Here is a 56,878-nt window from a genome sequence, read left to right on the forward strand (position 1 = left end):
GCCCTGATGATCGAACCAGATTCTCAGCGGATCATCGACCTCAACAGGGCCTTCACCCAACACTTTCAATGGCAGCCGGACCACGTTCTTAACCAGCCCGTCGCCCGCTTTCCGCTTTGGGGTCGCCCGGCGCACTGGCGCGCCCTGATCAGCGCGCTTGAACAAGAGGGCTGCCTGCGCGACCGACCCATAAACCTGCTGGGTCGTGACGGCAACTTGCAGCAGTGCCGCCTGAGCATGGACAGGATCGACAGCAACGGCCGGCAACGCATATTGCTCAGCCTGCTTCCGGTCATATCGCCACTGCCCTCCTGCACTGACGAATTCACCAGCAGCAACGTCCCGCAATTGATGCTGGACCTGGACAGCCGCCGTATCCTGCAGGTCAATCCGAGCTTCGAACGCCTCAGCGGGCTTGGCAATGAGGACTGTCAGGGCCGGACCGTCGCGGAGCTTGGCTTGCTGCCGCGCTCGGTCAGCGACCGCCTGCACGCCAGACTGGTCAATGGCGGGGTACTGGAGGGCGAGGAGTTCAGAGTCCGGTTACCTGGCGGCCAGAGCAGCGACGTTTCACTGCATGCCGAAACGGTCCTGCACCAGAACAGGCGCAGACTGATAGTGACGGTGCACGGTACCGGCCAGCTGAAAAACCGGGATCGCGCCCTGAGAGATAGCCAGGAACGCCTGCGACTGGCACTGGATGCCGCGCAGATGGGCATCTGGGACTGGAAACCGGGCAGTGACACCCTGCATTGCTCCGCCCGTGCCGCTGAGCTGAACGGCCTTGCGCCCGACGAGTGGCAGGGGTCGGCACGCGCCTTTCTGAGACGGATCGTCAGCGAAGACAAACGGGCCATTCGTCGCGCGCTGGTTACCATCTGTCGCGGCCATCAACCCCACTACCTCGTAACCTACAGGGTGCCGCACGGCAAGAGCGTACGCTGGCTGCAGGCCACAGCCACCCTGCACCTGGATTCTGCCGGGCAGCCTGCCCGCATCATCGGCACGGTTATGGACATTACTGATCAGCGCAAAAGCCAGAACGCTCTGGCCGAGAGCGAAGCCAAGTTTTCCATGCTGTTCCAGAGTGCGCCTGACGCCTATTGCCTGATCCATTGCGAAAGCCAGCGGATTATCGAGGTCAACCAGAGTTTTTCCCGAACCTTCGGTTATCCATTACCCGACCTGATCGGGCGCACGCCCAAGCAAGCCGGCCTGTGGAGCAACCATGAGGCAGACGCAGCACTCAACGAGGCCGCAACGGGCGCGCAAGAGCTACTCGAAAGACACTTCACCTTCGCCACACGCAGCGGCCATCTGCTGCTTTGCGAGACATCAACCACCCGCCTGCGCATCAACCGTCAGACCTGCGTGCTGTTCAGTTTCCGCGACATTACCGCACGCACCCAGGCGGAAGCCGCCCTGCGCGCCTCCGAGGACAAGTTCGCCAGAGCCTTCAGAGGCAGCCCAGATGCCATCACCATCAGCGAGAAACTGACCGGACGTTATCTGGAGGTAAACGACGGGTTTTGCCGCCTGACCGGCTATCGCGAGCAGGACGCCATCGGACACAGTGCAGACGAACTCAACCTCTGGGTGGAGCCAGGCCAGCTCGAGGAGCTGATTTACCAGATGGACCAGCAAGGCGGGGTCTACCATCGAGAGCTGGGCATGCGCAATCGCGCGGGAAGCGAATTGACCGTAGCCGTATCTGCCCAGCCGCTGAACGTAGAGGGACTGCAGTGCGTTCTGCTTACGGCGCGAGACGTCACCGAACACAAACGCATTGAAGCCAAGGTCAAACATCTGGCTTACCACGATGCGCTGACCAACCTGCCAAACCGGTTGCTGCTAAGTGATCGACTGAGTCAGCTCAATGCGCTCTATCAACGCCACGCTCTGCGTGGCGCACTGCTGTTTTTCGACCTGGATCACTTCAAGCATATCAACGACTCGCTCGGGCACTCCTGTGGTGATGCCGTACTGCAGGAGGTCACTCGCCGCCTGCTCGGCCGCGCCCGTGCTGAAGACACCGTGGCCCGGCTGGGCGGAGACGAATTTGTTGTACTGCTCAGCGGCCTGCACTCCAGCGGTACAGCCTTGCGCCAGGAGGTGGCCAATACTGCGCAGGCGTTGCTTGATACCATTTCCGAGCCAATGCAGATTGAAGGTCACGCCCTGCGACTCAGCGCCAGTATCGGTATTGCCCTGATCCCGGAACATGGCGACAGCGCCGAAGACCTGCTCAAGCGCGCAGATATCGCGCTCTACCGGGTCAAAGAGGACGGTCGCGACGGCATTGCCTTCTTCGAACAGGCCATGCAGGTCGCTGCCAGCGAACGCCTGGCCATCGAGTCGGAGCTGCGCAAGGCCTTCAGTGACAACCAGCTGAGGCTGCATTACCAGCCGCAGGTAGTCTACGGCAGCCAGAAGATTCTCGGTGCCGAGGCCCTGCTGCGCTGGCAGCATCCTGAACGCGGCCTGATTGGTCCATCAGCGTTTATCGACGTCTTGGAGCAAAGCAGCCTGATCTTTGATGCCGGCCGCTGGATTCTTGCCCGGGCCTGCGAGTGCATCGCCGGGCTGCTGACAGATCAACTGGTCAACCCCGACACATTCTGCCTCAGCGTAAACATCAGCCCCAGGCAATTCCGCCATCCCAACTTCGTGGGCGACGTGTTGGGTGCTATCCGCCAGCATGCCATCCCGACACGCTGCCTGAGCCTGGAAATCACCGAAGGTATCGTCATTGAAAACATCAACGACACCATCGACAAGATGAACGAACTGCGCCAGCACGGCGTGCATTTCTCCATTGATGACTTCGGCACCGGCTACTCCTCGCTCAGTTACCTCAAGCGACTGCCAGTCGACCTGCTGAAGATCGATCAGTCGTTCGTGCGCGACTGCACCGGCAATGCCAACGATGCCGAGATTATTCGCGCCATCATCGCCATTGCCTCCAGCCTGCATATGGATCTGATCGCCGAAGGCGTGGAAACCCGCGACCAGTTGAACTTCCTCCACGCCCAGGGCTGCGACCAGTTCCAGGGCTACCTGTTCAGCCCGCCGGTGGACGAGCACCGCTTTCGCGAGCTGCTGGCAAGCGGCGGCTTTGCACAACAGCACTGAAGCGCCAAGCCGTTCACAAAGCTGACGTTTCGAGGCGAGCTACGGGAACCGGATCAGGCCGACAGCAGTCCATATGCGCATACACCGCAAGATCGCGGACACAGTCATAGACATAAAGGAGTATCCATCATGAACAAGTCTATGTTGACGGGCATTCTGGTCGGCGCGGCTCTGGCCACGGCCGGCGGCGCCATTGCCGGTTACACCGCCTTTGCGGACAGAACTCCCACCGAGGCTGACGTTCTTGATGTTGTCGAGATCACCCAGACCCAGCGTACCCCGCGCGAAGTCTGCAACGATGTCGCCGTCACCCGGCAGAAGCCGGTACAGGACCAGAATCGAATTCTTGGCACGATCGCCGGCGCTGTAGTGGGTGGCGCGCTGGGTAATCAGGTAGGCGGCGGCAACGGCAAGAAGATTGCCACTGTAGCCGGCGCCGCAGCCGGTGGTTACGCAGGCAACCGCATCCAGGAAAACATGCAGAACAACAGCACCTACACCACCACCGAGCGCCGCTGTGAGACCGTCTACGACAGCCACGATGAAGTGGTTGGCTATAACGTCAAATACCGCATCGGTGACGAAACCGGTACCGTGCGCATGGACCACAAACCCGGCGCTACCATCCCGCTAAAAGATGGCGAGCTGGTGCTGAGCAGCAACTGATCATTGCTGGCGGTAAACGAAGCCGCAGCGCGCAAGCGTTGCGGCTTTTTTGCTGCCCCCACGAAAACCGCAGGGGCGCGACATGACGCGACCGCCGCCCCAAGGCATACCAAAAAAGCCGGCCACGGCATGCGGCGGCCCTACGCTAATCCCTCTGTACTTTCCCTGCACAACGCCAGCCAGCGCTCCACCCCGGCGCTGCGAAACTTCTGCCGGTGCAGAGCGAAGTAAAACCGGCGATGAAAGTCCCGATGGGGCACCGGCAGCGGTACCAGCCGGCCGCGCTTGAACGCATCCACCAGGGTAATCTCGGACAGGCAGCCCACACCAAGCCCTGCCTCCACCGCCCGCTTGATGGCTTCGGTGTGCTGCAACTCCAACTTGATATTCAGCTCGGGTAGCAGGCCGTGCATCGCCCACTCAAAGTGCTGGCGGGTACCGGAACCGGGCTCACGCACGATCCAGGCAGCGCTTAGCAAATCGTCGTCGGTCAGCCAGGGCTTGCCGGCCAGCGGGTGATCCGGTGCACAGAACACCACCAGCTCGTCGTCACGCCAATGGATCATCTCCAGATCAGGGTGTCGACTCTCCCCTTCGATCAGCCCCAGATCCAGCTCAAAGTTGGCCACCTTGCGCACGATGGCCTCGGTGTTCGCCACCTCCAACTCGACCCGCGCGCCGGCCTGCTCGCCCATATAACGGGCCATAATCTCGACCGCCAGATAGTTGCCGATACTGAGTGTCGCGCCGACCCGCAGGTGACCAAGCTCCTGGTGCCGGGCCAGCGCACTCTCCAGACCGCGCGCCTGCTCAAGCAGTGCCTCAGCCCGCGGCCTGATGCTTTCGCCCAGCTCGTTCAGCTGCAATCGCTTGCCTACCCGATCAAACAACTGCACATCAAACTGGCTTTCCAGATCCTTCAATGCACTGCTGGCCGCCGACTGCGACATCGACAGGCTGGCCGCTGCACGCGTGAGGTTTTCATGGAAAGCCGTGGCGAGGAATACCTCAAGCTGGCGAAGGGTGTATTTCATAATCGGTTTTCCCGAATAGTCATATATGAATTATCCGTTTAGCCGATAGATTAACCCCGCGTAGACTCGCCGACCAAGAGATCTTCACTACTGGAGGCGACATGTCAGGCTTCAACACCGAAAAAGTACTCAGCGTGCACCACTGGACAGACACTCTGTTCAGCTTCAGGACCACCCGTGATCCCGGTTTCCGTTTCAAGAACGGTCACTTCATCATGATCGGTCTGGAAGTCGAAGGCCGCCCGCTGATGCGCGCCTACAGCATCGCCAGCCCGAACCACGAAGACACGCTGGAGTTCTTCAGCATCAAGGTGCCGGATGGCCCTTTGACCTCGCGCCTGCAGAACATCAATGCAGGCGACCAGATCATGATCAGCCGCAAGCCCACCGGCACGCTGGTGCTGGATCACCTGATCCCGGGCCGCAACCTGTATCTGCTCAGCACCGGTACCGGTCTGGCGCCGTTTATCAGCATCATCCAGGACCCGGAAACCTACGAGCAGTACGACAAGGTGATCCTGACTCACGGCTGCCGCAACGTCAGCGACCTGGCCTATCAGGATCTGATCAACGACGTGCTGCCCAATAACGAGTACTTCGGCGATCTGGTACGTGAAAAGCTGATCTACTACCCGACGGTGACCCGCGAGCCGTTCCGCAACCAGGGCCGCCTGACCGACCTGATGAGCAACGGCAAGCTGTTTTCCGACATCGGCCTGCCGCAGTTCGATCTGGAACAGGATCGCTTCATGCTGTGCGGCAGCCCGAGCATGCTCAAGGACTGCTGTGAAATTCTCGACGCCAACGGCTTCAAGGAAGCCCGCCACGGCGACCAGGGCCACTACGTGATTGAGCGCGCCTTCGTCGAGAAATAAAGCCCCAAGTGTAACGAAAAAGGCCCCGGTGCTTTCGCACCGGGGCCTTTTCTATGCCCTGCTTCCGCGCGGGCCAGCGACGAACCAGATAATCAACCCCAGCAGTGGCAACAGCACCACCAGCAGAATCCACAACAGCTTCATGCCCATCTCGGAGCGACTCTGCAAAATATTGATGATGGCCCAGATATCCCCGATCAAGATCAGCAGCCCAAGCAGACCGCCACCTGTTCCCATGTTCATTGCCTTCCCCCTTGGCGTTGGTGTGTCCACCACACTATAGATCATGCGGAGAAGTCAGATATCCAATGGCAACAAGCCCGACAGTGTTGGCGCTTCAAGCGGATGGTACGTCAATGCCGAGTCTTCGGCTGCGCTGTCCTGCCAGCGGCAGTCAGTACCGGCGGCGGGCAAGATGGCCTGCTCAAGGCCTGCAGGCAGAGAAATACGGTCACCCGCGCGCAGCGCAATCACCATTGCCCAAGCGCCGGTACCAAGGCATAACCGCAGCCGTCCAGCCTGCACCGTTCGCACCACAGCGCCGCAGCAAAACAGGTTCGCCTCGGTGAGCTGCTCTTCCACCTGCTGGTAGGCCGGCATGCCATGAGCATCATGTATGCGGCTGACAGCGGCGGGCTGAGGCTCGGCATCTGCAATGGTCAGCGACAGCCCCCTCTCCTGCAGCGCGCACTGGATATCCTCAAGATGGGTCAGCACCCGTCGAGGGCACTGCAGATCACCACCGTCGTATATTGCCAGTATGCTCATCAATCCCCCGTGCTCAGTCCGCTTCTCGCAGCCGCAGGCTCAGGATGACCGCCGCAGCCAATGCTGCCAGAGCCGCCACCCCGAATGTCAGCGTAGGGCCAACGCCCTGCCAGGCATATCCTGAATACAGCGCCCCCAAGGCACCGCCCACACCCGCCAGCGTCGCATAAAGCGCCTGCCCCTGTCCCTGATACCTTTCGCCAAAGCGTTGCTGAACGAAGTGAATGGCGGCTACATGGAAGGCGCCAAAGGTGGCCGCGTGCAGGATCTGGGCAAAGATCAGCACGGACAAATGATCGGCCAGGGTGCCGAGCAATACCCAGCGCAATGACGCGATCAGGAAACTGGCGACCAGCAGCGCCCGCAGGCTGAACACACCCAGCACCCGATGCATGACCAGAAACAGCAGGATTTCCGCAACCACTCCAAGCGCCCAGAGCGCGCCGATCAACCCGCGCCCATAACCCAGCGCTTCCAAGTGAATACTCAGGAAGGTGTAATACGGCCCGTGCGAGAGCTGCATCAGCGCCACACACAGGAAGAATGCCGGTACACCCGGCCGCCAGAGTCGCCGGAGGAAGCCGTCAGCGTGCTCCTGCGCAGCGGCAGGTTGCTGCGGTGGCGCTGGCACCAGCGCGCTGCACAGACTGATCAGCAGCATGATGCCGAGCATGGCCATGGGATAAACCCCCATCCCCTCGCGCTGCAGCAGCATGCCGAGCAAGACGACGGTAAGGATGAACCCCACTGACCCCCAAAGCCGGAGCTGACTGTAACGGGAAGACTGGCTACCCAGATGCGCCAGAGTAATGGCCTCGAACTGCGGCAGCACGGCATGCCAGAAGAAACTGTGCAGGGCCATGATCGCCGCCAGCCACCAGTAGTCCTGCCGCCAGAAAATGCCGGCAAACGTCAGCGCCGTCAGCAGCGCGCCCACCCGCACAATCAACAGGCGCTGACCTGTCGCATCGCCCAGCCAACCCCAGAGATTGGGCGCAATGCAGCGCATCAGCATCGGAATGGCAACCAGCTCGCCAATGCGCGCGGGCTCAAACCCGAGGGACTCGAAATACAGTGAGAGAAAAGGCGCTACTCCGCCCAACAGGGCGAAGTAGGCAAAATAGAAACCGGACAGCCGCCAGTACGGCAGCGGAGAACCCGCGACGGCGCTCACGGCTGACCGTGCCGACTCAAAGCTGGCCCAGTACCGGGGTCGTCACCTTGACGTCGGCGTTCTGCGCGCGGTGGCGCAGCAGATGATCCATCAGCACCAGCGCCATCATCGCCTCGGCGATGGGGGTCGCGCGGATGCCAACGCAGGGGTCATGACGGCCCTTGGTAATCACGTCCACCGGCTGACCATTGACGTCGATCGAGCGGCCCGGTGTGGTGATGCTGGAGGTTGGTTTCAGTGCCAGGCTAGCGACAATCGGCTGACCGGACGAGATACCGCCGAGCACGCCACCGGCCTGATTGCTGAGGAAGCCTTGCGGAGTCAGCTCGTCACGGTGTTCGGTGCCGCGCTGGGCAACCGAAGCGAAACCGGCACCAATCTCGACGCCCTTGACCGCGTTGATGCTCATCAGCGCATAGGCCAGCTCCGCGTCCAGACGGTCAAAGATCGGCTCACCCAGCCCCGGCGGCACGCCTTCGGCGACGACGGTAATCTTCGCGCCGACCGAATCCTGGTCGCGACGCAGCTGATCCATGTAGGCTTCCAGTTCGGCAATCTTGTCCGGATCAGCGCTGAAGAACGCGTTGTCGTTGACACCATCCCAGCTCTTGAACGGAATCTCGATCGGACCCAGCTGACTCATGTACCCGCGTACCTGAACGCCCTGGGTTGCAAGGTACTTCTTGGCAATCGCACCGGCGGCAACGCGCATCGCTGTTTCACGCGCCGAAGAACGGCCACCGCCGCGGTAATCGCGCAGGCCGTACTTGTGGTGGTAGGTGTAATCGGCGTGGGCCGGACGGAACAGATCCTTGATCGCCGAGTAGTCCTTGGACTTCTGATCGGTGTTGCGAATCAGCAGACCAATCGGGCAACCGGTGGTCACGCCCTCAAATACGCCAGACAGGATCTCGACCTCATCGGGTTCCTGACGCTGGGTGGTGTGGCGGCTGGTGCCGGGCTTGCGGCGATCCAGATCACGCTGCAGGTCTTCGCTCGACAGCGGCAGGCCGGGAGGGCAGCCATCCACAATGGCGACCAGAGCCGGGCCGTGGCTTTCGCCAGCCGTGGTAACAGTGAAGAGAGTACCAAGCGTGTTTCCAGACATACCAAGAACCTGAGCTGAACATGGGCAGTGCGGCAGTATACCCGCTGGCCGATAGCGGTGACAGCCTGAAGACCGCCCGTTAGGCTACCCCCTTTTGCCGGAGCCACCCAATGAGCGAGCTGTTGCCGCTGCTGCTGCCCGAAAACCTTGCCCCGCAGTGGGCGCTACTGCTGATTCTGACAGCCGCGCTGACCTCCGCTGTCACTGCGGCCATGGGCGCCGGTGGCGGTGTCATGCTGCTGGCCGTGATGGCGCTGGTCATGCCGGCAGCCGCCATTATCCCGGTGCACGGCATGGTCCAGCTGGGTTCCAACGCCAATCGCGTGCTGCTGACCTGGCGAGACGTCAACTGGCGAGTAATCGCCTGGTTTGCTCCCGGCGTCATCCTCGGCGCATATGCCGCCAGCCTGCTGCTGGTGCGTCTGCCACTGGAGCTGGTTCAACTCAGCATCGCCGCATTCATCCTTGTGCTGTGCTGGGGGCCGGCGATCCCCAAGGTTGCCACCGGCCCCGTTGGCACCCTGCTCGCCTCCACCGTCACCAGTTTTGTCAGCCTGTTTGTTGGCGCCACCGGCCCGCTGGTTGCCGCCTTCATCAAACAGCAGCAGTCACACCGCCGGCTGCAAACGGTTGCCACCTTTGCCGCCGCCATGACCCTGCAGCATCTGCCCAAGGCCTTTGCCTTTACGGCTGCCGGCTTCATCTTTCACGACTGGCTGGCACTGATAGCGGCCATGATTGCGGCAGGTGCAGGCGGTACATGGCTCGGCCTGCATCTGCTGAGACGCATGAGCGACCAGCATTTTGGTCGAATCTTCAACCTGGTGCTTACCCTGCTCGCCATTCGACTTGCCTGGGAAGCTGTTCACAACTGGCTGGCATGAGCCGCTGCATGCAGGTATTTATGTTACAGAATGGCGCTGCGCGGCCGATAAACCCGGAGTGAAATGCGCGACAATGCATTCGCAAAATGCCAGGAACCCCCAATGAGCCCAACCGACACGCTGGATGAAGGAGTTGCAACGGAGCACTCAGCCCCGAAGGATCCGTTCGCCCGCGCCAAGCCGTCGGACTCCTACTGGGTCCAGTTAAAGCCGATATTCAAGGCTCGCATCCTGGTGCATCCCGAACGCCTGGCCCAGATCGCTGTAACCCAGGAAAGTATCGCCTCGCTGGAATTGCTGCGCCTGCAGGTACGCTTTGAAGGAGAGCCGCTGCCGGAAACGGGCAACCGCATGGAAGTAATGGTGGACCACAAGCGCAAGCGCGTGCGCTTCGGCCCGGTGGACGGTGTGCAGATAGTGCCTGCCCAGCGTGGCCTTGGCACTTTCATGCTGGCCCAGCTGATTCACTGGTGTCAGCGCTACTGCGGCGACTACGCCGTCACCCCCATTGCCCTGCACAACAGCGACTCTGCCAACGAAGACGCTCGCAGCGCACGCGACGCCATTCTCAGCCGAGCCGGTTTTACCATCACGCCGATCGAGAGTGAGCCCGGTGCTGCGCTGGCTCAGGCCAACCGGGTTAACGACCTGATAGGCAGCTGGAACACCGAACGCATACAGCCGCTGCAGATCAACACCCTGCTGGCTCAACTGCGCGAAACCGAAGCCCTCAATCAGAAACAGGAAGGGCGAATCAACCAGCTGCAGGCCGCCATCGCCAGTTACAAACGCTCAGACTTGAGCAACCGCTTTGCCATCGGCTGTCTGATCGCCTTCTCGATCTTTCAGGCGTTGATGCTGCTGTGGGTCGTACTGCGCTGAGCCAGACGCCAGGAACGCTTACAGGCTCTCGGCAAACAGTGACTGGAAGTGACGGCACTGCTCTGCACTCAGCACAAACACACCGTGCCCACCGTGCCGGAACTTGACCCACTCAAAATCCACCTCGGGCCATTCGGCCATCACATGGACCATGCTGTTGCCAACCTCGATCACCAGCACGCCATCCTCGGTCAGATAGTCCGCCGCTTCCGCCAGCATCCGGCGCACCAGATCCAGTCCGTCGTCGCCGGCCGCCAGCCCCATTTCGGGCTCGTGGCGATACTCATCCGGCAGCGAGTCCATGTCTTCGGCATCCACGTAGGGCGGATTGCTGACGATCAGATCAAAATGCTCACCTGCCAGCCCGTCAAACCCGTCGGACCAGCGCGCCTCGACACGCTCGCCCAGCTCGTGCATCTCGATATTCTGCTCGGCGACCGCCAGTGCATCGGACGACAGATCCGCCAGCACCACCTCGGCCTCCGGGAAGGTATACGCGCAGGCAATGCCGATACAGCCGCTGCCGGTACACAGATCCAGAATGCGTTCGGGGTCGCGCTCCAGCCAGGGTTCAAAGCGGCTTTCAATCAACTCGGCAATCGGCGAGCGCGGCACCAGCACGCGGTCATCAACAATAAAATCCAGACCTGCAAAGCGTGCGTGACCGGTCAGATAAGCCGCCGGCATACGCAGACGAATGCGCTCCTCAAGCAACGCTACCACCGCATCGCGCTCCTCGTCCGTAACCCGGCACTGCAGATAGTCCTGCGGGGTCTCCCAGGGCAGGTAAAGTGCATGCAGGACCAGCAGCCGCGACTCATCCCAGGCGTTGTCGGTGCCGTGGCCAAAAAACAGCTCGGCCTGATGGAAGCGGCTCACGCCCCAACGGACGAGATCCTGAATGCTCTGCAGCGCAGCGTGTTCGCTCATGGGTCAATCCTTGTCTGGTTCAGGCCGCCATTCTACCTTGCCGAGCGCCGACGACCAGCGGGCGGGGCAAAATCGGTAACAACGCCGCCAGCTCATTTGCATCCGGCTGCTGTTACACTTCGGTTTTTGCGCGATGATCAGCAGCATGACACAGGACTCCTTCTCCGACGACGATCTCGACCTGTTCCGACAGGCCGTCAAGGGCGCCAGGCCCATCAAGCACCAGCAGGCCGACGTTGGCAAACCGCCGCGCGACCGCGCCAACATTGCCGCAAGCCGCCAGCGCGCGACCGTCAGGCAGAACGAGGTGGTGGTCGATGGTTTGTCCGATCAGTTCGTGATCGACGTAGACCCGGAACAGGAACTGGCCTGGGCCTCCAATGGCGTGCAGGACTCCCAACTGCGCAAGCTGAAGCAGGCGCATATCCCGTTTGACGGCTCAATCGACCTGCACGGTCTGACGATCGAGCGCGCCCGCGAACAGCTCTGGGCATTTCTGGCCGAAGCGGTGAAGCAGGAAATCCGCTGTGTGCGCGTCACCCACGGCAAGGCCCGCCGACTCGATGGCCGCAAACCGATGATGAAGAGCCACGTCAACACCTGGCTACGCCAGCACGACAGCGTCCTCGCGTTCGCCTCGTGCATACCGCGCCACGGCGGCACGGGCTCGGTCTATGTACTGCTGCGCAGAACCATGCTTGAAGGCAGGGATGACTGACAGGAAGCTGGAAGAAAGGATGATGTGGTATCGCAATCAAGGCAAACGGTTCCTCCGCCGCTGACCGTGGACACGCCCGCAAGGCGCATCCACTAGCCTGTACATACCCCGCGATTACTCACCGAAACCGACGAAGTTAGCCACATCAGCCACTTCGCGCCGACGCGACACCACTGCGTTGGCCGGAAAACTCTCATCCGGGTAACCCATCGCCACACAGATAATGATCACCTGATCATCCGGAATACCTGCATGCTCGCGTACCACCGGCGAATGCATGATGCCCTGACTGTTCACCACACATCCAAGACCACGCGACCAGGCCGCGTTGACCAGGCCGTTCACCAGCGCGCCGCAATCGAACTGGGCAATGTCGCCCTCGCGCAGCTGACGGTCGTAGGTCACGACGATGGACACCGGCGCATCAAACTGGCGGAAGCCGCGCAGCACCCAGTCCTGACGCTTCTCCTTGTCGTCACGGGCAATGCCCATGGCTTCGAACAACTGCACGGCAATCTCGACCTGACGCTGACGATGCAGACCCTCATAACTCCCGGAATCGCGGGTTTCCTTTGAGGGCTTTACGCCGGTGATCATGCGCTCGGTATTCTCCGCGCGAACGCGATCCAGCGGCTCGCCGGTCAAGACATGCAGGTGCCACGGCTGCGAGTTCATCGACGACGGCGCCCGGATCGCCAGACCAATAACCTCTTCCAGCACCGCGCGCGGAACCGGCTCAGGCTTGAATGCCCGGATACTGCGTCGCCCCAGCACCACATCATCGTAATTCATTGTTGTTCTCCTACGACAAGTCCCGCCCGAAGCCCGTGCCTCGGCGCCATTGGGAGCGGACGTTAGCACAGCAGACGGCACAGCTGACCCGGGTCAGCAGGTTGAAATGGCGGGCTATCACATCGCTGGATAACACAGAACAGGCTGACGACGCTCTCAGGCACCATCACCATCCCCACCACTGCTGCACCTTCAGCACCAAGCGCCAGATCGCGCCCAGCAGCGAGGGAAACAACAGCGGAAACAACAGCGCGGCCAGGGCAAACGCAACAACAGTGACGAGCAGATAGCGGCTATCGAGGAAGCCACCCCAGTACGCCAGCTCCTTGTTGACGCCCAGCCAGATCAGCGCAGCCGTGGGAACAGAAAAGACCAGCGAGGCAAGCATGCTGAGCAGGCGCATTTGCGCAGAAGGGTTAACGGCAGCGGGTTTGGACATACTCAACCAGTTTCATCCATGAATGACGGGGCTCAATCATCAGCGATGACGCAGTCGCAGGCAATGCCCTGTGCTAGAGTAGCCACTCGAATCCAGCCCGGGTAAGCCTCATGTTTGTATACGTCCTCATCGCCTGCGACCGTCTTGATGAAAAGCAGGAAAAAAAGCTCAGGCAGAACCTGCCAGCGCTGCAAGCCGCCCTGCAGACCTATGCTGATGAGAACGCCGCGACCACGGTAACCCTGATCAACGACTGTGAAAGCGACGATTGCGAAGACTGGCAGCTGGGCATCAGCCAGCAAGTCAAGAAACCGCTTCACCTGAACCCGCCGGTAAACCTGTTCAACAGTCTCGCCGAGCAGTACGACATCGATTGCGAAGTGGGATTCATCGAAGACGATACCCGCGAAGCCGTCAGCTACTTCGGCAAGCACGAAGGGCGCGGCGAGGCCTTCCTGATCGCCGGCTATCTGGGAATCTGACCCCAGCGCTGCGCAGGCCCGAACTCCGTCAGCGCTGAAGCACTACCCGATTGCGGCCTGCAGCCTTCGCTTCATACATGGCCCTGTCCGCCCGGCCGATGGCGTCCTCGACCGGCATTGAGCCCGCCAACGCCGCCACTCCGAACGAGGCCGTGACCTGAATATCGGCAAACTCGAAATCCAGCCGGGCGATGGACAGTCGCAACCGATCCATGATCTCGCCCGCCTGTTCCACAGTGGTATCAGGCATGCAGACGATAAACTCCTCACCGCCATAGCGATAAATGCGGTCATAGGGCCGCAGATGCGCCTTGACGCACTGCACCACATCAACCAGGACCACGTCACCGGCTACGTGGCCATAGGTATCATTCACCTTCTTGAAGTGATCAAGGTCCAGTAGCGCCAGAGCACAAGCCTGCCTGCCCCGCTCCACCAGCGCCTGCTGTTTGCGCAGTTCCGTCAGCAAGCCCCGCCGCGTCTGAATTTCGGTAAGCGGATCACGGTTGTTGGCAACTTCGGCAAACCTGTCCCGGGCACTCAGCACCGATAACCGCATCGTCTCCCGGCAACGCTCAAAAAAGTCCCATTCTGCCGGCGGGATCACCAGGCCATCCGCCGACAGTTGCAGTAACTTCCGAGCCTCGCTATGTACCACCTCATGCGCCTTTTGCAGCGCAACGTACTCATCCCGGTCATCGAGCAGGCGAGCAGCGTCACCCGCCAGCCACTTGCCGAAGGAGCAATGCAAGTGCGCATCAACGCACAGATCCGCCCGCTCCGCAGGTACGTGCGCAATTAAAACCTTGAGCAGATTTCTAAACCACTGATCGTGAAGATAAATGGCGTGATCCAGCTCAAGAATACCCAACTGCAACTCATGATTGGTCAAGGCATCCAATGCGGTAACTCTCTTCGGAGACAAGGTCCCACGTGCATGACAGCGAAAGCCAAAAACCGGCAGCCCTCGTAGCTGCAGTCCTACCGGTACCGTCAGGCTAGATAATACTGCTTAAATTCATCAGCGGGCTCACGATCGGAAAAGAGATAGACCGCGTTGCCGATAGGGTCCGTAACCGAGAACCCCCTGTCACCCCATGGGTGATCCTCCAGCGGCATGGCAACCTTCAAACCGGCCTCAACCAGCCTGGCGTGCTCAGCATCAACGTCATCAACCTTGAAATTGAGCATCACACCCGTGCCGGCAAACACCGGCATCCCCTCCTGAGGCTGCATAAATTGCAGCGTCGGGCCATCAGCACCGATGCGCAGATTGACATACCAGCCGCAATCGAAAATAGCGTCTGCCGAGAAGTAGCGGGTGTAGAAGTCACGGCAGGCCGCGACGTCATTGGTGCAAAAGCAGGGGGACAGATCAGTGATGTTCATGATGACTATTCATTATGCGTATCAGCTTGCGGATAGGAGTCGGGCAATAGCACGACCCGGTATATGCCGTGCACGGCTCTAGCTGCCTGTTAAAGCGTTTTCAATTGACAACTAACGCCTCGATCCAAATAGAAACAAGTGCACTATATGGCACCGGTTGATTAAAATATGACAGCGGGTCATTTATATGCAATACCGGCTCAATACCACCAAAGCCATTCGGTACAAATGACATTCCAGTCAATACAACAACGTGCGACGACATCTGACCAGAACTAACGTGTAATATTATTGCTCGGTCAGAGCTCAGAGTTTGATACAACGTCATTGGATCCGTAGGCGGTGCCAAAGTACTAAAGCGCCCTCCAAACTAACCTATCAAGTATTGAATCTGTTGCATAGAACCTGTTCTAACACAGGCAGGATTACCTATTCCGGCACAACAATAATTTGGATGAACGTTATTAGCCATTGCAACTAACGCACATTGGGCAGGCGTCTGTGCCGCCCCTCTTGTCGCATAAATTATTTGCTGCGCCACCGCAGCCCAACACCAAACATGCGTTTCCTGTTGGATATTTGGGATCGGCAAATTTACCGGCGGCGGAATCGGCTGACCTCTAACACTAGCCGACAGAAAAAGCATGAAGATAAATATGAGTTTTTTCATTTTCAGCTCCTGTCGATGTTTGATTATTCTCGAATTCTAAAGCCCCGAACAATTGAGTTACATAATGGAAAATTATTGCGATAAAAAAACACAACGATACCGCGATAATTTTGGCACGTAGCTTGCTCCGCGTGCATCGGATTGGTAGATGACACCTGCATTACGCCAGCAATCGATAAGACGTTATCTATACTTTGCCGGCAGCTGCTCTTTGACCTGTTTATAGAACCTTTCATCCTGAATAAACTTTATCACCCATGGCATATATCTGCTTTTCGATGAACTTCTTTCACCAGCCTTTTTTACCGCATCAGAACCCAGAAAAATAATTAACGCGCCAATCAAGTCTATAAATGCAAAGAATCTTTCAACGGGAATACTCGTCTCCAATTCGTTGGCGTAATCATCTACATCACCAATACTTTCCACCTTATCCAATAATATATCAACGTCAGACAATGTTAGATGCTCAATAAGCCCTGCGACCTCCTTCTTGACACCCTTCTTGAGAATATATCCTTCAAATATTTTATTTATTCTTTCTTCTGTGTTCATTTATTCGCTCCGAAGGCTGCCAAAAAATTCAACTAACGCCGCCATAAACGGCGCGAGCTTGCGAGCGTCCGGCGACCGTAGGGAGCGAATTTAATGGCCTTGTTAAAAGTCTTTTCTATCCGTGCGCAGCCCATGAGCCACCCCTTCCATGGTATGTTTCAGCTGACAGTGAAAATTGCATGCCGCAGTGATTGCACTTGAATTTGTAATGGACGATATCATCCCACGGACCTTCAACAGAAGCTTGATCAAATGGAGTAGTCCAGGCCTCATCGTTTCCGCCAACAACACTGAGAGTTCCATCGGCGACATTATCCTTCGCTACCCTCATGGCCTTCCTAAGCTCTGACGGGTGTGAGATTTCAAATCTTACTTGTAGATCTTGGCACTGGGTACAATCGTTCATGACTTTTAACGCCGTTATAACCGGCGCAGCTTTGCTGCGTCCGGCGCCGGAGGCGCGTAGTTAATAACCTTGTTATGTGTTTTCACCATCAGGCGACCCCCGGTAAATTTCGTAGATTTCATCAATAATTGGCTGAATATCCAGCCTTACGCCAAGAGATTCAAAGATGCCTGACTCTGTAAAAAACGCTCTAAAAAAGTGATACGGAACTTCGTCTCTTCGCATCTCAGGCCCTACATATGCCGGGTACACATGTCCCACTATAGGTTTCGACCACAAATATTTATCTAGATTCTCATCTAGATGCTCAAGATGATTCCTTAGATCTTTGTTTCGAATAGCGCTATCACTTTTTATATTAAAAGTTTTGCGTAAATTTTGAGCGCGCTTTTTATGAACGTTATCAACACCCTTGCTAATGGGCCAAAAATACTTAGAAAGGCTAGCGGTATGAATTAATAAATTTTGTATAGAGTCAAGAATTGGGTCAGTGAGGCTATCAAGATCTTCTGCTGTGTTTGAGGCCTCTAGGCACTGTACAAGGAATTGAACAGAAGCAAGTGCAGACTCCAAATTGAACCTAATAGCTTGACCGTAGAACGCAAGATGAGGGGGTTGAATCCCTTGAAACCTATCTATGTAGTCTTTCATTTCTTCCATGCCGACTCACAACACATAACGCCCACAGCATGCGCGGCTTTGGAATGGAGGCGAAGCCGCAATGGAAAAGACGTCGCCGTGCCTGCGATTGTTAACTGCTTTAGATCCAAACATCGTTTTCAGCTGTTTGGCTCCCAGTCTCCTCGCCAGTATTCACAACTCCCCGCGGCTCGATAAGCAAAACTTTCGCCTCATTTTCCGCAAAAGGCTTGTGTTCGATTCCCTTAGGGACAACGTACATTTCGCCCTCAGAGAGATTCACATGCCCATCTCTGAAATCGATTCTGAGACTACCCTCAAGCACGATGAAAGTTTCATCTGTATCTTTGTGGTCATGCCACACGAACTCGCCCTGAATTTTAACGACCTTGAACTGATAGTCATTCATCTCAGCAATCACCTTAGGTGACCACTGCTCATTGAAAAGACCCAACTTGTTTTTGAAATTTACCGCCTGATAGTTCATCCGAACTCCTTTCCGATTGCAGTTAACAGCTGATTGGACCGACGGCTTCATAACTGCATATGAGTGACTTCCTCATAACAACACCTCCCGCCGCCCCGCTAGAAAAATAAAACTCTTTATAAGCAATAACTTACGATCAGCAGCGCAACCCAATCCGTATTCGCTTGACCGCTTCATATTCACGCTTCAATCACTCCCCTACCCGCCAATGTCGAGCGCGCAGGCGCGGGCACGCCGCCTCGACCGAGGTTGCTGATAGATGAATAGACAGGGAGTGAAGATGGGCACCATCCTTGGGCTCTCGTGACATGGCGGCTTTCCATACAAAGAAAATAGCGCTGTCTCCCTGACGGGTAAAGCACTTATTCCCTGTGGGGTTACACAGGCGAAGCTCCGTTGGTACGCCGCTCTGCCCGCAAACCGCAGATTGCCAAACCCACTGCCAGCGGCGGGTGTCCGGCGGCCAGTAGGATCATTTGCCCTGCTCCACTGGCTGCGCCCGGCCAGCCGGTTGGCGTAGCTGGAGTACATCCAAAGTCAGTAGATCACGCACTTGAGCTGGGAGCAGTCCGACGGGATGTTCAGTTCGTTGGCGGTACGTATCTGCCCACCACCTGTGGCAATACGTGCAGCAGTATCTCTCTGCTGCGATGCCAGAACGCTGACAGCAGCAACAGCATGGAGCCGATAAACAGCCCGGAGATAGCCAGGCTGGAGCTAAGCGAGCCGTAGGTCTCGAACAGTTCGCCGAAGGCGTACACCACGTAGATCAGTGACGACACCATCAACGCACGGCGATCCACGGTGATGGAAACAACCGCCAACAGCAGGTAAAGGACAATGACGGCAGCAATGCCGAACAGCCCGCCATTGCCGTCAAACAGACCCAGCGCAGAAAACACCGGATGCACGATCAACGGGGCAGCCAGCAGGTGCAACCAGAAGGCAACATCTGACTTTCTGGTGGTTCTATCAACGTCCTGCGCGTCCCAGCGCATCGCCAGCAGGAAGGTGGCCAGCCCTGCGCAGCAGAGGAAGTAGTTGGTGAACTCGCGCAAGCCTTCAATCTGCATCAGCAGCGCCAGCAGGAACGCAAGCAGGCTGGCGACACCGGCAGCGACGGTGATCGGTACATGAAACTGGTGCCAATGCGCCCAGGCCGCGATCGCACCGATGGCGGTAGCAACCATGATCGCGGTGTCTTTCTCTATTCCCGCCGCAACCTGCGCAAAGACCAGGAACGCAACCGTACTGAGTACAAAGGATGCCAACAGCAGCACCGCAGGCAGTGCCAGCTTGCGGCGTTTGACGAAGAATACCGACAACCCCCACGACAGCAGCGCAACCACACAGAAGCCCAATGCTGGCGACTGCAGGCCAAACACCCAGCCCGCCGACGCCAGCAGGATGAACGCTGCGATGCTGACGAAGATGTCGTTAAAGCCGGATATCAGCCGGAAGTTCTCTTCATCCACCAGGCGGGTATGGGCGCGACCTGACACAAAGCTGCGGAAACGCTCAACTGCCGCTTCATCCAGCACACCGTCCTTTACTGCTGCGTACAAATCTTCGTCTGTGTACATGGCGTCCTCAATTCTCTGGCTCACTTATCTTGCGACGGAGCGCTGCCCTCAACGGCGTTCAAGCGCTGAACGATGTTGCGCTGAACTGACCGATCCCGATGCTCAACGTGGTTTAATCCGCACGGCTGAGAGCCGTGCGCGCCGCTAAACGACAACGTTATCTATCGGGTAACGCGAGTAGTAAACGCACACGATCCCACAGCGAGAAAATGCGTACTAGCGACCGCATGAGCGCGCACTAAACAGGAAGCTGCAGCACCAACCGAACTGGCGTTCAGAACGCCAGCAGCACCTTATCAATTTGGCTTCGATGAGCTGCCAGTACGTCCGCTTCGATCTTCGGATATGACAACTGCCCTTCAAGGGACACATCATCCCAAACCACGTTTTTCCGAAAAACACTCACCCAGACGGTAGACTTTACCAACGCAGCAACCGGGCCCTCTTCTTTTCGCTCCCGAACTCCCGACCAATCAGCGACGCCTACCAGCACCTCTAAAACAGCTGACGCGTCATCGAGCTTATTTACACTAATCGCCGAATACATCACCGTCTGAGCATCTGACAACTCGGCAACCGACACCCGATCAGACCCAGCCAACGCCTCGTTTATGCTCGCGTTCAAAGTGAGCTGCTGGGTCTCGGTCATCGGAAAACCTGCCATCGCAACACCGCTATTGAGAATGCGACGGTACTCTGCGAGCTGCTGCGCATGCAGCAATGGCTGAATCTTCGCTGCGGAATTCACGCCCATATTTACTTGTGACATCAGCTCAGTGCCGTCTGCTGAGGACAGCAAGCGCAGCTCTTCCGACATAAAATAGTCGTACTCGTCGGTAGCAGACTGCGCATGAGCAAGCCCCTGCAGAACAATCACACATAGAACAGCAAAAAATATACGCATAACCTGCACTCTCCTTTGCATTACATCTTGACTGGGCTGACACCCAGGCTGAGCAACCGAACAACGGTGTCTCCTTGTCGATGCCAGATGGCTGTACGGTGATCGAATAACCCGCCCTGAATTGCCGGTTAGTCTTCAGCCCTGGCTCTCGCACTATTGAAGTCATGCGCCATCTGCAACTGCGCTCAGTTGAGGCGTTGATCCAGTGCTGCTAGGCAGCCCGAATGCTCTTCAAACAACTTCATCGCCAGCAACCCATGCCCCACCGCAGCACCGGCACGCAGCGCAGAGGCGATAAATACGGTTTCAGCCAGCTCTTCCTTGGTGGCACCCGCCTTGACCGCGTTCTCGACGTGGGCATCGATGCAGTAGGAGCACTGGGTAGACAAAGCAACAGCGATAGACATCAGCTCACGGTATTTCTCTGGAATCGCGCCGTCTTTGCGCTCGGCGGTGGCCTTGAGATTGAGGAAGGCGGTGGCTTCTTTGTTGGCGGCCTGCATCAGTTGCTTGGCGTAGACCTTGTCACTGCGGGACTGGTAGTCACTCATCTGAAGGGTTCTCTTGTTGTTGTAAGGATATCGTCCGGGCGAGCGGACACTCTGCCCGGTCAATCAGTGGCTGCCATCGGCCGCGCATCAGCGGGCACGACAGCAACAGAAGTGCCTTAGCGGCAGGACCCGGGAAGGTACTTCGCTTCCACGGTCGACTCGGTGCAGCGCCACTTGATCCCCTCGCCATAGCGCAGGGGCGAATACATCATGTAACCGTGTACGCCAATGCTGGAGGCCGGCCAAACAATAATGGCGCCGGTATTAATCTCTACCGAGTCCACCATTTCAGGGATCACAATGTCACCCGCAGCAAGCTGACTGTACCTCTCCGGCCACTCCTGGTGCTGCTGCAAGTAGTCTTCCACCAAGGGTTTGAGCTGCTCTGCCAACTGATGAGACTCAAGGATCTGCGAGCGACGGGTGTAGTCCTGATAGGCCGGCAAGGCGATAGCCGCGAGCATGCCAATGCTGAAAATGGTCAAGAAGATAAGCGGTACGACAATAACAACACCGCCCTTCTCAATACCGAGCGAGAGCCCCTTGTTGTACTTGTCGTTCCAGGCTTTTTGCGAGGTGGACAGAATCACAATACCCTCAACAAACGCCACCAGTGCCGGGATATAGGTCCAGCAGAACAGCAGATAGAAAACGCCCCACCACTGGCCGAGATAGAACCGATGTACACCGAATATGCCGGTGAAGAACGCCAGCGCCGCAGCAGCAACCCGACTCTTGTAAACGAAGTCACCACGAACAGCACCACAGCTTCGGCATTGAGGCGCCTCGCCAACCAGTTCCGTACTGCACTCAGCACAATATTTAGCCATTTTCGCTCCCTGTCTTATTGTATTTTTCCGTTGATTCCATCTAGCGTCGCTGCCAGCCATTCGGTTGGCGGATATCTACTTCCTGCGCAACAGCTTGAATGCGATGCCCGCTGCAGCCAGCGCTATCGGCCCTGCTACCTCAAGGATTTTTTTGATTTTGTGCGATTTGCTGGAGGCACAGGCCGGGCAATACTCCGCTTCGCCAGCCTCCAATTCTCTTTCACATTTTGCGCAGTTACGCATGCATGCTCCCCATGATTTCGGCTGGACTGATTTCTAGCTCGACCACATCGTGCTGCGGGTTGATAAGGTCCGCGATGTGAGAGGAGCTAAACGTTTTGCGATATTCGATAAACTGCTTCCAGCTTTGCTCAGGGAAGGTGTTGTTTACCTTGGGCGCCAGACGCGCGCGAACAGCTGCTACGTCGATCCCTGCCTTCTCGATTTTGCCGAGCCCCGAGTCAACCAGCTGCAGCGCCACCTCACGCTCATCCAGGAACAGATGACAACGTGCCATGGTCTGCAGGGCATTCAGACAGGCCGAGAAGGACTCCATCGCAATCTGGTGCTTCTCTTCGGCCTCGCGGGATTTGTTGCCGACCCAGTTATCGAAAAAGGAGAGTTTCTGGTCCGGGAGTTCGGCAATTTGCCGCGCCAGCGCGCTGACCGTCTTCTCAAACCCTCGGGTCAGCTCCGCGATGGCATGCAACGCGAGCCCCTCGCGCTTGACTGGGTCCTGCATGCCGCAAACCTGACTAAATAGCGACTTGCCGGCTTCAATTTCCGCGAGCCGGTCGCCATGAAACTCTTTAAAGACTTTCGAGACTTGCTCTTCGATACGATTAAGCTGCATCGCGATGCTGACCAGCAGCACCTGCGCGCCGACCGCCTTGGCAGCTTTCATCATCGACGGGCCGACTTCCTGAAATTTGGCGTGCTCGACGATCTTGCCATCCTTGTAGAACACGCCTTTGATGTTGCCCTGAGCATCGCGGTACAGCTGCGCGCCTTCCGGGGTCATCACCAGTTTGTAGACGGTGTCCTGATTGAGGCTGGATACAACTTCAGGCATGCCGGACAAGCACCGCAACTCTGAGACCAGCGACTTGCGTCTGCTGGCAAATGCCTGTTTCTCCGCATCGGTGAGCACTGTGCTCGGCGGCAAACTGGCTGGGATAAGCTCCTGACTCATGACTTCATTCCTATGGCCATCAGCAACTGTTACGTCCTTTTCTGCGTCCATTGCCACGCCAGATCAGCCCACTCGCGCACCGGTATCGGCGCACGAGTGCTGCTGTTGCATGGGAGTGCAGCGCTGCTCGGATAATCGCCTGAAAGCTTCGGTGTGTCCAACTGGCTGAGCCGCATTTGGCGCGCCCATACCAAAACGGCGACCGTAAAAGGGCCGCCGTCGAGTTGCCGGGCAAGTCTGTCAGATACAGGTACTGCCGCCGTCAACCGGCAGCGCGATCCCCGTGGTGAAGCCGGAGTTTTCGCCGCACAGATACATCACGGCAGCCGCGATTTCCTCGGCACGGCCAATGCGGCCAACGGGGTGCATGGCAGCAGCAAACTCGGCCTTGCGCGGTTCAATGGCAGCGGCGCGGCGGAACATGTCGGTGTCGATAACCGCGGGACAGACGGCGTTGACGCGAATACCCTGCTTGGCGTACTCAACAGCCACAGAGCGGGTCAGGCCCAGCACTGCGTGCTTACTGGCGGCGTAGATGCTCATCTTGGGGGCAGCGCCCAGGGCAGCGACAGAAGCGGTGTTGACGATGGAGCCACCACCGTTCTTCAGCATCAGCGGAATCTGGAAGCGCATGCACTGCCAGACGCCCTTGACGTTGACGTCCATGATGCGGTCAAACACGGCTTCATCGCCGTCGGCCAGCTTGCCCTGCTCGATTTCGATACCGGCGTTGTTGAAGGCGCAGTCCAGACGACCGTAGTCGGCTTCGATTCCGGCGATCAGCGCTTTGACCTGTTCTGCATCGGCAACGTTGCAGGCAACAAAGCGCGCATCACCGCCGGCCGCGCGAATGGCTTGCGCGGTGGCTTCGCCCTGTTCAGCGTCAATATCAGATGCGATGACCCGCGCGCCTGCGGCGGCGAAGGCCTCAGCGGTAGCCTTGCCGATGCCGGCAGCTGCGCCGGTGATCAAAACAACCTTACCGGAAAACTCCATGCTCATACGTTAACTCCTGACTCTAGAAGAGCGCCCACCGGCGCTCGGACACGCAGGATAGTAGCAACGCTGCGAGTCACGGTTCGACCAAAGTCAGGCCTGTTGTTCATGCATCATGCCTGGCGCTGATGCTGGTCACGCAACCACGCGACGATCTCCGCCTGATCGCCGCTGAACACCACGCGGGAGCGCTTGTTTTCGCGCTGATAGACGTACATCGGGTCGTAGTAGTGGGTCAGCAGCCCTTCGATCCAGCCGCGGTGGGCATGCACATCGCCGGTGCGCTTCTGCTCGGCCAGCGCCGCTTCCATCAGCGCGTTCAGCTCGCTGTGGCGGTCGCCGCCCAGCCGCTTGTAGATGCGCTGCAAGCTGCCCAGCAGATAGGTTTCAAACGCAGCGAAGGCGGCTTCCGGGTCGTCCGGCTGCTGGTCGCGGTATTCGGCCAGCATGTTGACTACATAGTCGCCAAGGATACGGGTAACGCGGTTCTCAAAGCTGTCTTCCAGCCAGACCAACGGTGCTTCCTGCATTTCCCGGTAGAGCGTCAGCGGCAACGAGCAACTGCCGACGATGCGGCCTTCGTCTTCCAGCACGATCTGTGTTACGCCGGCGGCGCGCAGCTTGAGGGCGTCAATCGCCAGCCGGTTTTCAAAATCGATCTGCGCCGGCTGCGGCGTGGCATGACGGCCAAAGCTGGAACCACGGTGATTGGCGCGCCCTTCCAGATCCAGGCTGTTATCCAGCGCAGTGATCACTTCGGTCTTGCCGGTACCGGTCATGCCGGCCACCAGAATCGGCGAGCATTCCAGCGCCGCAGCGTCCAGGGTGTCGATCAGAAAGCGGCGCATGGCCTTGTAGCCGCCAACCACCCGCGGATACTGCACGCCGGCGTCGGCCAGCCACTGCTGAACCAGTTGCGAACGCAGGCCGCCGCGAAAGCAGTACAGGTAGCCTTCGGGGTTGGCCTTGACATGCGCCAGCCAGGCGTCGACCCGCGCCTGCTTGACCTTGCCGCAGACCAGGCTGTGACCCAGCGCAATGGCGGCCTGCTGGCCCTGCTGCTTATACATGGTGCCGACTTTCTGCCGCTCCACGTCGACCATCAGCGGCAGGTTGACCGACTGGGGAAAGGCTCCTTTATCAAACTCGACCGGCGCTCGCACATCCATCAACGGCACATCGTTGAGGAACAGTGAGCGAAAATCCTCGGTGTTGTCGCGCATCAGATCACCTCGACGCGCGGGCCCTGGTCGTACTCGACCAGCTCACCAATACAGCCCAGCTCAAGCCCCAGATCAGCCGCCAGCGCCAGAAACTCGGCTTCACCGTCAGGCGCAACCGCGACCAGCAGCCCGCCACTGGTCTGCGGATCACAGAGCAACTGCTTCTGGGCTTCGCCAAGGGCGCCGATCTTGTGGCCGTAGCTGTCGAAATTGCGCAGCGTGCCGCCGGGCACACAGCCCTGCTCAAGGTAGTAGTCCACTGCCGGCAGCCTGGGTACGGCGGCAAACTGCAGCTGCGCCTTGAGGTTGGCGCCTTCGGCCATTTCGGTCAGGTGCCCGAGCAAGCCAAAACCGGTGACATCGGTCATCGCCTGCACCCCTTCCAGTGCGGCAAAACGCTGGCCCGGGCTGTTCAGCTGGCACATCAGATCGCGGGCTACGCCGGCATCCTCGGGGCGCAGTTTCTTCTGCTTTTCTGCAGTGGTCAGGATACCGATGCCCAGCGGTTTGGTCAGAAACAGGCGCGCGCCGGCTTTGGCCTGATCGTTTCGCTTGAGCTGGCTGCGCAGCACGTGGCCGGTCACGGCCAGGCCAAAGATCGGCTCCGGGGCATCAATCGAGTGGCCGCCCGCCAGCGGCATGCCGGCCTCGGCGCACACCTGGCGGGCACCTGCCAGCACTTCGCCGGCAACCGCGGCAGGCAGCAGATTGACCGGCCAGCCCAGAATGGCAATGGCCATCATCGGCGTGCCGCCCATGGCATAGATGTCGCTGATCGCATTGGTCGCTGCAATGCGGCCGAAATCGAAGGGGTCATCAACAATGGGCATGAAGAAATCGGTGGTGCTGACAATGCCCTGCTCGGCGTCAAGGCCGAATACGGCAGCGTCATCACGGCTGTCATTGCCCACCCAGAGCCGCTCAAACGCCGGGCCGGGCTGACCGACCGCGAGCATCTCGTCCAGCACCTTGGGTGAAATCTTGCAGCCGCAACCGGCGCCGTGGCTGTACTCGGTCAAACGAATGGTCTGGGTCATGCTGCTCTCCACCGACGGGACATCAAACTCAATCGGCGGATTCTAGCAGCGACAGAGGCACAAGCCTATTTTCCTGCCGCTCAGCAGTGGCGGCGCTCGAACTGGTCCAGGGTATCACTGGCGACCATGCGGCCCAGTTCGATCAACTCCGGCGCACGGTAGAACTCGAAGAACCGGCACAGCCGTTTGGGCACATTGAAGATGACATCGGGCGGATAGCCGGCAATCTTGTATTGGGTGAGCGAGGACTGCATGGCCTCAAACGACAGGTTGACCAGCTCGAGCATGCTGGCCGGGCCCGGTGGTGGCTCCACCTCCACCGGTGCACGCGTATCCTGACGGCGTGAATGCACCAGCTCCATCGACGCTTCACCTTCGGCCGCCAGCAGCGCGAGATCGTCGTCAGAACCGGCCTCGTCGACCCTGCGTCCCAGCCAGGACGGCTTGATTGCCGCCATCCACTGATCCCATTGCTGACGTATTGGCGCCGGGCGCTCGATGACCGGCATACGGTAGTGGGTACTTTCAATCGAGTTGAGGTTGACCGCCATGATCAGATCGCAGTGCGCCGACACCACCGGGACAATCGGCAGCGGGTTGAGCAGACCGCCGTCAACCAGCACACGATGGCCCTGCTTCACCGGCGAGAACAGGCTGGGAATCGCCGCCGATGCGCGCATCGCCTGATGCAGACAGCCGCTTTGAAACCAGACTTCCTGCTGATTGGTCAGGTCGGTCGCCACCGCGGTAAACGGGATACGCAGGTCCTCGATCTCCATTTCGCCGAGAATCTCGCGAATACGGCCAAATACCCTTTCCCCGCGAATGGCGCCGAGATTGCCGAAGCCGATATCCAGCAACCGAATCACATCCAGATAATCCAGCCCGGAGACCCAGTCCCGGTAGTCGGCCAACCGGCCGGCAGCATGGATCCCCCCCACAACCGCGCCCATCGAACAGCCTGCAATGCAGGCAATCTCGTAACCCCGGCGTTCAATTTCTTCAATCACGCCAATGTGCGCATAGCCCCGCGCACCGCCGCTGCCCAAAACCAGGGCGACTCTCTGTGCCATCTTGCTGTTACTCCTTAACAATCCCGGCTGAACCTGATTGACGCAGCCCACCGGCGTGATCATCATGCCGAAACTCTTTTTTGCTGCACAAGGCTCATCGTGAACGCTCGTACCAATCGCTCTGTGAAATTGCTGATCTGTCTTGTCGTGCTGTTGACCTTAGCTGCACTGACGGTGCTCTGGATAGTGCATTCGGCTCAGGCAAAGCGCGAAGGTGAGCTGCAACTGGAGGGCCTGCAAGGGCCGGTAGCGGTGTTTTACGACGCCTGGGGCGTGCCGCATATCGACGCGACCAACGAGGAAGATGCCTACCGAGCGCTGGGTTATGTGCACGCGCAGGACCGTCTGTTCCAGATGGATCTGTTGCGCCGCATCGGTGGCGGGCGCCTGGCAGAACTGTTCGGTGCCGACTCATTCGAAACCGATCGGTTCTTCCGCTCACTCGGCATCAGCCGCCACGCGCGAGATTATGCGGCGCGCCTGGACGCCGAGCCGGATAGCCCGCACGTTCGGCTGATTCACGCCTACCAGGACGGCATCAACCAATACATCGATCACGGCGGCATGCCGGTCGAGTACCGCCTGCTGCTGACGCGACCGGACTACTTCACTACCGAAGACATCGCCAACACCATGGGCTACATGGCCTACTCCTTTGCCGAGGCCTTCAAGACCGATGCCCTGGTCGACAGTATCAGGGGTACTCTGAGCGAGCGCCATTACCGCGATCTGGTGCCCAGCTGGCCGGACCAGTTGCCGCCCGTGCGCTCTTCGGGTCAGCCCTATATCGAGCTGCTGACACCGATGCTGGAGCAGATCAGCCAGGTCGAACGTACCTTCCCGAGCGGCCAGTTCCTTGGCAGCAACGCCTGGGCCGTCAACGCCGAGCACAGTGCCAGCGGTGCGCCGCTGCTGGCCAACGACCCGCACATCGGATTCGCCGCTCCGGCAGTGTGGTACGAGGCCCACATCCGCACGCCGGACAGCGAGGTCTATGGCCATTTTCTGGCAGGCATTCCCTTCCCGCTGCTCGGCCAGACCCGTCATCACGCCTGGGGCCTGACCATGCTGATGAACGATGACGTCGACTTCTACCGCGAGCGCGCCAACCCCGATAATCCCGAGCAGGTCTGGGCGGTTGATCACTGGGAGCCGCTCAAGGTTCATGAGGAAGTGATCAAGATTCGGGGTCAGGAAGATCGCCTGATCCGCACTCGCAGCAGCCGCCACGGCCCCATCATCAACGACCTGCCGGGCAGTATGGAACGTCAGCCGGTCAGCCTGTTCTGGAGTTTTCTCGACCCCGACAGCGACTCGACACGCGCCTTTTACGGCTTTACCCGCGCCACCAGCATGAGCGAGTTTGAAGCGGCGGCGGCATTGCACGGCGCGCCGGGCCTGAACCTGCTGTATGCCGACGTAGACAACAACATTGCCATGTGGGCGATCGGCAAACTGAAACGCTGGCCGCAGAGCAGCAACGGCTTTTCGCTGCTCAATGGCGGCTCCGGCCGTGACGATTTCCTCGGCTATCAGCCTTTCGAGAACAACCCGCGGATCATCAACCCGCGCGACGGGATTCTGTTCTCGACCAACAACCCGTACCCGGAACGCAATCCGCGGCGCAAGCTGCCCGGCTATTACGCCCCGACTGATCGCGCCCAGCGGCTGGAGCAGCTGCTGGCGAGCAAGGATCAATTTGACCTGTCGGATTTCAAGGCCTTTCAGCTGGACGACCAACGCCCGGTTGCCCTGAGCATGGTCGCCGATGCCTTGCCGTTGCTTGACGCCGAGCAATTGCCCGAGGACCTGCGCGAACCGGCAGCCGCTGCCGCCGCCCTGCTCGCCAGCTGGGACGGACGCTACGCCCAGGACAGCGCCGCGGCCAGCATCTTCCAGCGCTGGCAGGATGCGCTCTCGGAGGCGCTGTTTGCCGACGAACTGGGGCCGCGCTACAGCTTCTTCCGTAACACCTTCATGGCTGAGAAGACCCTCGCCAGCCTGTACTGGAAACCCACCTCGCCCTGGTGGGATAACCGCCAGCAGCCAAGCCTTGATGGCCGCCAGTCGGCTATTCAGCACGCCTGGCAGAACGCAATTGCGGGTCTGGTTGCCGACTTTGGCAAGGAGCCCGGGCAGTGGCAATGGTCACGTCTGGCCAGTTTGCAGCACCAGCACGCACTGGCCGAGCGCCTCCCCTTTGGCAGCTATCTGAACAGCGAACCGGTAGCGGTCAATGGTGGCAACGAGACGCTCAACAACATGGCCTTCGACCGCGGCGAGCAGCATTACCGCATCAAGGCCGGCCCGTCCACCCGGCGCCTGATTGATCTGTCGGACCCCAATGCCAGCCTGGGCATCAACCCGCTGGGGCAGGCCGGCAACCCGCTGGATGATCACGCACGCGATCAGGCCGAGATGTTCAATGAGGGCCGCTATCGCACGCAGTTGTTCGATTGGCTGTCGATTCAGGCCTTGCCGGATCGACTGCTGCTGCAGCCCGCCAGCCGGCAGCGCTGAAACGCTCAGCGTACCTTCCGGATAATCGCGCCCTCTGCCGGTTCCGGGCTGCCCAGGGTCAGGCGCTGCGCAGCCACGCCCGCTGCCTTGAGGGTCTCTGCCAGCGCTGGCGCATCGGCGCCATCAAGCTGCACCCGCAGCAGCGAGTCCAGGCGCATCATGCGCACCAGCAAACGACTCCAGCTGGCCATCAGCTCGGCGTCTCCGGCCATCGCCGGCAGCGTAAGCTGCTCTTCCGAGCGCAGCACCTTGAGCAGCGTCGAAGGTGTCGGATACAGCGCCTGTTCGACCGCGTCAGTCGGCGTGGTCTGCTCGAGATTCAGATAGCTGCGGCGGTTGCCGCGGGTAATCGAGTAGAGCGAGACAAAGCGCTGCGGTTCGGTATCCAGCCGCAGTGCCAGGTAGCGCTGACCGTCCTCCGGACCATATAACTGCGAGTTGTGCAGAACCTGATTGGCCCACAGGCTGCTGCTGCCGCATTCACGGCCGTCGCAGGCGTAAAGAAGGGTGTGGGGTTGCTCGACCAATTGACCGAGAACGTGGCGAAAGGCATCTTCGGGTGGGTAACCGTCGGTGATCTCCCAGGTGAGCTGCGCCAGCTCGCCGCTTACGCGGATCTCACGTTCAGCGCGCAGCTGGTTGTTAATGCGCCTTACACTGCCGATCACGACCGGGTGATCGATCTGTGCAGAGAGGCCTTCGCTGACAATCCGGGAATGGGGAAACGGACTGACCACCAGTTGCTCCAGCGCCTGCGCTGCCTGAGCCCCCGAGCCACCCGCCAACATGAAGCCACCTACCAACAGCGGCAGAGTACGAACCAATAAAGCCATGCGTCTCCCTAGACGCGCTCCGGCACACCAGGCCGTAGCGCACAGAACTGGTTGCCGAGAAGCCGGCAACGCAATGAACCTGCTCAGAGAATAGCGCGTGACGCCCTGGCGGTCAGCTCAAGCTTGTGTAGAAGTCTTTCAGAATCGCCGCGACCTGCGGCGCCGGCTCTTCCAGATGCAGGTGGTGGCCGCCGTCGACCCGGTGCACGGTCAGGTGCTCGAAGGCATCAATGCGGGCCAGCACCTCGGGGTGTTTGTGCATGACACCCTGATTGGCGAGTACCAGACAGGTCGGCGCCGTGATGTTCTCGATGAATGAAGACGCATGACGCTGGGTAAAGCGCAGCGGCGACGGCAGCATCAGCTGCGGATCGGTACGCCAGGTCCAGCCGCCATCGTGGGGCATCAGCCCACGCTCGACCAACGCTGCGGCCGCATCCCTCGAGATCGGCGTGGTGCCGCCCAGCACGCGGGCAGACACGGCCTTTTCAACGCTGTCGTATACCGGCTTGCGCTTGTTGCCCAGCTGCAGCGTGGAGTTGAAGAAGCGCGCCATCTGCCGCGGAGCGTCATCGGCTTCGGAGGTAAACGGCATCAGACCGTCAATCATCGCGGCGGCAATAATGCGGTCCGGCAGACTGCCGGCCAGTACGCCACTGATAATCGCCCCCATTGAATGCCCAAGCAGGGCAAAGCGCTCCCAGCCCAGATCCTCAGCCACCTGCAACACCGTGGCTGCCTGCTGCCAGAGGCTGTAGCCGGTCGCCGGCATGTGTCCGGAGAGGCCGTGGCCCGGCAGATCCAGCGCAACCAGATAGACCCCCTCCAACGACGGTGCGATGCGATCGAAGGTCGCCGCGTTATCGAGCCAGCCATGCAGCGCGATCACCGGCAGGCCGCCGGGCTCTCCCCAGACCTTGCCGGCGACTTCAATATGCGGCAGGGAGAAGCGAATTTCGTGACTGCTGATGGGCATGGGGGCCTCCGGGACCGTAGCGGAATTAAGCAGAACGCAATCTAACGGCCTGCACCGCGTCGGACAAGCGCCCACGTCTGCGTGAATGCATGCCCATATTTGGCACTTTTGCCCTGTGCTACTCGGCTTTCAACGGCACAATGGCCATGGTCAGGCGGGAAATACAGGTTTGATTGCCTGCATCGTCATGCAGCCGAATGTCCCAGACATGCGTGGTTCGCCCCAGATGCACGGCTTTGGCCACCGCCGTGACACGCCCGGAACGCACCGCGCGCAGATGATTGGCGTTGATATCGAGGCCGACGCAGTAATAGCGGCTGGTATCAATGCACTGATAGGACGCGATGCTGCCAACGGTCTCGGCCAGCACTACCGAGGCACCGCCATGCAAAATGCCATAGGGCTGATGGGTCCGCTCATCCACCGGCATACTGGCGCTGAGCCAGTCGTCGCCGGCAGCTTCGATACGAATATCCAGCAGGCTGTTGATGGTGGGTGACGGCGCATTCAGCCGCTCGAGATCAATCGGGGTTTTCCAGATACTGCTCATGTCGTCTCCTGCCGCTGCTCAGACTGATGCCAGACAACACTCTGGCCGCTGACCAGCCAATCGTGAAAGTGGGCCTGCCAGGTGGCTTCCACCACGTTCCGGCGCAGCTTGTGCGTTGGCGTACGAAAGCCGCCGTCGACATCCCAGGGGGTATCAACGACGACAACGCAGCCCAACCGCTCGCTGCTCGCCAGTGTTGCGTTGAGACGTTCCAAAGCCTCTGCCAGCGCGCGCCTGACGGCATCAGCCCGCTCGTATTGCCCGTCGCCAAGCCGAACCAATGCCAGCGGCTGCGGCAAATCCTGTCCGACCACACAGGCTTCGTCGACCTCTGGCAGATCCATCAGCACCTGCTCGATCGGTGCCGGCACCACGTAGCGTCCGCGAGACGTTTTGAAGATATCCTTGACGCGTCCGGTCAGACGCAGAAACCCCTCCTGATCAATCTCACCAACATCTCCGGTATGCAGGAAGCCCTGTTCATCCAGCACCTCGGCGGTACGCGCCGGCTCCTTGAAGTAGCCCATCATCAGCGTTTTGCTGCGCACCAGAATCTCACCCTGCTCACCCAGTCGGCACTCGACACCGGGATTGGGCAAGCCGATATATCCGGCCTTGGGGCGGCCGGGCCGGCCCAGATGGGAATAGCCGCAGTTTTCGGTCATGCCATAGCCCTCGACAACGACCAGACCGAGACGGGCAAACCATTGCTGCACCGCCGGCGCCAGGCGGGCCGCACCGCTGACGGCATAACGAACCTGGTCCAATCCAAGCCAGGCCAGCACGCGCCGCGCCTGCCAAGGGCCAATAACAGGCAAGCGCAGAGCCAGCTTCAACCAGCGCCCACGCCCGCTCTGTTCGACCGCGCGCATGCATTGCTGCCATACCCGAGGAGATCCAAACAGCAGCGTTGGCCGGGCACAGCGGGCATCCCGGACAAAGGTCTCCGCAGACTCGACAAAATACACCTGCTGCCCGCCCAGCAACGACGACTGTTCAATGAACTGACGCTCACCAATGTGGCTGAGAGATTGAAAGGAAAGCATGCGGTCAGTTGCCGAAATCACGAAAAGCCGCTGGTAGTTGGTCGCCGCCAGAAACATGCTGGCAAAGCTGAGCATAACCCCCTTGGGCATGCCGGTTGTACCGGAGGTATAGATGATTGTTGCCAGTTGGTCCGGACGCGGAAGAACCGGCTCGGCAAGTGGTTCGCAGGTTGTCAGCAGCTGCTCCCAGCCTGCCAGGCCCTGCCCTTTCGGTCCGTTTGGCAGGCTCACACAGGCAACCCCGTCTGGTACTGCATCGGCGATTTTTGACCAGGCCGGAAGCGGCCCGATAAACAGCGCGCGCAACTCCGCGTGCTCGATCAGCTTGCCGGCAGCATCGGGGGTCAGGTGAGGGTGCAGCGGGACCGACACATGCCCTGCCATCCAGATCGCCAGATCGGCGATGATCCAGTGCGCGCAGTTCTTTGAAAGCAGACCGATGTTGCTGGCCGCAGGCAGGTCAAGCGATTGCAGATAGCGGGCAATGCGACGGGCCTGATCGCCCACCTCGGCCCAGCTGTATCGGACGAGTTGGCCATCGCGCCCGGGCTCGAGAAGGAAGTCGCTGCGCGGACGCAGGCTTTCGTGCCGGAAAAAAGACTCCAGCGCGGTCTCTGGTTGCGTTGTCAGTGCGCCCATGCCGTGTCCCTTGAGGATTGTTATTGTTATATGTCGTCATATTGCGGTGACGGTGCGTCACTCGAATGGGGGAACACTATCCCAGCAAGCGGTGGCCTACAAGCGTCTTTATCAGGCGCCTTGCTCCGCCGGCGTGCGCTGCAGCACCAGTGATCCCAGTCCGGCGGCAACAAAGTCGGTTTCGATGCAGACCAATGCGGCGGTGGGCATCGGCACATGGGCACGGCGATGCCCCTCGCACAGCAGACTCACCAGTTGACTGACGAGCGGCTGATGACTGACCAGCAGCAGGTTCTGCTCCGGTCGCTCGGCCAGATAGCGCAGCACGTCGTTCGGCTCATCATCCGGCGTCAGCCAGGGTGCGGTGGCTATTGCGCGCTCAAACCCAATCTGCGAGCGGACCAGTGCGGCGGTCTGCTGGGCTCGCACATAAGGGCTGGCGAGAATACCGTCCAATGGTTGCCCCTCAAGCAGCGAGGCCATCAGACGCACTTCAGCTTCTCCGGCGACCGTCAGCGCACGTTCCGCGTCGGTGGCAGCCTGCGCCGCAGCCTGGCCGTGGCGCATGATCCAGATTCTCACTCAGCCTCATCCTCCGGCTGCCGAGTCCAGCGCGCACCTGACGCAGGCCAGTCACTGAACGGCCAGGGTTTCTGCTCGCTCACGCCAGTCAGATAGCGCCCAGTCTGCCAGGCATACTGGGAAAAACTGTCGCCCCAGCCGGCACAATCGGCGTCGGGCGCTCCGGTAAACAGGCGGTAGCCAATCTGGACCAGCGCAATCACCGCAATCGCCACTTCGGCGACCTGCCAGGCGAGAGCAAAAAACAGCACATAGACCAGCCGCAACCAGAAGTCGGCGCTGCACAGGTTATCGATAAACGAATTCACGAATTTTCCTCACGATTGATGGGCGCGGTCGACATCACGGCAGCGAACTCGACATCACTCTTCTGCTCGGCGGACATCAGCTTGGCAATTACGGCAGGCAACGGCTGGTTGTCGAAGACAATGGCGTACAGACCGGCCACCAGCGGCATGTAGACGCCCTCCTGTTCCGATTTCTGTTTCAGCACCTTCAAGGTATTGACGCCCTCTGCCACCTGCCCCAGCCGGGCCACGCCCTGCTCAAGGGTTTCGCCCTTGCCCAGGGCAAAGCCCACCTGGAAGTTGCGCGATTGCGGCGAGGTGCAGGTCACAATCAGATCACCCACCCCCGCCAGACCAAGGAAGGTCAACGGGTTGGCACCCATATGCACGGCAAAGCGGGTCATTTCGGCCAGTGCCCGGGTTATCAGCATGGCCTTGGTGTTTTCCCCCAGGCCGAGCGCCGATGCCATGCCGGCAATGATCGCATAGACATTCTTCAGCGCGCCGCCCAGTTCAACGCCATAGCGGTCCTGGCTGGCGTACACCCGCAGGTTGCGCCCACCCAGTACCGCCTGCACATCACGGCACAGTTGCTCGTCCTCACTGGCCACCACGGTAGCCGTCAGTTCTCCGGCCGCCATCTCCTTCGCCAGATTGGGACCGGACAGCACAGCTACCCGAGCCTGCGGCGCCTCCTGCTCGACGATCTGACTCATCATCAGAAAACCGGGCTGCTCAATGCCCTTGGTGGTGCTGACCACCTGTTTGCCGGCGAGCAGAGGTCCGATGTCCTGCAGCACACTGCGGAACGCACTGGACGGGATAGCCAGAAATACCAGGTCCGCCGAAGCGATAGCTGCTTCAATGTCGGTGGTAACCTGCAACCTGTCGTCAAGCACATAGCCCGGCAGATAGCGCGGATTTTCATGGGTTTCAACAATCTGACGGGCCACATTCGGGTCGCGCAGCCAAAGTGAGACAGGCACCCCTTCCGCAGCCATCAAATTGGCCAGCGTGGTGCCGAAACTGCCGCCACCCAGAACGCAGACGGGCGCTTTACGGTCGGTCATGCAACATCCTTGAACAATGAATCTGGCGCCAGTATAAGCCGAGCACGTCAGATCGCGCGATTTGGCTGTGTAAAAAGGGCGATGGCTGGGTAATATGAGCGAGCTTAAACCAACAAGAGCACAGTGCCGCGACCTATGCCTGCTTTCAGACGAACACTTCCGATCGCCCTGCTGGGTGCCATTCTCCCGTTACATGCTCAAGCGCTGGATGACGCGCTGCTGCTGGGGGAGGTGAAACTGCCAACGGTACTCAGTGCGACGCGCCTGAAGCAAAGCGCTGCGGAGGTCCCCGGCAGCATGACGGTCATCGACCAGCAACTGATTCGCGCATCCGGAGCCCGTGATGTGCCTGAATTGATGCGTCTGGTCCCAGGCATGATGGTCGGCTACAACAGCGGCAACGTAGTCAACGTCAATTATCACGGCACCAATATCACCGAAGCCCGGCGCATGCAGGTGCTGGTAGACGGTCGCTCTGTCTATCGCCCGGGTCTGGCTACTGTTGACTGGACCGATATCCCGCTGGCTATTGAGGATATCGAGCGCATCGAGGTGTTCCGCGGCCCCAATACCGCGGCCTATGGCGCCAATGCCCTGATGGGCGTGATCAACATCGTGTCCAGCCGACCGGAGTTCGGCCAGGGCAGCCGCATCAAAGTCACGCGCGGCAACCGCGGTGTCAGCGACGTCTACGCCAGCCAGGGCTTCAGTTTTGCCGGATCGCACGCTCGTCTGAGCCTGTTCGGCAAACAGGATGACGGTTTTGACTTTGATGAAGATGGCGCGGACTACCGCGACGGGCGCCGGCTGGACGCCTTAAATCTGCTCGGCACCACCAACCTTAACGCAACCCAGACCCTGACCTGGCAACTCGGCGCCAAGGAAGGTACCAAGCAGCGCGCCAACGATTACTCCGAGATGGCAGAGCCGATAGACTCAAGCTACGAGTTCGACCGGCAGATGTACCTGCAGCAGAGCACCGACTCTGATATTTCAGCCAAAGACTATTTCGTCCAGCTGAACTGGAAAAACGACATCAGCCCGAACCATCAGATTCAGGTCAACACCTACGCCCAGCACATGGAGCGCCTGAGCCACATGCTGGCATGTGACTCGCCGATCGTCTTCTCACCGGAAATGCGTGAGCTCTATCTGATCGGCAATGTCTATACACGGCGCATGAACTACATCCTGCGCAACCGCGCGGGAGTGTGGGCAGATCGCGACTTTTACAGCAACTGGCTGGTCAACAGGGACAATCTGGACCCGGCCTATCTGCCGCTGGTCGACAGCATCGTTGCCCAGCACAACGCCATCCGTAATGGTCCTCCGACCTGCTTCAACCTGAACGAAAACCTGCGCGAAACCCGCTACGAGGCCGAGGTTCAGAACACCCTGCAGATCAACGACGCCCTGCGAACGGTATTCGGGGCCAACCTGCGTTACGATCAGGCAAAATCCGAAACCTACTTCGGTGGCAAGGTGGAAAACTCGGTTGGCCAGCTGTTCGGTAACCTCGAATATCGTCTGGGCGAGCACTGGCTTCTGCACGCCGGGGCCATGGCCGAACAGGATCGACTCAGCGGGTTTTCCTTTTCCCCTCGTCTGGCCGCGCACTACTTTCTCGCCCCGGCCCACAGCCTGCGAGCTGTCTACTCCGAGGCAGTGCGCTCACCGGACATGTATGAAAACAACGCTTACTGGACCTATAAGCCCAGCAATCTGACTGGCGCACCAACCACCGGTGAGAGCTACTACGCCCTGGCCAAAGGCCCGGGCGACCTTGAGCAGGAGGAAATGCGCTCTTGGGAGCTGGGGTATAACGGCACATTCCACCGGATCGGTCTGAACGTCGACATCAAGGCGTTTTACGACGAAATCGACAACATGATCAGCCAGCCGCTTCAGGTAGTGAACTTCGAGCCGGATAACAGCAGTTTCGCTCACTTCAGCGGCGTGGAAGCCCAGACAGACTGGCGCCTCACCGGGCAGGACCGCCTGCGCCTGACCTATGCCTATGTCGACTTCTATGCCAGCAATCGCCTTGACCAGCGTCTTACCGCCCGCAACAGCGGGTCAGCTGCCTGGCTGCGCAGCTGGGGTGGCGGCATCGACACCAGCCTCATCTATTATGGGTCAGACATGCTCAATGAGCGCCGCTTCGAGCGTCTTGATGGGCGAATCGGCAAGCGTTTCGATATTGGCCGAACCAGCCTGGAGCTTGCAGCAAACTGGCAGTATCGACTGGACGACGAGGCACTGACCTGGTCAGAGAACCTGTACGACAGCCCCAGTCAGTTTTATCTGACAGCTGACTTCAGGTTTTGAGCAAGCGCTTGGAGCGAACCTACCGATTGACAAGACACGGACTGTCACCATGCTTTTTTGTGCATTCAGGAGCAGGCGAGTGAAACGCTGGCTGGCGGCGCTGCTGGTGTGTTGCCTGCCGGCGCAGGCTACCATTGCCGAGCAGTATGCCGTGATCATGCCCGGCACCTCGGCACTGACTCAGCAGTTCATGGCGTCACTGGGCAATGCCCTGCCCGAAGACCGAATCATCGAGTTGTCAGTAAACGACGCGGTACCGGAAGGTACCGATCTCGTCATCACCATGGGTCGGCAAGGCCTGGAGGCTCGCCTGCAGCAGCCCGACGGGCTGCCTACACTTGCGACCTACGTCACTGCCGAAAGCCTGCTCGCCACAGCCGCAGCAGACAAGCCGATGCACGCCCTGCTGGCCAACCCCAAGCCCGCGCGCCAGGTGGCTCTCGCCAAACTGCTGGTACCCGGTATACGACGCATCGGCATCCTGCTGACCGAGCAAACCCAGGCTGGGCTGCCAGAATGGCGCCAGGCCGCCGCGCAACAGAACACCGACCTGGTAAGCGTCACGGTTGACCCCCAGCAGAATCTGACCCGCAAGCTGGTCGACATCATTACCGACAGCGACATCCTGCTCGGCACCGATGACTCGCTGATCTACAACGCAGACAATCTGAAGACAATCCTGCTGACAAGTTACTCACGCAGCAAGGTGCTGATCGGCCCCAGCGCACCATTCATCGATGCGGGCAGCCTGACCACGACTTACAGCAGCCCCGACGACATGGCGCGCAGCACCGCCTGGCTGATCAAGCAGGGAGTGCCCGGCAGCGGCAGCTCCTACCCAAAACATTTCTCCGTTCTCAGTAATGCCCAGGTAGCACGCTCACTGGGTATCCCACTGCCGGACGACGCCACCCTCGCCCAACGCCTGGCCGAGCTGGAGCACGCGCAATGAGCTTTCTGCAACGTGGAACCATATACAGTCGCCTGATCCTGATAGCGACATTACCCGCCCTGCTGATGGGCGTGGTCGGTTTTACCTTTTTCACCACCGCACGCCTGGACGACGTCAACCGGGAGCTGCAGGTGACCGGTCAGCTGATTGCCGACCAGCTTGCCCCAGCGGCCGAGTACGGTGTGATCAGCGGTAACCTGGATACGCTGGAAAGTATGGTGACGGGCGCACTGAACGTACCGCATGTACGGGAAGTAACGGTCTATGACCGCTCAGGCAAGCAACTGCTCAAACTCAACCGCGACCACAGCGAGGAGACAGAGCTGCAGGTATTTGTCGCCGATATCATGCGCCAGCGCATCCCGCTGCAGAACGACCTGTTCCTGCTTGATGCCCCGGCGGCGTATCAGGACGAACAGCAACGCTACCTGGGTCAGGTACAGGTCGGCCTCAGCAACGCAGCCTTCATCCAGCGCCAGCAAAGCATACTGCTCAAAACCCTCGCCCTTGCCGCACTGGTACTGGCAGCAACTCTGGTGCTGGCCATCCGTCTGGCCAAGGTACTGGCCGACCCGATGGAGCGAATGGGGCACGCCGTCTCGCAACTCCGCAAGGGCAAACTGGACACCCGTCTGGACGTTACCGATGAACACGAGATCGGGCATTTGATGCACAACATCAACAGCCTTGCAGCGACCCTTGAGCGCGCCGAGAGCCAGCAGCAAGGGGCCATGCAGGATCTGGTGACCGCCCGCGAGGGAGCCGAAGCAGCCAACCGCGCCAAATCCGAGTTCCTGGCGATGATGAGCCACGAGCTGCGAACCCCCATGAACGGAGTTCTGGGCATGCTGCAGTTATTGGAAACCACCGATCTGAACAGCGAACAGAGCGAGTATGTGCATATCGCCGGCGAGTCGACCGACCATCTGCTCAAGGTGATCAACGACATCCTCGACTTCTCGCGCATTGAGCGCGGCGCGCTGGAACTTGAAGAAATTGCCTTTAACCTGCCCCAACTGATCACGTCATCGATCAATGTCTTCGAACACACCGCGCGCCAAAAAGGCTTGCGCCTGCTCTGCAACCTTACCGGGCACGAGAGCTGCGAGGAAGTCATCGGCGATCCGACACGCATTCGTCAGATTCTGGTCAATCTGGTCGGTAACGCGCTGAAGTTCACAGAACAGGGACAGATTGAAGTCAATGCCAGCTGGCGGATGACAAGTACCAACGAACTGTGGCTGGAGTGTGCGGTAATCGATAGCGGTATCGGCATCTCACCCGACCGTCTGGAAAGCATGTTCGACGCGTTCCAGCAGGCCGACAGCAGCACCTCCCGGCGCTTTGGGGGCACCGGCCTCGGGCTGTCCATCGCCCGTACCTTCGCCCGCAAGATGGGGGGAGACCTCACGGCCAGAAGCCGCGATGGGGAAGGCTCCTCCTTCATATTCAGCATTCCGCTCAGAACCACCGGGCACGCCACAGGGCAATCGCTGGAACCGGCACTTCCCCGCCCCGCCTTCAATCAACGCCCAGTACTTCTGGTGGAAGACAACCCGGTCAACCAACTGGTCATCCAAGGCATGCTGAAGCAGACGAATATCCTGTTAGACATCGCCGATACCGGCGAAAGCGCCCTGCGGATGCTTTGCGAACGCCCGGAGCGCTACGCCGCCATCTTGATGGACATTCACCTGCCGGACATCGACGGTCTGGAGGTCTGCCGACGCTATCACGCCCACTGCCGGGCCGAGGGCTGGATGGCTGCACCCTGTGTTGCTCTGACCGCCAGCGCCCTTGATATTGACCGCCGGGACTGCGAAGCCGCCGGCATGCAGGGTTTTCTCAGCAAGCCGATCAGCCGCCCGGCGCTGCTTGGCGCATTGGCCGCCTGGACAGAAACCGACAGCCATCATTCAAGCTGATCGCTTAACATTTCATCAACAATTAAGCGCCCCGGGACGCTGGATTCGACTTGACCAAATCGGGAGACTAGATGACGCAAACGACTGTCTCATCCCGACACAGACAGCCTGCTCTAATAAACCCAACAAACTCGAGCGTCCAGATCATGTCAACCGTTACCCTTGAATCGCCCTACACAACCCTTCCCGCCCTGATTGCCATTCATGGCAAGGATCGCGCAGAGCATCCCGCGCTGATCGAAGGCGAACAACGGATGACTTATCGGCAGCTGGACGCGGAAGCAAACCGCGTTGCGGCAGCATTGCAGCGCGACGGTGTAGAGCCCGGCGATGCTATCGCCATCTGCGGCAGCAACTCGATCAATTATGCGGTGCTGTTCGTCGGCGCCCTGCGCGCCGGCGTCACCGTCGCCCCGCTGGCGCCTTCATCCACCCCGGAAAGCCTGCTGGGCATGCTCGCCGACTCCGCCGCGAAACTGTATTTCGCCGATGCCAGCGTCCAGAGCGCCATGGCCGGCGTCCGGGATCGCCTCAGCATGCCGCTGATCAGCATGGACAACAGCGGCAGTGAAACGCACTACAGCGACTGGCTGGCAGAAACGGGGGCGGTACCGACCGCGGTAGAGATCACACCGGAGATGACTTTCAACGTCATCTACTCCTCCGGCACCACCGGCGAGCCGAAGGGCATCGTGCAATCCCATGGCATGCGCTGGTCGCACATCCAGCGCGGCTTGCCGTTCGGCTATGGTCCGGACTGCCGCACCCTGATCTCCACCCCGCTGTACTCCAACACTACCCTGGTCTCCTTCCTGCCGAGCATCGGTCTGGGCGGCACCGTTGTACTGATGGCCAAGTTTGACGCCGAGCGCTACCTGAAACTGGCCGAACAGCACCGCATCACCCACACCATGCTGGTACCGGTTCAATATCAGCGCATCATGGCCCGCCCTGACTTCGACAGCTATGACCTGGACAGCTACGTCATGAAGTTCAGCACCAGCGCCCCCTTCCATGCCGAGCTCAAGGCCGACATTCTCAAGCGCTGGCCGGGCGGTCTGATCGAGTTCTACGGCATGACCGAAGGTGGTGGCTCCTGCATGCTGGCGGCCCACACCTACCCTGACAAGCTTGCCACCGTGGGTATGCCACTCGACGGCCACGACATGCGGGTTATCGATGAAGACGGCGTTGAGCTGCCGCGCGGCGAGATCGGCGAGGTAGTCGGTCACTCGCCGGCGATGATGGCCGGCTACCTGAACAAGCCGGAGAAAACCGCAGAAGCCGAGTGGTACGACAGCACCGGCAAGCGCTTCATCCGCACCGGCGACGTCGGTCGTTTCGATGAAGAAGGCTTCCTGACCCTGATGGATCGCCGCAAGGACATGATCATCAGCGGTGGCTTCAACATTTACCCCAGTGACCTGGAGGCCGAGCTGCGCCAGCATCCTGACCTGCAAGACGTCACCGTGGTCGGCGTCGCCTCAACCAGTTGGGGCGAAACCCCGGTGGCCTACGTCGTGCCCTTTGCCGGTCGTGACGTCGATGCCGAACAAGTGCAAGCCTGGTTCAACGAGCGCGTCGGCAAGACCCAGCGTCTGAACCGCGTCATCATCACCGACGAGCTGCCACGCAGCGCTATCGGCAAGGTACTCAAGCGCGAACTGCGCGACCAGTTCCTGGCCGAGAACGGCGTTCTGGCCTGATCCTTCCTGCTCTCCCGCAGGCGGGTCAGGACACAGAAACTTTGTCCTGACCCGCCTTCGCGGGTATCCTCAACGCCTCATCACACGCAAAACGTGGATGTTGTGACTTTCTTGGCAGGCGCTGAGTCTGAGCTTACGCGAGCAAAAAACGCTCAGCAGCCAACCGAAAGTGCAGTGCAGGCCGGCCTGCAGCGTGCATTAGCTTGACTCAGGTCATGCCAATGGCACAGCGAACGCCTTCAAGCTCATTTATCATGAGTGACCGCGCGCACTTTCGGATGCTTGCTGACACAGAACAAGCCGAATCAATAGTGCCCCGAAGACGGGGACGAGCAGGAGCCTCTATGACACGACAGAATGCGTACACCCGGGAAGAGCTGCTCAAATGCAGCCGTGGCGAGATGTTTGGCCCCGGAAACGCACAACTTCCAGCCCCCAACATGCTGATGATTGACCGTATTACCCACATCAGCGAGACCGGCGGTAAATACGGCAAGGGTGAAATCGTTGCCGAGCTGGATATCACCCCTGACCTGTGGTTTTTCGCCTGCCACTTCGAAGGTGACCCGGTCATGCCCGGTTGCCTCGGTCTCGATGCCATGTGGCAGCTGGTTGGCTTCCACCTTGGCTGGCTGGGCTTCCAGGGTCGCGGTCGCGCACTGGGCTCCGGTGAGGTGAAATTCTTCGGTCAGGTCCTGCCTACCGCCAAGAAAGTGACCTACACCATCCACATCAAGCGCACCATGAACCGTGCCCTGACCCTCGGCATCGCCGATGGCAGCGTTGCCGTCGATGGTCGCGAGATCTACAGCGCAGAAGGTCTGCGTGTGGGTCTGTTCACTTCTACCGATAGTTTCTGAGGATCATCACTATGCGTCGCGTCGTGATTACCGGCATGGGCATCGTTTCCTGCCTGGGCCAGGACCTGGACTCCGTTTCTGCCAGTCTGAAAGAGGGCAAATCCGGCATCCGTTTCAATCCCTCGTACGCCGAGATGGGTCTGCGCAGCCACGTTTCCGGCTCCGTGGACATCGACCTTGATGCCGCCATCGACCGCAAGGTCAAGCGCTTCATGGGTGATGCTGCCGCCTACGCCTACCTGTCCATGCAGCAGGCCATCGCCGATGCAGGCCTGGCTGACGATCAGGTGAGCAACGTGCGCACCGGTCTGGTTGCCGGCAGCGGTGGCGCCTCCACCCTGAACCAGATGGAAGCCATCGACATTCTGCGCGAGAAAGGCGTCAAGAAGATCGGGCCCTACCGCGTGCCGCGCACCATGGGCAGCACCGTTTCTGCCTGTCTGGCGACGCCGTTCAAGATCAAGGGCGTCAACTACTCCATCTCCTCTGCCTGCGCCACCAGCGCGCACTGTATCGGCCACGCAGCTGAACTGATCCAGCTGGGCAAGCAGGACATCGTCTTCGCTGGCGGTGGTGAAGAGGAACACTGGTCTCAGACCATGCTGTTCGACGCCATGGGCGCCCTCTCCACTCAGTACAACGAAGCGCCCGAAAAGGCGTCCCGCGCCTACGATGCCAACCGTGACGGCTTCGTCATCGCTGGTGGCGGCGGCATGGTCGTTGTTGAGGAGCTGGAACACGCTCTGGCCCGCGGTGCCAAGATCTACGCTGAAGTGGTTGGCTACGGTGCTACCTCCGACGGTTACGACATGGTCGCACCGAGCGGCGAAGGCGCAGTGCGCTGCATGCAGCAGGCGCTGGCGACCGTCGAAGGCACTATCGATTACCTGAACACCCACGGCACCTCTACTCCAGTCGGCGACGTTGCCGAACTGAAGGCGATCCGTGAGGTATTTGGCGATAAGGCACCCAAGATCAGCTCCACCAAGAGTCTGTCGGGTCACTCGCTGGGGGCTGCCGGCGTACAGGAAGCGATCTATTGCATGCTGATGCTGCGAGACAACTTCCTGACCGCCTCGGCCAACATCGAGGAACTGGACGAAAACGCCGGCGATCTGCCGATTCTGCGTGAGCGTCTGGATCAAGCCGTTGATCTGATCATGTCCAACAGCTTTGGTTTCGGTGGTACCAACGCCACCCTGATTCTCAAGCGCTGGAACGACGCGTGATCCTGATCCGCTGAAAAAGAGCCGCAGCTTTCGCTGCGGTTTTTTTGCCCACCGATCAGGCATCCTGCCCCACCTTCTGCACCACAACCACGCACGCTGCGCAGCCAGGAGCGGCACAATACCCCACTGCACGCATTATCCAGGCACTGGCTTGGTTTTTGCTTGCCCCTTGAATAATGGCAGAGTGACACAAACCGCCGACAAGGAGTACGTATGGGGATCTTCAATATCGCCCGCTACAACCGCGAGTCAGGCAGCAGCACAGATGCACTGTTGAAGGATATGAATCTCGCTGCCGAGCTGCCGCAGCAGTACGGCCCGCTAGCACACCTCAACACATTTGCCCGGGAACTCCAGAAACGCATCACCCTGAGTCTGCATGCCGCGGTGGGTATTGCTGCACACGCCCCCGAGTTGGCGCGCATCGCCGCCGACAGCCGTGCCCATGGTGAACAACTGGCCCAGTCTTCAGAGGAGATTGCCAGCGCCACCGAACAGGTCAGTACCACCCTGGACTCTGAGCTGGTTCCCGGAGCAACTGCGGTTTCACAACTGTCCAGCGAAGTCAGCACACAATTGCGACAGTGCGAGCAGGACAGCAGTAATGTTCTCAGCCAGGTCGATACCATTAATGGCTGCGAGAGCGAGCTGACCGCCCAGATCGGTGAAATCGGCAAACAACTGGAAGAAATCACCCAGGTCATCGGCATGATCGCCAACATCTCCCAACAGACCAACCTGCTGGCCCTCAATGCCGCCATTGAGGCGGCCCGGGCCGGCGAACAGGGACGCGGCTTTGCCGTGGTCGCCGATGAAGTCCGCACCCTGGCCGGCAAAACCACTGCCGCGACCGACAAGGTGGCCGAGATCATCGACAACTTCCGCAGCGGCATGCAGAACCTGAACAACGCCAGCGCGCAGATGCAGGCAGCGGTCGCCAACGGCCGCGAACGCATCATCAGCATGGATCGCAGCCTGAGCGAAGCGACCTCAGCCATGGGGCAGCTGGATCAGCGTATCGCCAGCATTGCCAGCGGTGCAGAGCAAATCGGCGCTGCGGTGCGTTCGGTGAGCCAGGATGTGCAGAGTGTTGCCGGGGTGGCCAGCGCGATGATGCAAAAAGCCTCCTCGGTACTGGAGCACAGTGAGGCAGTGCGCAGTGAGGGCGACCGGCTACTGGAAGGTCTCGGCGGCTTCCAGCTTGGTGTTCATCAGGTGATCCGCCAACGCGTCACCGAAATGGCCGCCAGCGCCGAGCTGGCCCGTGGCGGTGCCAGCGCAGAGCAAGCCATGCGGCGCTGGATTGATCAGGACGGTCGATTTGAGCTGCTGTATCTGGTTGGCGCAGATGGTGTGCAGGTCAGCGAGAACATTCTGAGTGCCGACCTGCAAGACGGCAGCCGCAGCAGTGCACGGGGTAAAAACTGGTCAAACCGCCCGTGGTTTTCAAACGTACGCGATACGCTTTCGCCGTTTATCAGCGACGTTTACCGCTCCGCCGCTACCGATGGCTTCTGCTTTACCCTGTCGGCGCCGGTGCTGGATGAACGCGGACAGCTGCGATACGTTCTGGGGGCCGATATCCGCCTTTCTGCGCTGCTCCAGGAAGGACACTCGCCGCAGGCGCATGGCAGAGTAAACGCGCCTGAAACGCATCCAGTCTGGGCGTAGAAACCAATAAGCCATAGCCGGGCAGCCGCGACAAGGCTGCCCGGCCTGCACTCAGAAGCGGTAATTCATACCCACTTCAAACGAGCGCTCGGGGCCGACATAGATACCCTGACGCAAGCCGGTAATGTAGCGCTTGTCGGTCAGATTCTTAACCGCACCCTGCAGACGCAGATGATCGTTCACCTGATACTGAGCCAGCAGGTCGTACAGGGTATAGGAGCGAATCTGACCACCCCAAATACCACCCTCGGCGCCAGACGGAATATCCTTGCGATTGCCGGCATCACCAAACTGCTCGCCCCGATAATGCACATTGAGCGCACCACTGAAGCGACCATCGGTGTAATTAAGCCCACCGTTGGCCAGGTATTCCGGCGCATAAGGCAGACGGTTGCCTTTGTTGTCACCAGAGCGGAATTCGGACTCGGGCACCCAGGTCAGGTTGGTATCGATACTGAAGCCACCACCCAGCTCAACGCTCAACGCAGCTTCAAGACCGTAATGCAGTGTCTTGCCTGCATTGGACTGCGACAGGTTCGGATCACTGTTGCCCGTTACGACCTGATTATCGAAGTTCATGTAGAACGCAGTGACGTCATAAGTGTAGGCACCATTGCTGCCACGCAGACCAAACTCATAGTTGTCTGAACGCTCACCGTCGAGCTTCTGATCTACCAGGCCGTCCAGTGCAACGCCGTTGGATGCAGGAGAGAACGCGCGGTAGGCACCACCGTAAAGCTGGGCAGCGGGCATCAACTGATAGGTAAAGCCGATTCCGGGCAGCCACTCGGTGTTGGAGGTGGTTTCAGATGCACCGTTATCGGTAAGCACCTTGCGCTTCTGCTCGTAGGACTCAACGCGCAGACCGGGCGTAATGGCCAAGCGCTCGCTGAGCACAAAGCGGTTTTGCACATAGGCGGCAACGCTCTCAGCACTATCCTCCAGATGACGGTCGTTGATACCGGTACGATCCTGATCGCGCGTGGCCCGGATACGCTTGTCATCCGACTCTTCCTGCATAAAACGCAAGCCAAACTCGGCCTCGCTCATCAAGCCGAATAGATTGTGATCCAGCATCAGCCGCGTTTCTGCACCCAGGCGCTCAAAGCTGCGATTGTTTCCAGTCAGCGAATCGGTATAAACCCAGCGACCAGCCGCATTGGAGGCCGCGGTATCTACCGAGTAACGCCAATAATCACGTGTCATCTCGCTCCAGTAGACCAGCGTCTGAAGAGTCGCCTGGTCGGACAGGAACCATTCGTGGTTGATATCAAAGGCACGGCGGTCAGTCAGAAAGTAATCGTCCGGTGCAGGATTGTATGTACGACCATCCCTGTAGTCCTGCAGGAACATTCCGCGATAGGAGATATTCGCGTCGTTCTCGTACCATGAGAATTTGACGCCGAGGTTCTGGTTCTCGCCAATCGCGCTACCGGCCTTCAGCATCAGATCGGTCATATCGTAGTCGCGGTCAAGAAAACCGTCGCTGCGCGCCTTAGTTGCGACCAGACCTGCGTAGGCATCGCCTGACAGGCTGCGACCACCGGCTTCGAGGGTAGCCTCACGAGTGTTGAACGACCCGATACGGGTGGACACTGCAACACCCTCAGGTGTTTTGGTCTTGTAGTTGATCACCCCGCCGATCGTCGAGGGGCCGTAGCGCAGGGACGACGATCCCTTGAGCACCTCAACACCTTCCATGCGCTGAATACGGGGATTGTAGTAGCGGTCATTTCCGATGAACAGGCCGGGCGCAACCGGAACACCGTCTTCCAGCACCAATGACTTGGACTCGCTGGCCGACAATCCGCGAATACCGATATTGCTGACCACTGCAGACTCTTCCTCGGTCTTGACGTTAATCCCGGGAATGCGACGCAGCACATCCTCTGTCGAACTCGGCTGCAGACGTTCAATTTCTTCCCGAGTAATAACCACGACGGCGCCGGTCTGGCGTGAACGGTCGTCTTCACCGTAACCGACAACATCGATTACAGGAAGGGTCAGCGTAGTTTCAGAGTCGGCAAGGGCATTGGCCGGCAGGGCTGCAGCGGCTACGGCAATCGCCACCAGGTGGCGCGCAAAAAACGGTGTTGTTTTCATGTGTGTTCCTGTTACTGAAATAGAATCTCCCCTCCCGGAGAGCACGAAACTGCACTATCCAAAGGCAAGGGCAGCACCAATCTCGGCCAGCAATCTAAATGCAAATGATAAATATTGTAAATTAGATAGATTGTTTAATTATATTTCGGTAGCGAAACATACTGCGCAAGGGAATAAACTGCAGGCGCGGCGCACCGCCCCGCCCCGCCGGATCAGGCTGGCAGCACAACTGCAAGAGAGGTAGAGCGCCACATACCCGTTATGACATACACAGGTGCAGCAAAGGATCAGAGCTGGTCGTCGCTGCGACGACCAGCGTCAGCACAATACGATGACCTCAAGCGGTCAGGCAGGCTCCGTTAATTGACGAGCACTCACGCGCCGGGCCATCAGCGCCATCAGCACGGTCAGCCCCCCGCAGACCGCCATCACCCCCGCCATCGGCATGGCGCTGTCGTCGTGCAGCACCCCGACCAGCGCCGAGGTGATACCGGCGATGATGAACTGCATGGTGCCCATCAGCGCCGAGGCTACACCGGCCTGATGGCCGTGTCCCGCCAACGCGCAGGCAGACGCATTCGGCAGCAACAGGGCGATAACACCAACACTGGCGTACAGGGGTGGCATGAACAGCCACAGGCTATCCACATCAAGCCAGGCAACCAGCAGCAGCGTCCAGGTTGCCAGCATGTAGACAGCGGCGATGCGCCTGATCAGTTGCAGCTGGGTCCAGCGGCGTAACATGCGGCTATTGAGCTGTGCCGACAAAATAAAGCAGGTCGCTACACTGCCAAACAACCAGGCGAAGCTGTCTGCCGGAACCTGAAACAGCTCCATGAACACATAAGGCGAACCGGCGATGTAGGCAAACATACCCGCCATCGCGACCCCGCCGGTCAGCGCATGAAACATGAACAGAGGCTCGCGCAGCAGCTCCAGGTAGCGTCCAAGCGACGTTCTCAGCGGCGGTGGCGTCAGATGCTGCGGCAGGGTTTCCGGCAGGAAGAAATACACCGCCAGGGCAAAGATGGCGGAAAACGCGGCCAGGAACAGGAAGATGCTCGACCAGCCGGCGAAAATCAGCAAGGTGCTGCCCAGCATCGGCGCCAGAATCGGCGCCACCCCCATGATCAGCATCAACTGGGAAAACGCCTTGGCTGCATCAATTGGCGCACACAGATCGCGCACCACTGCCCGGTTGACCACCATGCCCGCACAGCCACCCAACGCCTGAGCGAAACGCGCGGCAAGCAGCCATTCCAGAGTCGGGGCGAACGCACACGCCAGCGAGGCGAGGCAAAACAGGCCGATACCGAACAGCAGCGGCCCCCGGCGCCCATACAGGTCAGCTAGCGGACCATAAACCAGTTGCCCACTGGCCAGCCCGAGGAAATAGACCGACAGGCTCAACTGAACCTGCTCGGGGTCTGCCGCCAATGCGGCGCCAATGGCCGGAAAGGCAGGCAGATACATGTCGATGGCAAGCGGGCCAAAGGCACTCAGGCCACCCAGAATGAGCAGGATGTAAAACGGCATGAAACGGATATCCGTGGTAGCAATCGCCGTGCAACAGCGCACTGGTGCCATTGCAGAGACAGTCAGGGTCAGTCAGCAGACCGACATGATGCCAGAATATGCCGCCTACTGCCCTGCCGTGTCGCTGTCACAGACTGCCTGGTGGTACCGAAACGATCGGCGCTCGCCTGCTCAGTCTTCGTGCAAGCGTGCGTTCAGCTCATCAACCAAAGGTGCCCACTCGGCGTCTTCGCGCATCTGCTGGCTGAGAAAGGCCGACTGTGAGGGTGTCCAGAACGGCGCATCAACCAGGCGGGTATCGTGCGCCAGTGAATGACTGGCAAAAAAGGCATCGATGCTCTCTGCATCCGACGCCAAACCGAGCTGCTCAAACAAGGTGCCGAGGTCTTTCTGGTGCAGTTCCATAATGATTCTCCCTGCTGGGGTTGAACTCAGATCCTGTTTACACAGAGTAGCCCGTTTTGCTCAAGTTCCTTGCCCTGATGCCGGATCGTAACGATCAGCAGCAGCCTGCAGCCAGGCCTCCAGGTCCCTGCGACGCACCTTTTGCCGTTTCGCATCATTCAGACAGGCCAGCATGTAGTCGCGTCGGGCCGGGTCCTCGCCTGCCATCGACAGGGCCAGATCGCGATCGGTCCAGCGGCGAATGCGCACAAACAGCCACCAGTGAAAATACAGACCACTCAGGGTCGCGATCGCAATAATCAGATAATCCATGACTCCCGCCCTTGTATGCTTCTCAGCGCAAGCATGGCACAGTCACTCAGCTGCGGGTACCGCTGCGGCACTGGGTCGCGGCCGGTAGAACATCACCAGATTGCCGAACAGGATCAGCACCAGACCGATCACCGCCATGCCGGACCACTGGTAGCCCTCAAACACGGTTGACAGGCCCAGCGCAATCAGGGGAAACAGCACCGTTGCGTAGGCAGCCGCTCCGGCACCAATACGCCCAACCAGCGCAAAGTAGGCGGCAAAGCCGATAATCGAGCCGACGATCGCCAGATACAGCAGCGAGCCAATGTAGGTCGGACTCCAATCGACTGTGAAAGCGTCACCGCGCAACAGCGCCAGCAGCAGCATCGCCGACGCGCCGTACCCCATCGCATAGGCATTGGTGGAGAGGATATCCAGCCCCCGGCGTTGATGACGCACGCTGATCATGTTGCCGAGTGAAAAGCCATAGGTGCCCAGCAGGCTCAGGCCGATGCCGGTCAACACCAGCGCGCTGAGATGTGCCGAACGCAGGTCGTGCCAAAACAAACAGACAATGCCGACCAGCCCCAGCAGGTTGGCCCAGAGCAAACGCCGCCCCGGGCGCAGACCGAAAAACAGCGCGCTGTTGGCAGCATTGAACAGGGTCGCCAGCGAAAACAGCACCGACTCCAGACCGCTGTTGATATAGGCATTGGCCGAATAGAAACAGTAAAAGTTCAGCCCGAACACGCACACCCCCTGCAGCATGCAGAACAGATGATCACGCCCGCCGATGCGCCGCAGCCTGCCCAGGAGCGACAGCACCACCAGCATCAGCGCAGCCGCCAGCGCAAAGCGATAGAACACCGACACCAACGGCGCAACCGTGCCGGTCTGCATGGAGATGGCGATCCAGGTGGTACCCCAGATCAGGACGGTAGCGGCATACAGCAATACATTCATGATGCAGTCTCTGGTAATGGCGGCCCAGTATCGGCCCTGCGCGCTGCGCCGGCTTGCGCGGTCTTGCTGGCGACTTGCACAATCCTGCGCTTATTTGCCGGCCGGCGCGCTGCCCGCTTGGCGCAGCGCACCGGCCCGCATACCATGGACAGCAGGTCACGGCGCACGGAGCAACCATGTCAGACGAACGCTTTCAGGTATTCGACAGCCTGCAGCGGCACAACACCCGGCTGCGGGACAGCACGCGGCTGGGCAATGGCGTCGGGCTGGCCTCCTGGTACAACGAGCAGGACCTGATCGACCTGGAAAACGCCGATCACCACACCCTCAGCCTGTATATCGCCGATGGCTACCAGTCCTACTTCAAAAGCACCGACGGCTGGCACAACGGCGGCGGACCAGATCGGCTGTGCCTGATGCCCCGGCAGTACGCATCCACCTGGAATATCCGCGGACCGCTGTCGTTCGTTCACCTGTATTTCACCGACGCTCACCTGCGCCAGCTGGCAGAACAGACCTGGGATCGCAGCCCGCTGGAGCTGAGCGTCAACGAGCAGCTGTTTGCAGACGACCCGCAGATCGCCCTGCTCTACCGCCATTTTCTGCTGACCAGCAACTGGCACGACCGCAGCGACAGTCTGACCCTCAGCAGCGCCAGCAATCTGCTGCTCAATCACGTGCTCAAACACTACACCCAGGTCAGCTGGCAGGCCCCCGCCATCAAGGGCGGGCTTGCGCCGGCGCAGGTACGGCATATACGCGACTACATCGACAGCCATCTGGATCAGCCACTGCAACTGGCCGACCTGGCCACCCAGTGCCAGCTCAGCGAATACCACTTCGCGCGGATGTTCAAACAGAGTATTGGCCTGCCTCCGCACCGCTACGTGCAGCAGCAGCGTCTGGCAAAGGCGCAACAGTTGCTGCGTTACAGCAGCGCCAGCCTGCTGCAGGTCGCACTGCGCTGCGGCTTCAGTTCAGCAGCCCACTTCAGCAATCGCTTCCGTCAGCAGACCGGTATCAGCCCGTCGCAGTACCGCAGCCAGTGGCAACAAGGCCACTAGGCACAGGAGGCATCAGGTTGCGCGGCGCACCAATGTCAGCATCCCTGCGGCCGCAGCAAACAACCCGGCAAAGGTGCGATTGAGCAGCCGCTGCTGACGTGGTGAGCGCAACAGGCGCAGCACCCTCGCCGCCAGCCCCGTGTAACCCGCCATGACGATCAGGTCGACGGTAATCATGGTCAGCCCCATGATCAGATACTGACTAAGCAGCGGCCGGGAGACATCCAGAAATTGCGGCAGCACGGCCAGCATGAAGACCACCGCCTTGGGATTGCTGACATTGATCAGCAAGCCCCTGAACACCAGCGCCAACGGTTGCCCCAGCGCACGCGGAGCCTGCGTCTCGTCCACCTGCATGGTCGGCGCTCGCCACTGGCGCCAGGCCAGATACAGCAGATACAACACCCCGAACCACTTGATCAGCGTGAATGCCAGCGCAGATGCAGCCAGCACCGCACCGACGCCCGCCGCCACCACCGCAATCTGCACCACCAGCCCCAACTGCAAACCGAGCGCAGTCCAGTAACCACGGGCAAAACCGTAATTCAGACCGCTGGACATTGAGGCAATGGCACCGGCGCCCGGTGACAGGCTGATGATCCAGCAGGCAACAAAGAACGCCAGCCAGGTTTCGATCGACATCGAACGGCTCCAGAGAAATTCAGGTAAGCGGCAATGCTAGCAAAACCACCGGAGGCCGGCGCGATACAGCTGGCAGCAAAATCAGCCCTGAGCTGTACTGCGGCCCACCACCGCCAGAGGAACCACCCGCGCCTCGCGCTGAGCCAGATAACGGGTGCAGCTCACCCGCAGGAAAGACGCAAAATTCACCACCTCACCGCGCAGCTCCATCACCTCGTCATACAGCTTGGTGATCAGCTGATTGGTGGTCATGTCGTCCACCTCGGCGATCTCCTGCAGAATGTCCCAGAACTGGTTCTCCAGTCGCAAGGTGGTAACCACACCGCGAATACGCAGCGAACGCGAGCGCGACTCATACAGAATCGGGTCCGCCTTTACGTAGAGTTCACACATGCAGCTCTCCTCTGCAGGGGCTGACCGCAGCCAGCCCCCGGCAGCAATCAGAGTTCGATTCGGGCGCCCAGCAACTTCACGAACGCGGCCAGCCAGCGCGGATGCGACGGCCAGGCCGGCGCAGTCACCAGATTGCCCTGAACATGGGCCTGATCGGCAGCGATATCGATATAGGTACCGCCCGCCAGACGCACGTCCGGCCCGCATGCAGGATACGCACTGCACTCACGCCCTTCCAGCACACCGGCCGCTGCCAGCAGCTGTGCACCATGGCAGACCGCAGCGATCGGCTTGTTGGCCGCATTGAACGCCCGCACCAGCGCAATCACATCGGCGTTCAGCCGCAGATACTCCGGCGCCCGACCGCCCGGAATCACCAGCCCCACATAGTCATCGGCCTTAACAGCGGCAAAATCATGGGTCAGGGCAAACAGGTGACCCGGCTTCTCGGTGTAGGTCTGATCACCCTCAAAGTCGTGAATCGCAGTCTTGACCGTCTGACCAGCGGTCTTGTCCGGGCACACCGCATGCACCTCATAGCCCAGCATGCTCAGCGCCTGAAACGGCACCATGGTTTCGTAGTCTTCGGTAAAGTCGCCGGCCAGCAGCAGAATCTTCTTGGTGGACATCACTGTTCCTCCTTGCGGGTGTTTGAGCGCCCATCATGCGCCCTTGTTCGCGCCGACGGGTAACAGCGGGGTACTACATCACCTTGAGCGAGCGGATGCAGTCTGGTTCACAGATTCCGCCCCACCAACAACACCGGCACACATCCTGAATAGAACCTCAATAAATACTCACAACCTATTGATTTTATTTAATTTAATAACCAGCGAAGCGGGTAGAAAACTGATAAATCTCCAGTCGTAACGCGAACCCGATCACAGGGTGGCCGTTTGGCAGCCCCGCACCAGCTCACTAGCATGCGCCAACCCGGTTCGATTCGACTAGGCTGGGCGGACAGGAGGTCCGTCGGCACCCAGGAAAGGAAACCAGCATGGCATCAGTCGCTGTCACACCCGGCAACCGCCCCGCCGCAGACCTGCCCGATCTGCGCGACTGCGACGCCTATGTGCGACTGGAGCAGGTATTCTCGCTGCTCGACTCTCCACACCAACAGCCCCAGCCTGATTGGCAGCAGCTGGCCGATACTGCCAGCGATCTGCTTGCGCGGGGCATGGACCTGCGCGTTGCCGGCTGGCGAACGTTTGCGCTGATTCGGCTGCAGCAACTCGAGCAGGCAGTTGGCAGCCTGCAGCAGATTGCCAGCGCTCTCAGCAGCGCCTGGGAAAGCAGCCTGCCGGCGAGGGAGCGCGCCAGACTGGCAGCGCTGCAGTGGCTCCAAAGGTCGCTGGTGCGCCAAGCGAGCGCCTTGTGCTGCGCCAAGCACGAGCTTCCCGTGCTGCAAAGTGCGATGCACGCCATTGGTTCAGCCCTGCATGCCCACTCCGTGCCGCTCAGCAAGGACTGGCATCAGTTGGCAGGCAGCCTTGCACCAGCAGCGAGCGAGCGCACGGAGAGCGCAGCGCCGGAACCGGCCTCATCCGCTCCCAGCCGGGAGCCGGCCCCAGAGCGCGACTCAATCGGCAACGAACGCGCGGCGCAACAACAGCTACGTCGCCTGCAGGAAGCGGCGACGCCCCTGCTGCAGTGGTGGCTCAGCCAGCCAGATCAGCGCGTCAGTGCACTGCAGATGAGCCGCTGCCTCACCTGGGGCGGCATTGGGCAACTCCCCCGGCACGACGAACAGAAGCATACCAGCCTGCGTCCACCCCCGGCCGAACGGATCAAGCACTATGACACGCTGTGGCAGCAGCAAGAGTACGCCCGGCTGTTGCACAACCTCGAAAACAGCTTGCGCAAAGCGCCGTTCTGGCTCGACGGGCACTATCTGGCCGCTCGCTGTTGCCACGCCATGGACGATGCCAACGCGGCGTCAGTCATACAGGCCCATACCCGGTCGCTTGTGCAGCGCCTCCCCGGGCTGGAATGCCTGTGCTTCGACGATGGCAGCCCTTTTGCCAGCCGGGCCACCCAAGCCTGGCTTCAGCCCCCCGCGGATGCACAGCAGCAGAGCCAGCCAGATAACGCTACGGAGGGCGACACCGCCGCACCGCTGCGCTCCTCTGTCCCGGCTGATACGGCCATGCCGGCAGGCCAGACCGACGAGCGCCAGCGCGCGCTGTCACGGCTGCAATGGGCCCGCCGGCTGCTGGCCAACGCCCGACACCGGGAGGCAGAGGCCATGCTGGAGCCGCAACTGGCGCAGCTGCAGCAAAGCATGCCGCTTGCCATCTGGGACAAGCAGCTACTCGGCGAGACCCTCCAGCTGTTGCACCAGAGCCTTGTCCCACGGCGCGACAGCACCAGTCAAGAACGCTGCCAGGCGTTGCAGCAACAGCTGCACTGGCTGAGTTTCCAAGATCCCCTTGAGCAGGCCACCCGGCCTGAACCGCATGGAGAAGCCCTATGACAAAAGACACCACGGTCGCCCCGCGCGAGCGCATCAACGTGACCTTCACCCCAAACACCGGTGACCAGCAACAGGAGATTGAACTGCCCCTGAAGCTGATGGTGCTGGGTGACTTCACCCAGCGCCGGGACGAACGCAGCATTGAGCAGCGCAAGCCCATCGCAATCGACAAAAACAGCTTCGAGGATGTGCTGGCCAAACAGGATCTGCGCCTGACCTTCAATGTTCCCAATCGATTGCAGGAGGAGGACGCCGACAGCGAGTTGCCGGTCGAACTCGACATCCGCTCGATGTCCGACTTCAACCCGGCCAGCGTGGTCGAACAGGTCCCGGAACTGCGTCAACTGATGGAGCTGCGCGAAGCCCTGGTCGCCCTCAAGGGGCCGCTGGGCAACACACCGGCCTTCCGCCAGGC

57 protein-coding genes (2 of these 57 cut by a window edge) are annotated in these 56,878 nt (G+C 59.7%); 18 read left to right on the forward strand and 39 right to left on the reverse strand.

Translation table 11 applies throughout. The features are described 5' to 3' along the window. On the forward strand, positions 1–3,132 hold the 3' portion of the coding sequence (locus O5O48_RS15850) for a bifunctional diguanylate cyclase/phosphodiesterase (RefSeq protein WP_269687572.1). Its footprint begins 90 nt before the window's first position; the window shows 3,132 of its 3,222 coding nt (coding positions 91–3,222); the start codon falls outside the window, past its left edge; it ends in the stop codon at positions 3,130–3,132. A gap of 129 nt (positions 3,133–3,261) precedes the next feature. After that, the gene (locus O5O48_RS15855) at positions 3,262–3,798 is read left to right on the forward strand and encodes a glycine zipper 2TM domain-containing protein (RefSeq protein WP_088275202.1); all 537 of its coding nucleotides are present in this window, start codon (positions 3,262–3,264) and stop codon (positions 3,796–3,798) included. 140 nt (positions 3,799–3,938) lie between these two features. Here O5O48_RS15855 and O5O48_RS15860 read toward each other — a convergent pair whose 3' ends face one another. Then, positions 3,939–4,832: a LysR family transcriptional regulator gene (locus tag O5O48_RS15860; protein WP_269687573.1), complete on the reverse strand. Its 894-nt coding sequence runs from the start codon at positions 4,830–4,832 to the stop codon at positions 3,939–3,941. 101 nt (positions 4,833–4,933) lie between these two features. Between O5O48_RS15860 and O5O48_RS15865 the strand changes: the two genes are divergently transcribed. Further along, positions 4,934–5,707 (forward strand): ferredoxin--NADP reductase, encoded by a 774-nt coding sequence (locus tag O5O48_RS15865; protein WP_088275206.1) that lies wholly within the window; start codon positions 4,934–4,936, stop codon positions 5,705–5,707. A gap of 51 nt (positions 5,708–5,758) precedes the next feature. Here the strand turns inward: O5O48_RS15865 and O5O48_RS15870 are convergent, their stop codons facing one another. The 4 genes from O5O48_RS15870 to aroC are packed head-to-tail and all read right to left on the reverse strand — an operon-like array spanning position 5,759 to position 8,757. Further along, positions 5,759–5,944, reverse strand: coding sequence for a PLDc N-terminal domain-containing protein (locus O5O48_RS15870; RefSeq protein ID WP_088275208.1), 186 nt, complete (start codon positions 5,942–5,944; stop codon positions 5,759–5,761). Positions 5,945–6,004: 60 nt separating this feature from the next. Continuing rightward, the gene (locus O5O48_RS15875; protein WP_269687574.1) at positions 6,005–6,475 is read right to left on the reverse strand and encodes a hypothetical protein; all 471 of its coding nucleotides are present in this window, start codon (positions 6,473–6,475) and stop codon (positions 6,005–6,007) included. 13 nt (positions 6,476–6,488) lie between these two features. Continuing rightward, complete coding sequence (locus tag O5O48_RS15880; protein ID WP_269687575.1) at positions 6,489–7,649, reverse strand: MFS transporter; 1,161 nt, start codon at positions 7,647–7,649, stop codon at positions 6,489–6,491. Positions 7,650–7,665: 16 nt separating this feature from the next. Then, positions 7,666–8,757 carry a chorismate synthase gene (gene aroC, locus O5O48_RS15885; RefSeq protein ID WP_269687576.1) on the reverse strand — a complete coding sequence of 364 codons (1,092 nt, stop codon included), beginning with the start codon at positions 8,755–8,757 and terminating at the stop codon, positions 7,666–7,668. A 110-nt stretch (positions 8,758–8,867) separates the two neighbouring features. On the opposite strand from aroC, the gene O5O48_RS15890 reads away from it, so the two are divergent. Together O5O48_RS15890 and O5O48_RS15895 are read left to right on the forward strand one after the other, a co-directional pair. Beyond that, positions 8,868–9,641 carry a sulfite exporter TauE/SafE family protein gene (locus O5O48_RS15890; RefSeq protein ID WP_088275215.1) on the forward strand — a complete coding sequence of 258 codons (774 nt, stop codon included), beginning with the start codon at positions 8,868–8,870 and terminating at the stop codon, positions 9,639–9,641. Positions 9,642–9,743: 102 nt separating this feature from the next. Then, positions 9,744–10,523 (forward strand): hypothetical protein, encoded by a 780-nt coding sequence (locus O5O48_RS15895; protein WP_269687577.1) that lies wholly within the window; start codon positions 9,744–9,746, stop codon positions 10,521–10,523. Positions 10,524–10,541: 18 nt separating this feature from the next. Here O5O48_RS15895 and prmB read toward each other — a convergent pair whose 3' ends face one another. Next, a complete protein-coding gene (gene prmB / locus O5O48_RS15900; RefSeq protein WP_269687578.1) occupies positions 10,542–11,453 on the reverse strand; it encodes a 50S ribosomal protein L3 N(5)-glutamine methyltransferase in 912 nt (303 codons plus the stop codon). A gap of 3 nt (positions 11,454–11,456) precedes the next feature. Continuing rightward, the gene (locus O5O48_RS15905) at positions 11,457–11,600 is read right to left on the reverse strand and encodes a hypothetical protein (protein ID WP_228247692.1); all 144 of its coding nucleotides are present in this window, start codon (positions 11,598–11,600) and stop codon (positions 11,457–11,459) included. On the opposite strand from O5O48_RS15905, the gene O5O48_RS15910 reads away from it, so the two are divergent. After that, complete coding sequence (locus O5O48_RS15910) at positions 11,599–12,171, forward strand: Smr/MutS family protein (RefSeq protein WP_088275421.1); 573 nt, start codon at positions 11,599–11,601, stop codon at positions 12,169–12,171. The genes O5O48_RS15905 and O5O48_RS15910 overlap by 2 nt on opposite strands. Positions 12,172–12,285: 114 nt before the next feature. Here O5O48_RS15910 and O5O48_RS15915 read toward each other — a convergent pair whose 3' ends face one another. Both O5O48_RS15915 and O5O48_RS15920 read right to left on the reverse strand, forming a co-directional pair. Beyond that, positions 12,286–12,963 carry a nitroreductase gene (locus O5O48_RS15915; protein ID WP_269687579.1) on the reverse strand — a complete coding sequence of 226 codons (678 nt, stop codon included), beginning with the start codon at positions 12,961–12,963 and terminating at the stop codon, positions 12,286–12,288. A 166-nt stretch (positions 12,964–13,129) separates the two neighbouring features. Further along, complete coding sequence (locus O5O48_RS15920; protein WP_269687580.1) at positions 13,130–13,351, reverse strand: hypothetical protein; 222 nt, start codon at positions 13,349–13,351, stop codon at positions 13,130–13,132. 161 nt (positions 13,352–13,512) lie between these two features. Between O5O48_RS15920 and O5O48_RS15925 the strand changes: the two genes are divergently transcribed. Continuing rightward, on the forward strand, positions 13,513–13,884 hold the full coding sequence (locus O5O48_RS15925; protein ID WP_088275224.1) for a hypothetical protein: 372 nt from the start codon (positions 13,513–13,515) through the stop codon (positions 13,882–13,884). 28 nt (positions 13,885–13,912) lie between these two features. Here O5O48_RS15925 and O5O48_RS15930 read toward each other — a convergent pair whose 3' ends face one another. The 15 genes from O5O48_RS15930 to O5O48_RS16000 form a co-directional block, all read right to left on the reverse strand. Then, a complete protein-coding gene (locus tag O5O48_RS15930) occupies positions 13,913–14,785 on the reverse strand; it encodes a diguanylate cyclase (RefSeq protein ID WP_233049477.1) in 873 nt (290 codons plus the stop codon). A gap of 92 nt (positions 14,786–14,877) precedes the next feature. Then, the gene (locus O5O48_RS15935) at positions 14,878–15,273 is read right to left on the reverse strand and encodes a VOC family protein (RefSeq protein WP_269687581.1); all 396 of its coding nucleotides are present in this window, start codon (positions 15,271–15,273) and stop codon (positions 14,878–14,880) included. Positions 15,274–15,643: 370 nt separating this feature from the next. After that, complete coding sequence (locus tag O5O48_RS15940; RefSeq protein WP_269687582.1) at positions 15,644–15,943, reverse strand: hypothetical protein; 300 nt, start codon at positions 15,941–15,943, stop codon at positions 15,644–15,646. Positions 15,944–16,126: 183 nt separating this feature from the next. Then, on the reverse strand, positions 16,127–16,498 hold the full coding sequence (locus tag O5O48_RS15945) for a hypothetical protein (RefSeq protein WP_269687583.1): 372 nt from the start codon (positions 16,496–16,498) through the stop codon (positions 16,127–16,129). Between the two features lie 478 nt (positions 16,499–16,976). Then, complete coding sequence (locus tag O5O48_RS15950) at positions 16,977–17,564, reverse strand: hypothetical protein (RefSeq protein WP_269687584.1); 588 nt, start codon at positions 17,562–17,564, stop codon at positions 16,977–16,979. Between the two features lie 100 nt (positions 17,565–17,664). Then, the gene (locus O5O48_RS15955; protein WP_269687585.1) at positions 17,665–18,030 is read right to left on the reverse strand and encodes a cupin domain-containing protein; all 366 of its coding nucleotides are present in this window, start codon (positions 18,028–18,030) and stop codon (positions 17,665–17,667) included. Between the two features lie 581 nt (positions 18,031–18,611). Further along, on the reverse strand, positions 18,612–19,613 hold the full coding sequence (locus tag O5O48_RS15960; RefSeq protein ID WP_269687586.1) for a hypothetical protein: 1,002 nt from the start codon (positions 19,611–19,613) through the stop codon (positions 18,612–18,614). A 274-nt stretch (positions 19,614–19,887) separates the two neighbouring features. After that, the gene (locus tag O5O48_RS15965; RefSeq protein ID WP_269687587.1) at positions 19,888–20,517 is read right to left on the reverse strand and encodes a hypothetical protein; all 630 of its coding nucleotides are present in this window, start codon (positions 20,515–20,517) and stop codon (positions 19,888–19,890) included. Positions 20,518–20,702: 185 nt separating this feature from the next. Continuing rightward, a complete protein-coding gene (locus O5O48_RS15970; RefSeq protein ID WP_269687588.1) occupies positions 20,703–21,068 on the reverse strand; it encodes a carboxymuconolactone decarboxylase family protein in 366 nt (121 codons plus the stop codon). Positions 21,069–21,184: 116 nt separating this feature from the next. Next, on the reverse strand, positions 21,185–21,898 hold the full coding sequence (locus O5O48_RS15975; RefSeq protein ID WP_269687589.1) for an NINE protein: 714 nt from the start codon (positions 21,896–21,898) through the stop codon (positions 21,185–21,187). 235 nt (positions 21,899–22,133) lie between these two features. After that, positions 22,134–23,090 (reverse strand): hypothetical protein, encoded by a 957-nt coding sequence (locus tag O5O48_RS15980; RefSeq protein ID WP_269687590.1) that lies wholly within the window; start codon positions 23,088–23,090, stop codon positions 22,134–22,136. Positions 23,091–23,330: 240 nt separating this feature from the next. Further along, positions 23,331–24,092 carry an SDR family oxidoreductase gene (locus tag O5O48_RS15985; protein WP_228246266.1) on the reverse strand — a complete coding sequence of 254 codons (762 nt, stop codon included), beginning with the start codon at positions 24,090–24,092 and terminating at the stop codon, positions 23,331–23,333. A 107-nt stretch (positions 24,093–24,199) separates the two neighbouring features. After that, on the reverse strand, positions 24,200–25,309 hold the full coding sequence (gene mnmH, locus O5O48_RS15990; protein ID WP_269687591.1) for a tRNA 2-selenouridine(34) synthase MnmH: 1,110 nt from the start codon (positions 25,307–25,309) through the stop codon (positions 24,200–24,202). Beyond that, a complete protein-coding gene (gene selD / locus O5O48_RS15995) occupies positions 25,309–26,346 on the reverse strand; it encodes a selenide, water dikinase SelD (RefSeq protein WP_228246264.1) in 1,038 nt (345 codons plus the stop codon). The genes mnmH and selD overlap by 1 nt, the downstream gene beginning before the upstream one ends. Before the next feature lie 80 nt (positions 26,347–26,426). Next, on the reverse strand, positions 26,427–27,419 hold the full coding sequence (locus tag O5O48_RS16000; protein WP_088275248.1) for a patatin-like phospholipase family protein: 993 nt from the start codon (positions 27,417–27,419) through the stop codon (positions 26,427–26,429). Between the two features lie 147 nt (positions 27,420–27,566). Here O5O48_RS16000 and O5O48_RS16005 point away from each other — a divergent pair, with 147 nt between their 5' ends. Continuing rightward, positions 27,567–29,939 carry a penicillin acylase family protein gene (locus tag O5O48_RS16005; RefSeq protein WP_269687592.1) on the forward strand — a complete coding sequence of 791 codons (2,373 nt, stop codon included), beginning with the start codon at positions 27,567–27,569 and terminating at the stop codon, positions 29,937–29,939. Positions 29,940–29,944: 5 nt separating this feature from the next. On the opposite strand, the gene O5O48_RS16010 is transcribed toward O5O48_RS16005, so the two are convergent. The 7 genes from O5O48_RS16010 to O5O48_RS16040 all read right to left on the reverse strand — a co-directional run bounded on the left by O5O48_RS16010 (position 29,945) and on the right by O5O48_RS16040 (position 35,922). Next, entirely contained in the window at positions 29,945–30,772 is an 828-nt protein-coding gene (locus O5O48_RS16010) for a DUF4892 domain-containing protein (RefSeq protein WP_269687593.1), read from the reverse strand. Positions 30,773–30,884: 112 nt separating this feature from the next. Continuing rightward, the gene (locus O5O48_RS16015; protein ID WP_228246261.1) at positions 30,885–31,748 is read right to left on the reverse strand and encodes an alpha/beta fold hydrolase; all 864 of its coding nucleotides are present in this window, start codon (positions 31,746–31,748) and stop codon (positions 30,885–30,887) included. Positions 31,749–31,866: 118 nt separating this feature from the next. Then, positions 31,867–32,298: a hotdog fold thioesterase gene (locus O5O48_RS16020; RefSeq protein ID WP_228246260.1), complete on the reverse strand. Its 432-nt coding sequence runs from the start codon at positions 32,296–32,298 to the stop codon at positions 31,867–31,869. Continuing rightward, positions 32,295–33,983, reverse strand: a complete 1,689-nt coding sequence (locus tag O5O48_RS16025) for an AMP-binding protein (protein ID WP_269687594.1) — start codon at positions 33,981–33,983, stop codon at positions 32,295–32,297. Before O5O48_RS16025 ends, O5O48_RS16020 begins: the two co-directional genes overlap by 4 nt. Before the next feature lie 111 nt (positions 33,984–34,094). Further along, positions 34,095–34,565, reverse strand: a complete 471-nt coding sequence (sixA, locus tag O5O48_RS16030) for a phosphohistidine phosphatase SixA (protein WP_088275259.1) — start codon at positions 34,563–34,565, stop codon at positions 34,095–34,097. Beyond that, positions 34,562–34,873, reverse strand: coding sequence for a DUF4389 domain-containing protein (locus O5O48_RS16035; RefSeq protein ID WP_228246257.1), 312 nt, complete (start codon positions 34,871–34,873; stop codon positions 34,562–34,564). The genes sixA and O5O48_RS16035 overlap by 4 nt, the downstream gene beginning before the upstream one ends. Beyond that, the gene (locus tag O5O48_RS16040) at positions 34,870–35,922 is read right to left on the reverse strand and encodes an NAD(P)H-dependent glycerol-3-phosphate dehydrogenase (protein ID WP_269687595.1); all 1,053 of its coding nucleotides are present in this window, start codon (positions 35,920–35,922) and stop codon (positions 34,870–34,872) included. The genes O5O48_RS16035 and O5O48_RS16040 overlap by 4 nt, the downstream gene beginning before the upstream one ends. 135 nt (positions 35,923–36,057) lie before the next feature. On the opposite strand from O5O48_RS16040, the gene O5O48_RS16045 reads away from it, so the two are divergent. The 7 genes from O5O48_RS16045 to O5O48_RS16075 all read left to right on the forward strand — a co-directional run bounded on the left by O5O48_RS16045 (position 36,058) and on the right by O5O48_RS16075 (position 46,593). Continuing rightward, the gene (locus O5O48_RS16045; protein ID WP_269687596.1) at positions 36,058–38,250 is read left to right on the forward strand and encodes a TonB-dependent receptor plug domain-containing protein; all 2,193 of its coding nucleotides are present in this window, start codon (positions 36,058–36,060) and stop codon (positions 38,248–38,250) included. A 79-nt stretch (positions 38,251–38,329) separates the two neighbouring features. Beyond that, positions 38,330–39,202 (forward strand): hypothetical protein, encoded by an 873-nt coding sequence (locus O5O48_RS16050; RefSeq protein WP_088275267.1) that lies wholly within the window; start codon positions 38,330–38,332, stop codon positions 39,200–39,202. Then, on the forward strand, positions 39,199–41,127 hold the full coding sequence (locus O5O48_RS16055; RefSeq protein WP_269687597.1) for an ATP-binding protein: 1,929 nt from the start codon (positions 39,199–39,201) through the stop codon (positions 41,125–41,127). The genes O5O48_RS16050 and O5O48_RS16055 overlap by 4 nt, the downstream gene beginning before the upstream one ends. 146 nt (positions 41,128–41,273) lie before the next feature. Continuing rightward, a complete protein-coding gene (locus O5O48_RS16060) occupies positions 41,274–42,833 on the forward strand; it encodes a class I adenylate-forming enzyme family protein (protein WP_233049461.1) in 1,560 nt (519 codons plus the stop codon). Between the two features lie 344 nt (positions 42,834–43,177). Further along, entirely contained in the window at positions 43,178–43,693 is a 516-nt protein-coding gene (gene fabA, locus O5O48_RS16065) for a 3-hydroxyacyl-[acyl-carrier-protein] dehydratase FabA (RefSeq protein WP_088275273.1), read from the forward strand. Between the two features lie 11 nt (positions 43,694–43,704). Then, complete coding sequence (gene fabB, locus O5O48_RS16070) at positions 43,705–44,922, forward strand: beta-ketoacyl-ACP synthase I (RefSeq protein WP_269687598.1); 1,218 nt, start codon at positions 43,705–43,707, stop codon at positions 44,920–44,922. 213 nt (positions 44,923–45,135) lie between these two features. Next, positions 45,136–46,593, forward strand: a complete 1,458-nt coding sequence (locus O5O48_RS16075; RefSeq protein WP_269687599.1) for a methyl-accepting chemotaxis protein — start codon at positions 45,136–45,138, stop codon at positions 46,591–46,593. Positions 46,594–46,644: 51 nt separating this feature from the next. Here the strand turns inward: O5O48_RS16075 and O5O48_RS16080 are convergent, their stop codons facing one another. From O5O48_RS16080 to O5O48_RS16100, 5 genes are all read right to left on the reverse strand, one after another. Next, positions 46,645–48,696 (reverse strand): TonB-dependent receptor family protein, encoded by a 2,052-nt coding sequence (locus O5O48_RS16080; protein WP_269687600.1) that lies wholly within the window; start codon positions 48,694–48,696, stop codon positions 46,645–46,647. A 345-nt stretch (positions 48,697–49,041) separates the two neighbouring features. Further along, the gene (locus O5O48_RS16085) at positions 49,042–50,232 is read right to left on the reverse strand and encodes a multidrug effflux MFS transporter (RefSeq protein ID WP_228246248.1); all 1,191 of its coding nucleotides are present in this window, start codon (positions 50,230–50,232) and stop codon (positions 49,042–49,044) included. Between the two features lie 171 nt (positions 50,233–50,403). Continuing rightward, positions 50,404–50,637, reverse strand: coding sequence for a DUF2789 domain-containing protein (locus tag O5O48_RS16090; protein ID WP_088275423.1), 234 nt, complete (start codon positions 50,635–50,637; stop codon positions 50,404–50,406). Between the two features lie 60 nt (positions 50,638–50,697). After that, complete coding sequence (locus O5O48_RS16095; protein WP_088275283.1) at positions 50,698–50,949, reverse strand: hypothetical protein; 252 nt, start codon at positions 50,947–50,949, stop codon at positions 50,698–50,700. A gap of 42 nt (positions 50,950–50,991) precedes the next feature. Continuing rightward, positions 50,992–51,891 carry a DMT family transporter gene (locus tag O5O48_RS16100; protein ID WP_228246247.1) on the reverse strand — a complete coding sequence of 300 codons (900 nt, stop codon included), beginning with the start codon at positions 51,889–51,891 and terminating at the stop codon, positions 50,992–50,994. A gap of 176 nt (positions 51,892–52,067) precedes the next feature. Here O5O48_RS16100 and O5O48_RS16105 point away from each other — a divergent pair, with 176 nt between their 5' ends. Beyond that, complete coding sequence (locus O5O48_RS16105) at positions 52,068–52,955, forward strand: helix-turn-helix domain-containing protein (protein WP_228246246.1); 888 nt, start codon at positions 52,068–52,070, stop codon at positions 52,953–52,955. Between the two features lie 12 nt (positions 52,956–52,967). On the opposite strand, the gene O5O48_RS16110 is transcribed toward O5O48_RS16105, so the two are convergent. The 3 genes from O5O48_RS16110 to O5O48_RS16120 all read right to left on the reverse strand — a co-directional run bounded on the left by O5O48_RS16110 (position 52,968) and on the right by O5O48_RS16120 (position 54,619). After that, positions 52,968–53,597: a LysE family transporter gene (locus O5O48_RS16110; protein ID WP_088275289.1), complete on the reverse strand. Its 630-nt coding sequence runs from the start codon at positions 53,595–53,597 to the stop codon at positions 52,968–52,970. 81 nt (positions 53,598–53,678) lie between these two features. Further along, a complete protein-coding gene (locus O5O48_RS16115) occupies positions 53,679–53,990 on the reverse strand; it encodes a ribbon-helix-helix domain-containing protein (protein WP_088275291.1) in 312 nt (103 codons plus the stop codon). A gap of 47 nt (positions 53,991–54,037) precedes the next feature. Then, on the reverse strand, positions 54,038–54,619 hold the full coding sequence (locus O5O48_RS16120) for a DJ-1/PfpI family protein (protein ID WP_228246244.1): 582 nt from the start codon (positions 54,617–54,619) through the stop codon (positions 54,038–54,040). A gap of 368 nt (positions 54,620–54,987) precedes the next feature. Between O5O48_RS16120 and O5O48_RS16125 the strand changes: the two genes are divergently transcribed. Continuing rightward, the gene (locus O5O48_RS16125; RefSeq protein WP_269687601.1) at positions 54,988–56,463 is read left to right on the forward strand and encodes a TssA family type VI secretion system protein; all 1,476 of its coding nucleotides are present in this window, start codon (positions 54,988–54,990) and stop codon (positions 56,461–56,463) included. Next, positions 56,460–56,878 carry the 5' portion of a type VI secretion system contractile sheath small subunit gene (gene tssB, locus O5O48_RS16130; RefSeq protein WP_228246242.1) on the forward strand. It continues 76 nt past the right edge of the window, so the window shows 419 of its 495 coding nt (coding positions 1–419); the start codon lies at positions 56,460–56,462; its stop codon lies off the right edge, out of view. Before O5O48_RS16125 ends, tssB begins: the two co-directional genes overlap by 4 nt.

Source organism: Halopseudomonas sp. MFKK-1, assembly GCF_027474385.1.
Classification (GTDB): Bacteria; Pseudomonadota; Gammaproteobacteria; order Pseudomonadales; family Pseudomonadaceae; genus Halopseudomonas; species Halopseudomonas aestusnigri.

Coding starts and splice junctions, on each gene's coding strand:
- O5O48_RS15985 (WP_228246266.1), bottom strand. CDS start 24,092: ATGAGCATGGAGTTTTCCGGTAAGGTTGTTTTGATCACCGGCGCAGCT.
- O5O48_RS15925 (WP_088275224.1), top strand. CDS start 13,513: ATGTTTGTATACGTCCTCATCGCCTGCGACCGTCTTGATGAAAAGCAG.
- prmB (WP_269687578.1), bottom strand. CDS start 11,453: ATGAGCGAACACGCTGCGCTGCAGAGCATTCAGGATCTCGTCCGTTGG.
- O5O48_RS16040 (WP_269687595.1), bottom strand. CDS start 35,922: ATGACCGACCGTAAAGCGCCCGTCTGCGTTCTGGGTGGCGGCAGTTTC.
- O5O48_RS16125 (WP_269687601.1), top strand. CDS start 54,988: ATGGCATCAGTCGCTGTCACACCCGGCAACCGCCCCGCCGCAGACCTG.
- O5O48_RS15935 (WP_269687581.1), bottom strand. CDS start 15,273: ATGAACATCACTGATCTGTCCCCCTGCTTTTGCACCAATGACGTCGCG.
- O5O48_RS16025 (WP_269687594.1), bottom strand. CDS start 33,983: ATGGGCGCACTGACAACGCAACCAGAGACCGCGCTGGAGTCTTTTTTC.
- O5O48_RS16075 (WP_269687599.1), top strand. CDS start 45,136: ATGGGGATCTTCAATATCGCCCGCTACAACCGCGAGTCAGGCAGCAGC.
- O5O48_RS16080 (WP_269687600.1), bottom strand. CDS start 48,696: ATGAAAACAACACCGTTTTTTGCGCGCCACCTGGTGGCGATTGCCGTA.
- O5O48_RS15895 (WP_269687577.1), top strand. CDS start 9,744: ATGAGCCCAACCGACACGCTGGATGAAGGAGTTGCAACGGAGCACTCA.
- O5O48_RS15955 (WP_269687585.1), bottom strand. CDS start 18,030: ATGAACTATCAGGCGGTAAATTTCAAAAACAAGTTGGGTCTTTTCAAT.
- O5O48_RS16045 (WP_269687596.1), top strand. CDS start 36,058: ATGCCTGCTTTCAGACGAACACTTCCGATCGCCCTGCTGGGTGCCATT.
- O5O48_RS15875 (WP_269687574.1), bottom strand. CDS start 6,475: ATGAGCATACTGGCAATATACGACGGTGGTGATCTGCAGTGCCCTCGA.
- O5O48_RS15945 (WP_269687583.1), bottom strand. CDS start 16,498: ATGAACACAGAAGAAAGAATAAATAAAATATTTGAAGGATATATTCTC.
- O5O48_RS15865 (WP_088275206.1), top strand. CDS start 4,934: ATGTCAGGCTTCAACACCGAAAAAGTACTCAGCGTGCACCACTGGACA.
- aroC (WP_269687576.1), bottom strand. CDS start 8,757: ATGTCTGGAAACACGCTTGGTACTCTCTTCACTGTTACCACGGCTGGC.
- O5O48_RS16010 (WP_269687593.1), bottom strand. CDS start 30,772: ATGGCTTTATTGGTTCGTACTCTGCCGCTGTTGGTAGGTGGCTTCATG.
- O5O48_RS15910 (WP_088275421.1), top strand. CDS start 11,599: ATGACACAGGACTCCTTCTCCGACGACGATCTCGACCTGTTCCGACAG.
- O5O48_RS15940 (WP_269687582.1), bottom strand. CDS start 15,943: ATGAAAAAACTCATATTTATCTTCATGCTTTTTCTGTCGGCTAGTGTT.
- O5O48_RS16020 (WP_228246260.1), bottom strand. CDS start 32,298: ATGAGCAGTATCTGGAAAACCCCGATTGATCTCGAGCGGCTGAATGCG.
- O5O48_RS15970 (WP_269687588.1), bottom strand. CDS start 21,068: ATGAGTGACTACCAGTCCCGCAGTGACAAGGTCTACGCCAAGCAACTG.
- O5O48_RS15975 (WP_269687589.1), bottom strand. CDS start 21,898: ATGGCTAAATATTGTGCTGAGTGCAGTACGGAACTGGTTGGCGAGGCG.
- O5O48_RS16110 (WP_088275289.1), bottom strand. CDS start 53,597: ATGTCGATCGAAACCTGGCTGGCGTTCTTTGTTGCCTGCTGGATCATC.
- O5O48_RS15965 (WP_269687587.1), bottom strand. CDS start 20,517: ATGCGTATATTTTTTGCTGTTCTATGTGTGATTGTTCTGCAGGGGCTT.
- O5O48_RS16100 (WP_228246247.1), bottom strand. CDS start 51,891: ATGAATGTATTGCTGTATGCCGCTACCGTCCTGATCTGGGGTACCACC.
- O5O48_RS15870 (WP_088275208.1), bottom strand. CDS start 5,944: ATGGGAACAGGTGGCGGTCTGCTTGGGCTGCTGATCTTGATCGGGGAT.
- O5O48_RS16055 (WP_269687597.1), top strand. CDS start 39,199: ATGAGCTTTCTGCAACGTGGAACCATATACAGTCGCCTGATCCTGATA.
- O5O48_RS16090 (WP_088275423.1), bottom strand. CDS start 50,637: ATGGAACTGCACCAGAAAGACCTCGGCACCTTGTTTGAGCAGCTCGGT.
- O5O48_RS16115 (WP_088275291.1), bottom strand. CDS start 53,990: ATGTGTGAACTCTACGTAAAGGCGGACCCGATTCTGTATGAGTCGCGC.
- O5O48_RS15905 (WP_228247692.1), bottom strand. CDS start 11,600: ATGCTGCTGATCATCGCGCAAAAACCGAAGTGTAACAGCAGCCGGATG.
- O5O48_RS16095 (WP_088275283.1), bottom strand. CDS start 50,949: ATGGATTATCTGATTATTGCGATCGCGACCCTGAGTGGTCTGTATTTT.
- fabB (WP_269687598.1), top strand. CDS start 43,705: ATGCGTCGCGTCGTGATTACCGGCATGGGCATCGTTTCCTGCCTGGGC.
- mnmH (WP_269687591.1), bottom strand. CDS start 25,309: ATGCGCGACAACACCGAGGATTTTCGCTCACTGTTCCTCAACGATGTG.
- O5O48_RS15920 (WP_269687580.1), bottom strand. CDS start 13,351: ATGCTTGCCTCGCTGGTCTTTTCTGTTCCCACGGCTGCGCTGATCTGG.
- O5O48_RS16060 (WP_233049461.1), top strand. CDS start 41,274: ATGTCAACCGTTACCCTTGAATCGCCCTACACAACCCTTCCCGCCCTG.
- O5O48_RS16105 (WP_228246246.1), top strand. CDS start 52,068: ATGTCAGACGAACGCTTTCAGGTATTCGACAGCCTGCAGCGGCACAAC.
- fabA (WP_088275273.1), top strand. CDS start 43,178: ATGACACGACAGAATGCGTACACCCGGGAAGAGCTGCTCAAATGCAGC.
- O5O48_RS16015 (WP_228246261.1), bottom strand. CDS start 31,748: ATGCCCATCAGCAGTCACGAAATTCGCTTCTCCCTGCCGCATATTGAA.
- O5O48_RS15950 (WP_269687584.1), bottom strand. CDS start 17,564: ATGGAAGAAATGAAAGACTACATAGATAGGTTTCAAGGGATTCAACCC.
- O5O48_RS15980 (WP_269687590.1), bottom strand. CDS start 23,090: ATGAGTCAGGAGCTTATCCCAGCCAGTTTGCCGCCGAGCACAGTGCTC.
- O5O48_RS15860 (WP_269687573.1), bottom strand. CDS start 4,832: ATGAAATACACCCTTCGCCAGCTTGAGGTATTCCTCGCCACGGCTTTC.
- O5O48_RS15915 (WP_269687579.1), bottom strand. CDS start 12,963: ATGAATTACGATGATGTGGTGCTGGGGCGACGCAGTATCCGGGCATTC.
- O5O48_RS16085 (WP_228246248.1), bottom strand. CDS start 50,232: ATGCCGTTTTACATCCTGCTCATTCTGGGTGGCCTGAGTGCCTTTGGC.
- selD (WP_228246264.1), bottom strand. CDS start 26,346: ATGACCCAGACCATTCGTTTGACCGAGTACAGCCACGGCGCCGGTTGC.
- O5O48_RS15855 (WP_088275202.1), top strand. CDS start 3,262: ATGAACAAGTCTATGTTGACGGGCATTCTGGTCGGCGCGGCTCTGGCC.
- O5O48_RS16120 (WP_228246244.1), bottom strand. CDS start 54,619: ATGTCCACCAAGAAGATTCTGCTGCTGGCCGGCGACTTTACCGAAGAC.
- O5O48_RS16000 (WP_088275248.1), bottom strand. CDS start 27,419: ATGGCACAGAGAGTCGCCCTGGTTTTGGGCAGCGGCGGTGCGCGGGGC.
- O5O48_RS15890 (WP_088275215.1), top strand. CDS start 8,868: ATGAGCGAGCTGTTGCCGCTGCTGCTGCCCGAAAACCTTGCCCCGCAG.
- O5O48_RS15960 (WP_269687586.1), bottom strand. CDS start 19,613: ATGTACACAGACGAAGATTTGTACGCAGCAGTAAAGGACGGTGTGCTG.